The 42,723-nt window shown below is 41.9% G+C and carries 73 protein-coding genes and 4 pseudogenes; 9 read left to right on the top strand and 68 right to left on the bottom strand.

Going from position 1 to position 42,723, the window contains the following annotated elements; genetic code table 11:
- Positions 1-215 precede the first annotated feature (215 nt).
- Positions 216-437, top strand: a complete 222-nt coding sequence (locus JCM19055_RS20575) for a YolD-like family protein (protein ID WP_042361109.1) — start codon at positions 216-218, stop codon at positions 435-437.
- Entirely contained in the window at positions 434-781 is a 348-nt protein-coding gene (locus tag JCM19055_RS20570) for a YolD-like family protein (RefSeq protein WP_081833872.1), read from the top strand. Before JCM19055_RS20575 ends, JCM19055_RS20570 begins: the two co-directional genes overlap by 4 nt.
- Before the next feature lie 248 nt (positions 782-1,029).
- Here the strand turns inward: JCM19055_RS20570 and JCM19055_RS20560 are convergent, their stop codons facing one another.
- From JCM19055_RS20560 to JCM19055_RS27725, 41 genes and pseudogenes are all read right to left on the bottom strand, one after another.
- Positions 1,030-1,275, bottom strand: coding sequence for a helix-turn-helix domain-containing protein (locus JCM19055_RS20560; RefSeq protein WP_042361105.1), 246 nt, complete (start codon positions 1,273-1,275; stop codon positions 1,030-1,032).
- Positions 1,272-1,433, bottom strand: a complete 162-nt coding sequence (locus JCM19055_RS27745; protein WP_193745531.1) for a hypothetical protein — start codon at positions 1,431-1,433, stop codon at positions 1,272-1,274. The genes JCM19055_RS20560 and JCM19055_RS27745 overlap by 4 nt, the downstream gene beginning before the upstream one ends.
- A gap of 56 nt (positions 1,434-1,489) precedes the next feature.
- Complete coding sequence (locus JCM19055_RS27740; RefSeq protein WP_193745530.1) at positions 1,490-1,657, bottom strand: hypothetical protein; 168 nt, start codon at positions 1,655-1,657, stop codon at positions 1,490-1,492.
- Between the two features lie 404 nt (positions 1,658-2,061).
- Positions 2,062-2,814 (bottom strand): annotated as a pseudogene (locus tag JCM19055_RS20555) (N-acetylmuramoyl-L-alanine amidase); the annotation flags it as partial.
- 17 nt (positions 2,815-2,831) lie between these two features.
- Positions 2,832-3,026, bottom strand: a complete 195-nt coding sequence (locus JCM19055_RS20550; RefSeq protein WP_042361103.1) for a hypothetical protein — start codon at positions 3,024-3,026, stop codon at positions 2,832-2,834.
- A 2-nt stretch (positions 3,027-3,028) separates the two neighbouring features.
- Positions 3,029-3,286 (bottom strand): holin, encoded by a 258-nt coding sequence (locus tag JCM19055_RS20545; RefSeq protein ID WP_042361101.1) that lies wholly within the window; start codon positions 3,284-3,286, stop codon positions 3,029-3,031.
- Positions 3,279-3,677 (bottom strand): holin family protein, encoded by a 399-nt coding sequence (locus JCM19055_RS20540; RefSeq protein ID WP_042361100.1) that lies wholly within the window; start codon positions 3,675-3,677, stop codon positions 3,279-3,281. The genes JCM19055_RS20545 and JCM19055_RS20540 overlap by 8 nt, the downstream gene beginning before the upstream one ends.
- Positions 3,678-3,782: 105 nt before the next feature.
- Positions 3,783-4,004 (bottom strand): CD1375 family protein, encoded by a 222-nt coding sequence (locus tag JCM19055_RS20535; RefSeq protein WP_193745532.1) that lies wholly within the window; start codon positions 4,002-4,004, stop codon positions 3,783-3,785.
- A complete protein-coding gene (locus JCM19055_RS27735; protein WP_265182425.1) occupies positions 3,982-4,116 on the bottom strand; it encodes a CD1375 family protein in 135 nt (44 codons plus the stop codon). The genes JCM19055_RS20535 and JCM19055_RS27735 overlap by 23 nt, the downstream gene beginning before the upstream one ends.
- Positions 4,091-4,324 (bottom strand): hypothetical protein, encoded by a 234-nt coding sequence (locus JCM19055_RS20530; RefSeq protein WP_042361097.1) that lies wholly within the window; start codon positions 4,322-4,324, stop codon positions 4,091-4,093. The genes JCM19055_RS27735 and JCM19055_RS20530 overlap by 26 nt, the downstream gene beginning before the upstream one ends.
- Before the next feature lie 14 nt (positions 4,325-4,338).
- The gene (locus JCM19055_RS20525; protein WP_042361096.1) at positions 4,339-6,483 is read right to left on the bottom strand and encodes a hypothetical protein; all 2,145 of its coding nucleotides are present in this window, start codon (positions 6,481-6,483) and stop codon (positions 4,339-4,341) included.
- Between the two features lie 61 nt (positions 6,484-6,544).
- Entirely contained in the window at positions 6,545-8,020 is a 1,476-nt protein-coding gene (locus tag JCM19055_RS20520) for a hypothetical protein (protein ID WP_042361095.1), read from the bottom strand.
- A gap of 12 nt (positions 8,021-8,032) precedes the next feature.
- Positions 8,033-8,668, bottom strand: a complete 636-nt coding sequence (locus JCM19055_RS20515) for a hypothetical protein (protein ID WP_042361093.1) — start codon at positions 8,666-8,668, stop codon at positions 8,033-8,035.
- On the bottom strand, positions 8,665-9,825 hold the full coding sequence (locus JCM19055_RS20510) for a baseplate J/gp47 family protein (RefSeq protein ID WP_042361092.1): 1,161 nt from the start codon (positions 9,823-9,825) through the stop codon (positions 8,665-8,667). The genes JCM19055_RS20515 and JCM19055_RS20510 overlap by 4 nt, the downstream gene beginning before the upstream one ends.
- The gene (locus tag JCM19055_RS20505; protein WP_042361091.1) at positions 9,822-10,181 is read right to left on the bottom strand and encodes a hypothetical protein; all 360 of its coding nucleotides are present in this window, start codon (positions 10,179-10,181) and stop codon (positions 9,822-9,824) included. Before JCM19055_RS20505 ends, JCM19055_RS20510 begins: the two co-directional genes overlap by 4 nt.
- Before the next feature lie 3 nt (positions 10,182-10,184).
- A complete protein-coding gene (locus JCM19055_RS20500) occupies positions 10,185-10,442 on the bottom strand; it encodes a hypothetical protein (protein WP_042361090.1) in 258 nt (85 codons plus the stop codon).
- A gap of 2 nt (positions 10,443-10,444) precedes the next feature.
- Positions 10,445-11,239 carry a hypothetical protein gene (locus JCM19055_RS20495; protein ID WP_052366617.1) on the bottom strand — a complete coding sequence of 265 codons (795 nt, stop codon included), beginning with the start codon at positions 11,237-11,239 and terminating at the stop codon, positions 10,445-10,447.
- A 108-nt stretch (positions 11,240-11,347) separates the two neighbouring features.
- Positions 11,348-11,542: a hypothetical protein gene (locus JCM19055_RS30645; protein ID WP_052366616.1), complete on the bottom strand. Its 195-nt coding sequence runs from the start codon at positions 11,540-11,542 to the stop codon at positions 11,348-11,350.
- A complete protein-coding gene (locus JCM19055_RS20485) occupies positions 11,539-11,967 on the bottom strand; it encodes a phage baseplate protein (protein WP_042361088.1) in 429 nt (142 codons plus the stop codon). Before JCM19055_RS20485 ends, JCM19055_RS30645 begins: the two co-directional genes overlap by 4 nt.
- Before the next feature lie 11 nt (positions 11,968-11,978).
- Positions 11,979-12,767 carry a hypothetical protein gene (locus JCM19055_RS20480; protein ID WP_152550004.1) on the bottom strand — a complete coding sequence of 263 codons (789 nt, stop codon included), beginning with the start codon at positions 12,765-12,767 and terminating at the stop codon, positions 11,979-11,981.
- On the bottom strand, positions 12,755-13,186 hold the full coding sequence (locus tag JCM19055_RS20475) for a hypothetical protein (protein ID WP_152550003.1): 432 nt from the start codon (positions 13,184-13,186) through the stop codon (positions 12,755-12,757). Before JCM19055_RS20475 ends, JCM19055_RS20480 begins: the two co-directional genes overlap by 13 nt.
- A gap of 10 nt (positions 13,187-13,196) precedes the next feature.
- Positions 13,197-14,603 (bottom strand): hypothetical protein, encoded by a 1,407-nt coding sequence (locus JCM19055_RS20470; protein WP_042361085.1) that lies wholly within the window; start codon positions 14,601-14,603, stop codon positions 13,197-13,199.
- Between the two features lie 290 nt (positions 14,604-14,893).
- Positions 14,894-15,094 carry a hypothetical protein gene (locus JCM19055_RS27730; protein ID WP_265182424.1) on the bottom strand — a complete coding sequence of 67 codons (201 nt, stop codon included), beginning with the start codon at positions 15,092-15,094 and terminating at the stop codon, positions 14,894-14,896.
- A gap of 100 nt (positions 15,095-15,194) precedes the next feature.
- Positions 15,195-15,587 (bottom strand): phage protein, encoded by a 393-nt coding sequence (locus JCM19055_RS20460; protein ID WP_042361083.1) that lies wholly within the window; start codon positions 15,585-15,587, stop codon positions 15,195-15,197.
- An 11-nt stretch (positions 15,588-15,598) separates the two neighbouring features.
- Positions 15,599-16,609, bottom strand: a complete 1,011-nt coding sequence (locus JCM19055_RS20455; RefSeq protein ID WP_042361081.1) for a DUF3383 family protein — start codon at positions 16,607-16,609, stop codon at positions 15,599-15,601.
- A gap of 4 nt (positions 16,610-16,613) precedes the next feature.
- Positions 16,614-17,105: a hypothetical protein gene (locus JCM19055_RS20450; RefSeq protein WP_042361080.1), complete on the bottom strand. Its 492-nt coding sequence runs from the start codon at positions 17,103-17,105 to the stop codon at positions 16,614-16,616.
- Positions 17,092-17,280, bottom strand: coding sequence for a hypothetical protein (locus JCM19055_RS20445; protein ID WP_042361078.1), 189 nt, complete (start codon positions 17,278-17,280; stop codon positions 17,092-17,094). Before JCM19055_RS20445 ends, JCM19055_RS20450 begins: the two co-directional genes overlap by 14 nt.
- An 11-nt stretch (positions 17,281-17,291) precedes the next feature.
- Positions 17,292-17,450: a hypothetical protein gene (locus JCM19055_RS30640; RefSeq protein WP_265182423.1), complete on the bottom strand. Its 159-nt coding sequence runs from the start codon at positions 17,448-17,450 to the stop codon at positions 17,292-17,294.
- Entirely contained in the window at positions 17,450-18,073 is a 624-nt protein-coding gene (locus JCM19055_RS20440; protein ID WP_265182422.1) for a hypothetical protein, read from the bottom strand. Before JCM19055_RS20440 ends, JCM19055_RS30640 begins: the two co-directional genes overlap by 1 nt.
- Before the next feature lie 50 nt (positions 18,074-18,123).
- Positions 18,124-18,378: a phage head-tail connector protein gene (locus JCM19055_RS20435; RefSeq protein WP_052366613.1), complete on the bottom strand. Its 255-nt coding sequence runs from the start codon at positions 18,376-18,378 to the stop codon at positions 18,124-18,126.
- Between the two features lie 23 nt (positions 18,379-18,401).
- Complete coding sequence (locus JCM19055_RS20430; RefSeq protein ID WP_042361077.1) at positions 18,402-18,626, bottom strand: hypothetical protein; 225 nt, start codon at positions 18,624-18,626, stop codon at positions 18,402-18,404.
- Positions 18,626-18,838, bottom strand: coding sequence for a hypothetical protein (locus tag JCM19055_RS20425; protein ID WP_042361076.1), 213 nt, complete (start codon positions 18,836-18,838; stop codon positions 18,626-18,628). The genes JCM19055_RS20430 and JCM19055_RS20425 overlap by 1 nt, the downstream gene beginning before the upstream one ends.
- A 12-nt stretch (positions 18,839-18,850) precedes the next feature.
- The gene (locus JCM19055_RS20420; RefSeq protein WP_265182421.1) at positions 18,851-19,627 is read right to left on the bottom strand and encodes a major capsid protein; all 777 of its coding nucleotides are present in this window, start codon (positions 19,625-19,627) and stop codon (positions 18,851-18,853) included.
- A gap of 17 nt (positions 19,628-19,644) precedes the next feature.
- Positions 19,645-19,827 (bottom strand): hypothetical protein, encoded by a 183-nt coding sequence (locus JCM19055_RS30635; protein WP_265182420.1) that lies wholly within the window; start codon positions 19,825-19,827, stop codon positions 19,645-19,647.
- Between the two features lie 13 nt (positions 19,828-19,840).
- Positions 19,841-20,470: a phage scaffolding protein gene (locus JCM19055_RS20415; protein WP_052366612.1), complete on the bottom strand. Its 630-nt coding sequence runs from the start codon at positions 20,468-20,470 to the stop codon at positions 19,841-19,843.
- A gap of 88 nt (positions 20,471-20,558) precedes the next feature.
- On the bottom strand, positions 20,559-20,864 hold the full coding sequence (locus JCM19055_RS20410; protein WP_042361073.1) for a hypothetical protein: 306 nt from the start codon (positions 20,862-20,864) through the stop codon (positions 20,559-20,561).
- A 30-nt stretch (positions 20,865-20,894) separates the two neighbouring features.
- Complete coding sequence (locus tag JCM19055_RS20405; RefSeq protein WP_042361072.1) at positions 20,895-21,698, bottom strand: phage minor head protein; 804 nt, start codon at positions 21,696-21,698, stop codon at positions 20,895-20,897.
- Positions 21,699-21,781: 83 nt separating this feature from the next.
- On the bottom strand, positions 21,782-23,215 hold the full coding sequence (locus JCM19055_RS20400; RefSeq protein ID WP_042361070.1) for a phage portal protein: 1,434 nt from the start codon (positions 23,213-23,215) through the stop codon (positions 21,782-21,784).
- An 11-nt stretch (positions 23,216-23,226) separates the two neighbouring features.
- A pseudogene (locus JCM19055_RS20395) lies at positions 23,227-24,490 on the bottom strand (PBSX family phage terminase large subunit).
- Entirely contained in the window at positions 24,480-24,965 is a 486-nt protein-coding gene (locus JCM19055_RS20390; RefSeq protein WP_042361069.1) for a terminase small subunit, read from the bottom strand. Before JCM19055_RS20390 ends, JCM19055_RS20395 begins: the two are co-directional and overlap by 11 nt.
- Positions 24,966-25,018: 53 nt before the next feature.
- On the bottom strand, positions 25,019-25,177 hold the full coding sequence (locus tag JCM19055_RS27725; protein ID WP_193745527.1) for a hypothetical protein: 159 nt from the start codon (positions 25,175-25,177) through the stop codon (positions 25,019-25,021).
- Positions 25,178-26,591: 1,414 nt separating this feature from the next.
- On the opposite strand from JCM19055_RS27725, the gene JCM19055_RS20375 reads away from it, so the two are divergent.
- Complete coding sequence (locus JCM19055_RS20375; RefSeq protein WP_042361064.1) at positions 26,592-27,191, top strand: DUF4393 domain-containing protein; 600 nt, start codon at positions 26,592-26,594, stop codon at positions 27,189-27,191.
- Between the two features lie 67 nt (positions 27,192-27,258).
- Here the strand turns inward: JCM19055_RS20375 and JCM19055_RS20370 are convergent, their stop codons facing one another.
- The 27 genes and pseudogenes from JCM19055_RS20370 to JCM19055_RS20245 form a co-directional block, all read right to left on the bottom strand.
- Positions 27,259-27,780, bottom strand: a complete 522-nt coding sequence (locus tag JCM19055_RS20370) for a sigma factor-like helix-turn-helix DNA-binding protein (RefSeq protein WP_042361063.1) — start codon at positions 27,778-27,780, stop codon at positions 27,259-27,261.
- A gap of 19 nt (positions 27,781-27,799) precedes the next feature.
- Complete coding sequence (locus JCM19055_RS30630; RefSeq protein ID WP_265182419.1) at positions 27,800-27,934, bottom strand: hypothetical protein; 135 nt, start codon at positions 27,932-27,934, stop codon at positions 27,800-27,802.
- Positions 27,935-28,308: 374 nt separating this feature from the next.
- Complete coding sequence (locus JCM19055_RS20360) at positions 28,309-28,488, bottom strand: hypothetical protein (protein WP_042361060.1); 180 nt, start codon at positions 28,486-28,488, stop codon at positions 28,309-28,311.
- Between the two features lie 448 nt (positions 28,489-28,936).
- Positions 28,937-29,182, bottom strand: a complete 246-nt coding sequence (locus tag JCM19055_RS20355) for a hypothetical protein (protein ID WP_042361059.1) — start codon at positions 29,180-29,182, stop codon at positions 28,937-28,939.
- Positions 29,179-29,636 (bottom strand): annotated as a pseudogene (locus JCM19055_RS20350) (RusA family crossover junction endodeoxyribonuclease). The gene JCM19055_RS20355 and the pseudogene JCM19055_RS20350 overlap by 4 nt, the downstream one beginning before the upstream one ends.
- Entirely contained in the window at positions 29,608-29,982 is a 375-nt protein-coding gene (locus JCM19055_RS20345) for a deaminase (RefSeq protein WP_052366611.1), read from the bottom strand. Before JCM19055_RS20345 ends, JCM19055_RS20350 begins: the two are co-directional and overlap by 29 nt.
- A gap of 5 nt (positions 29,983-29,987) precedes the next feature.
- Positions 29,988-30,401, bottom strand: a complete 414-nt coding sequence (locus JCM19055_RS24865; RefSeq protein ID WP_052366610.1) for a YopX family protein — start codon at positions 30,399-30,401, stop codon at positions 29,988-29,990.
- Between the two features lie 15 nt (positions 30,402-30,416).
- The gene (locus tag JCM19055_RS32405) at positions 30,417-30,575 is read right to left on the bottom strand and encodes a sporulation protein Cse60 (RefSeq protein ID WP_152550006.1); all 159 of its coding nucleotides are present in this window, start codon (positions 30,573-30,575) and stop codon (positions 30,417-30,419) included.
- A 39-nt stretch (positions 30,576-30,614) separates the two neighbouring features.
- Positions 30,615-30,749, bottom strand: a complete 135-nt coding sequence (locus JCM19055_RS30625) for a hypothetical protein (RefSeq protein ID WP_265182418.1) — start codon at positions 30,747-30,749, stop codon at positions 30,615-30,617.
- Positions 30,742-30,930: a hypothetical protein gene (locus JCM19055_RS20330; protein ID WP_042361058.1), complete on the bottom strand. Its 189-nt coding sequence runs from the start codon at positions 30,928-30,930 to the stop codon at positions 30,742-30,744. Before JCM19055_RS20330 ends, JCM19055_RS30625 begins: the two co-directional genes overlap by 8 nt.
- A gap of 242 nt (positions 30,931-31,172) precedes the next feature.
- Positions 31,173-31,553 (bottom strand): hypothetical protein, encoded by a 381-nt coding sequence (locus tag JCM19055_RS20325; RefSeq protein WP_042361057.1) that lies wholly within the window; start codon positions 31,551-31,553, stop codon positions 31,173-31,175.
- On the bottom strand, positions 31,554-31,847 hold the full coding sequence (locus JCM19055_RS20320) for a hypothetical protein (protein ID WP_042361056.1): 294 nt from the start codon (positions 31,845-31,847) through the stop codon (positions 31,554-31,556).
- Between the two features lie 261 nt (positions 31,848-32,108).
- On the bottom strand, positions 32,109-32,273 hold the full coding sequence (locus tag JCM19055_RS27720) for a hypothetical protein (RefSeq protein WP_193745525.1): 165 nt from the start codon (positions 32,271-32,273) through the stop codon (positions 32,109-32,111).
- A 1-nt stretch (position 32,274) separates the two neighbouring features.
- Positions 32,275-33,573, bottom strand: coding sequence for a replicative DNA helicase (gene dnaB, locus JCM19055_RS20310; protein ID WP_042361055.1), 1,299 nt, complete (start codon positions 33,571-33,573; stop codon positions 32,275-32,277).
- A complete protein-coding gene (locus tag JCM19055_RS20305) occupies positions 33,566-33,892 on the bottom strand; it encodes a hypothetical protein (protein WP_042361054.1) in 327 nt (108 codons plus the stop codon). The genes dnaB and JCM19055_RS20305 overlap by 8 nt, the downstream gene beginning before the upstream one ends.
- Positions 33,889-34,497 carry a DnaD domain-containing protein gene (locus tag JCM19055_RS24855; protein ID WP_052366608.1) on the bottom strand — a complete coding sequence of 203 codons (609 nt, stop codon included), beginning with the start codon at positions 34,495-34,497 and terminating at the stop codon, positions 33,889-33,891. Before JCM19055_RS24855 ends, JCM19055_RS20305 begins: the two co-directional genes overlap by 4 nt.
- 49 nt (positions 34,498-34,546) lie before the next feature.
- Positions 34,547-34,720, bottom strand: coding sequence for a replication protein (locus JCM19055_RS25925; protein ID WP_193745524.1), 174 nt, complete (start codon positions 34,718-34,720; stop codon positions 34,547-34,549).
- A gap of 213 nt (positions 34,721-34,933) precedes the next feature.
- Positions 34,934-35,823 (bottom strand): annotated as a pseudogene (recT, locus tag JCM19055_RS20290) (recombination protein RecT).
- A gap of 78 nt (positions 35,824-35,901) precedes the next feature.
- A complete protein-coding gene (locus tag JCM19055_RS32400) occupies positions 35,902-36,198 on the bottom strand; it encodes a hypothetical protein (protein ID WP_370543250.1) in 297 nt (98 codons plus the stop codon).
- Positions 36,170-36,766 (bottom strand): YqaJ viral recombinase family protein, encoded by a 597-nt coding sequence (locus tag JCM19055_RS32395; protein WP_370543249.1) that lies wholly within the window; start codon positions 36,764-36,766, stop codon positions 36,170-36,172. Before JCM19055_RS32395 ends, JCM19055_RS32400 begins: the two co-directional genes overlap by 29 nt.
- On the bottom strand, positions 36,763-36,999 hold the full coding sequence (locus tag JCM19055_RS20280; protein WP_042361052.1) for a hypothetical protein: 237 nt from the start codon (positions 36,997-36,999) through the stop codon (positions 36,763-36,765). Before JCM19055_RS20280 ends, JCM19055_RS32395 begins: the two co-directional genes overlap by 4 nt.
- A gap of 66 nt (positions 37,000-37,065) precedes the next feature.
- Positions 37,066-37,305 (bottom strand): hypothetical protein, encoded by a 240-nt coding sequence (locus JCM19055_RS20275; RefSeq protein WP_042361051.1) that lies wholly within the window; start codon positions 37,303-37,305, stop codon positions 37,066-37,068.
- A gap of 290 nt (positions 37,306-37,595) precedes the next feature.
- Complete coding sequence (locus JCM19055_RS20265) at positions 37,596-37,901, bottom strand: helix-turn-helix domain-containing protein (protein ID WP_265182417.1); 306 nt, start codon at positions 37,899-37,901, stop codon at positions 37,596-37,598.
- A gap of 70 nt (positions 37,902-37,971) precedes the next feature.
- Entirely contained in the window at positions 37,972-38,154 is a 183-nt protein-coding gene (locus JCM19055_RS20260) for a helix-turn-helix domain-containing protein (protein WP_042361045.1), read from the bottom strand.
- Positions 38,147-38,305 carry a hypothetical protein gene (locus JCM19055_RS27715; protein WP_193745523.1) on the bottom strand — a complete coding sequence of 53 codons (159 nt, stop codon included), beginning with the start codon at positions 38,303-38,305 and terminating at the stop codon, positions 38,147-38,149. The genes JCM19055_RS20260 and JCM19055_RS27715 overlap by 8 nt, the downstream gene beginning before the upstream one ends.
- Positions 38,306-38,389: 84 nt before the next feature.
- Entirely contained in the window at positions 38,390-39,163 is a 774-nt protein-coding gene (locus JCM19055_RS30620) for a BRO family protein (RefSeq protein ID WP_052366607.1), read from the bottom strand.
- Entirely contained in the window at positions 39,163-39,396 is a 234-nt protein-coding gene (locus tag JCM19055_RS20245; protein WP_042361044.1) for a helix-turn-helix transcriptional regulator, read from the bottom strand. Before JCM19055_RS20245 ends, JCM19055_RS30620 begins: the two co-directional genes overlap by 1 nt.
- Before the next feature lie 159 nt (positions 39,397-39,555).
- Between JCM19055_RS20245 and JCM19055_RS20240 the strand changes: the two genes are divergently transcribed.
- From JCM19055_RS20240 to JCM19055_RS20220, 6 genes are all read left to right on the top strand, one after another.
- On the top strand, positions 39,556-39,954 hold the full coding sequence (locus tag JCM19055_RS20240; protein ID WP_052366606.1) for a helix-turn-helix domain-containing protein: 399 nt from the start codon (positions 39,556-39,558) through the stop codon (positions 39,952-39,954).
- A 150-nt stretch (positions 39,955-40,104) separates the two neighbouring features.
- Complete coding sequence (locus JCM19055_RS20235) at positions 40,105-40,575, top strand: DUF5067 domain-containing protein (RefSeq protein ID WP_042361043.1); 471 nt, start codon at positions 40,105-40,107, stop codon at positions 40,573-40,575.
- Positions 40,576-40,616: 41 nt separating this feature from the next.
- Positions 40,617-40,775, top strand: coding sequence for a hypothetical protein (locus tag JCM19055_RS30615; RefSeq protein WP_265182416.1), 159 nt, complete (start codon positions 40,617-40,619; stop codon positions 40,773-40,775).
- A gap of 300 nt (positions 40,776-41,075) precedes the next feature.
- Positions 41,076-41,498, top strand: a complete 423-nt coding sequence (locus tag JCM19055_RS20230; RefSeq protein WP_042361041.1) for an ImmA/IrrE family metallo-endopeptidase — start codon at positions 41,076-41,078, stop codon at positions 41,496-41,498.
- Positions 41,498-41,887, top strand: coding sequence for a hypothetical protein (locus JCM19055_RS20225; RefSeq protein WP_042361039.1), 390 nt, complete (start codon positions 41,498-41,500; stop codon positions 41,885-41,887). Before JCM19055_RS20230 ends, JCM19055_RS20225 begins: the two co-directional genes overlap by 1 nt.
- A 466-nt stretch (positions 41,888-42,353) precedes the next feature.
- Positions 42,354-42,723, top strand: a 370-nt coding sequence (locus tag JCM19055_RS20220) for a tyrosine-type recombinase/integrase (RefSeq protein WP_193745522.1), incomplete at its 3' end; no start/stop codon positions are given.

Genomic DNA, 42,723 nt, shown 5'->3' with positions numbered 1-42,723 from the left:
GATTTTTTTTACTTTTATAATACGATAATGCATGAAAACCCTTGTTAATTCGCTCATCTTAAGTGAAGCAACCTACCCTTACATATCCTTATTGGGGTCGGAAGTGAGAAATTCGACCCCTTATCGACCCCAATTTAATATTTCCATTGATAAGGAACGTTTGTTCGTATACAATTTAAGTTAATAACATATCTTAGATTATGGAGGTGGTTTGATTGATTAAACGTGACTGGTCTACAATCGTTAACACAATTAATATATCGCAAGGCTTAAATAATTTAGTTAGCATCACCTATTATAATGAGGGCAAGCAAACTGCTATCGGTAAAATCACCAATATTGATAATAGCGACCAAAAGCTCACTTTAAAGCACAAACATGACTTTTGGGTACTGCAATTCCAAAACATCATCGACGCCTCTGTGATCGCATCGTGAAAGGCAATAAATTAACGGCTGGCTCTAATATGCGTTGGGAATCCATGCGTATGATTCTGCCAGAGCAACGAGAAGAATGGCTAAAGCATCAGCATGATAACAAAAAGGTCAAACAACCTGTGCTCGATGAACAACAATGGGAGGACTTTGGCAGGATCGTTGCCGAGTGTATGGAGTATAAGCATCTTATACGCTTCGAATATTGGGATGATGGTTTCTTCTACGAGGTTATTGGTGAGTGCCATCACATAAACGGCGATCAAAAACAATTCCACATTCTTGATACAGAAGATGAAATTCACTACCTAAAATTTGAAATTATTAGCAACATCGAGAGTGTATAATAACGTAACAGTTGCTAAAAATAAGCTACGGTTATGATATTCTAATCCACTGGAACACGTCCAACATTCGGGCGTGTTCCTCTATTTAAATATACGTCTGAATATTGCTTTCCCTGTAAAGCGTCCTGCAATCCTACGAGCTATCCTCTTCCCTACTGTACCCTTTTTAATGGCATTTATATCACCCATGATTCGTGCAGTCTTATATAGGTAGCCCCTAAACTTGTTCATATCCTACCCCCATTATGTTATTGATCATACGGTCTATACTTTTCCCTGCCTAATTCAAGTTCTTTCTTCAATGTATCTACATCATTACGATAATAGACAGCTGTTCCGCCTTCTTTCTTTATCGGTTTTAACCGTCCGTTTTTAATCAAAGTAGACAACCTTTGTCGGTTAATGTCTAACAACTCCATAACTTCACTTGGCGTCAATATAAAGTAATCCACAAATGATATAAGCTCTTCTTTATTATTAATAGAGTGCTTCATGTCTTTTGTCCCCTCTTGCTACGAGTAATCAAGAATATCGTGATCATACACACTACCGCTAAGCTCATAGATACAATTCCTAAAGTTGTTTCATACCAGTTTGTAAATAAAAGCGCTAACGCAATTAGTATTGCAAACGAAATTTCAATCTTGGTCATGTTTGAATCCTCCTAACTTGTGATAATATAGAAGGTGAGGGGCGCAATCCCTCACCTTAAAGTCTGTTCCTAGCCTTTCGCTTTTTGCGATGGGGCTTCTTGCGTTTCTGCTTGCTTTTGGGCTTTTTCTTTTGTGATTTAAGCCTGATGTAGAGTAGCCCAAGCGCTCCGATTCCGATTGCTAAGTCTTTAAAAATCTTAGCTAACTCTTTCGCTAACTCCAAGTTATTCCCTCCTTTCTATACTTTAATTATAGCAAATCTATATACATTTGTCTATAGATTAAGCAAAAAAATATCCTTTTTATGAATATAATTCCACTTAAAGGTTACCTTAGTAATGCCCGCTCCAATTTCTGCGTATATAGATTGACACGTCCCTTTTGGGGCGTGCTTTTTTATGTATAAGATTGAATATAAATAACATACTAGTAATACCCTGAAACGATGGGTTATACGAGTTCATCCCTATTTGAGCGCATTCACCCCGAGTGCGCTTTTTTGCATAAAAAAACCCCGCACGGTTAGTTACGGGGCAATCGCTCGACCATTGCGAGCAAATGATGGACCTTAATTATAGCACTTTAGTCTTTTTAAATGTGTCGAATTACCCATGAAAGTTTTTCCAATTATTCATGCTTTAGACCACGCACGATCTGTTCACCTTGTAACCTCAAAAGCTCTTCCTGAGTCATTACTCCGCTTTCAATCTTATCAACCCAAGACGGTTGAATTGCTTTTTCACCATTGATCGACTCATCTGCCCAAGCCTTGATGATCGGCGTCCAAACATTACGTGTGTTGTGGTTAAGACGCTCATTACGTCCAATCATCGTTACGGCTTGCGCTCTTGTCACACTATGATTTGGCTTCTCTCCATTGGTGACGCCTTCTCTAACCTTCAATTCCATAAATTCACGGTGTACATCCGGGATCGTATCACTAGGCTCATCCTTGTGCAACGTAGCTTTTGTTAACACACCGATAGCGTCACTAGTTGTTAATTCGCCATCTTTATAAGCTTTCTTTTCATTTGCATTACCATGTTCAGCTAATACCTTTTCAAAAAGCTGTTGTGAGCTTCCCCATGTAAATCCTAGTGCAGTCACATATTTCACCTCTTCCTTTGGATTATGCACGATAGATTTGACCTCTTCATCTTGTGCAATCAATTGCTTAAACCTTGCCCACGGGAAATTGCGACCTGGGCAACTTGTATTGCCAACATCGCTGTGACGGTACACATCATTTGCCGTTAAACCATGTTGGCGCATAAGCTTACGTACTTCTTGTACAAAACGTAAGAATAACTCTTCATCAATATGCTCCACATCATAGTTTCCCTCAACACAAACACCTAACGAATCGCTGTTGTTATTGGCAGCATGTGCGCCGACGTTTAGCCTCTAAGCTCATAAAATTCATGGTTCTTTTGCAGATAGTAATTGTAACCTGCTCCAGACCAGCCTTGGTTGCGATGTTGGTTGTGGATTTGCAGATAAGAGTACCTTACAGCTGCGGGATGATGAATGATAATCCGTCTAACCTGACGGATCGGTGTAAGACTTCCCCACCTTAAAGTAGGTTTAATCAAAGTTATCCCTCCTTGCTTGGTTTAACATGCTTCGTAAGCTCAAACAAACCAACTGCTGCTAGTCCACTAATACCACCCGACCATAGTCGCTCTACTACTTCCAAGTCAGTAATAGGGAAAGCAACTAAGCCAAGAAAAAGCCCTACAATCAAAGCGACTGTAGGGAGTAGGCGATTGCTAATCTGAAATTGTTTTGCTCCTTGCACGATCCCTGCTGTTACAGGGGCAATAATAGATGCTAATGTTAAAATATCAATCATGGTTATCTCTCCTCTTATCCTCGTAGTAAGACTGCCCTTTTAAAATGTCCATCGCTTTTGCCAAAGGAATTGGTACGTTCATGTCCATACGCCCTAGATTCTCGCAAATGCTTATAAATTCGTTAAACAAATAGTAAATAATCGTAGCGACCATCACCGATATTTCAAACTCACCAAACACGAGTGGATCGCCCATCTGATCAATGTATACCTTGTCGATCATGTGCGCTAAAGCCACTACACCAAAAATAAAGACTTTCTTAGGTATCCCCCAGAATCCTACTCTGGGGTTCAGCTCGCCACGGTAAAACGCTGCTGCAATACCCGTCAAATAATCAAACGTAATAAATAAAATAAGCGCACCGATCAGTACACTCCATCCACCAAACAAGTATGATAAAAAAAACCGACACTACAGCTAGTGCTGGTTTAAGATTATTTATCACCTCCATGCAATGCCCCCTTTTAAGCATAAAAAAATACGCCCTATCGGCGTTTAGATGAGTTTCCCTACTTGACCTGAGCTACTAAGCCCCATTGCTTCTAAGTCTTTTCTTACTTCGTCACGGATAGTAAATGGTACAGAATCAAACTCTCTTCGTCCTGCTACAATCAACGTTACATATACGGTTACCATTTCGTCAGCTCCTTTGCCAAATACGGCGAATAAGATTAGTTTTGTACGAATGCGAATGCTACGCATCAGTCTGCGGATCATTTAATTTCACCCTCACTTCTTCTTGCAAATGGGCAGGCACAGAATCGATCGTACGCCGTTTGCCATTAACTAAATCAACATACATACTAACTACTCGCTGACTCGGTTTCATCATTATCATCCTCACCTCCTACCAGCGCTAGGATCAACTCATACTGTTCGGCAAGTATTTCATAGGTATCTAGTTTTTGCTCAATCATTTCCTCATAAATACTTGCGATGAGGTCTAGATTGTCCATGTTTCCGTCTTCCATAAGTTTTTCTAATCTCTCGATCATCTTTTCTTCTTTTGAAGGAAACCTATGTCTTGGTTTAGACATTCTTGCGCACCTCCCTAGGCGTTGGAAACACCGCCGATTAGTTTTGTCAGAACATGTATAACGGAGGAACCAGCTGACTTTGCAAAGAATACGATTTGTATCTCAGCGTCACTCATCGTCTCGCTAGCCTGCCTAGTAAATTGATATTCTCTGCCATTACGAGTGTCGATATAACTCTTGCTCATCTCAACCCCTTCAAGAAACACTTCAACATCAATTACTTCATCAGTAACTTGTAACCACAAAACTACTTCGTCGGTATCATATTCCAGACGATACTTGGCGGTTTGACTTATCTCTTCGCCCTCTTCAATAGCAACAACATTCCTCCAAAAGCCCGTGAAATAGAATGTTAACTCTCGCTCAGAATCACGTTGCGCCCAAATCATTGGTGGCATATTACCCGAGGCTACATTGGCTAGAACATCGAATTCTCTGCTTCTCACCATTTGCAATTCAAATTTCTTCTGGTTGCTACTACCTCCAGTTAGTGTATCAGGTAAGGAAGTACCCGAACTTGACCGAAGTATCCTATAGCTCGAATCAGTTGGGGTTTGACGTATTAGCGTAATAGTGATATTCCCCTCGCTGTCGATGAATACCTTAGGGTTCTTGGCAATAAAGTTACCAAGAGTGTTATAAAAAGAACGAATACCCATAGACCCACCAACCATAAGACGCCTCACTTCAACATACTTCTTCACAGGTTCTGTCGTTGTATTAGAGTTAGAGAGTGCGTCAAAAGCCACGTAGTGATCACCATCCACTGTTTTATAAACGTCTAAGAATAATGGATAGTTCAATGCATAATCCCTAAATCCATTGTTGCTGAGGTTCGTATCTGATAGGTAGTTTATGTCAGTACCAGAATGTGTGTTACTGCCATACCCACTATTGGTACTAGCCCATGACCCACTATCGAAATAATTTCTGCGAATTCTTATACCATTAGTGGCGGCATTGCTTGTATTCCGGAAGAGCACTAAAGATATTAGTGTGGGAATACCAGTAGAATTGCTGGTAATAAATGTGTCTGTTGCGAATTGACTTTGCTGAGCTGAGTTTAAGAAGTGTGACTCCCAATTGGAAAGAGAGAAGTTCTCTGCACCACAAACCCAATGCCTAAGTGTTCCTTCAAAGGTATTACCATGCCTATTTTCTGTGCCTGAGTAGTTTATGATACACGCTATGTGAACTTCATTGTTAACTTCGTTGTAGTGTATTGTTGGTCTAAGATGTGTATGTGTAGTCCCCCATTGTATACTTGCTCTATTTATACCCCTGATGCCCATATGGTTACTGATATTTCCAGTTTCTATGCTGACAGTACAAAACATAATTAAGTCAGTTTGATCGGCGTTCCCAGCTCTTGATGATGAATAGGTATAAACAACGAATAATCTACTGCCATCAGTATCCATGGCACAAAATCGACTAGTTCGACTATCGATTTCTAAAACGGCATGTTCCTGCCAAGTCTCACAATCGTCCTCACTGATGTAAATGATGTGCCTTCTTTCGACATTTACAGTGGTACTTATAACATAAAAATATCTATCACCAACTTTCAGGAAACGTTGGTGTCCTTCTGTAATTGCATAGTCTACATCTCTCCTAATTACTCCATTGCTATTCTCAAAATCATCTATAGTCGGCACATTACCGTTGTTATTAGTAGCAGTTCTTCTTATTGAAGGAGATAAGTTCATATTCATCGCAAAAATGCCCCGTTCGTCTCTTTCTACGCCTGAGTCGTTCCCACTGACATAGGACATTCCTATGCCACCGTCATCTACACTACCACTACCTGTGAAAGTATCGCCTATAGTAGCACCATTAATGACACGATCCTCAGCTTCAAGGTGTAAATTGATATTGGCGATCTCACGCATAAGATCACGATAAGAACTCTGTGTAGCATATCTTTCTCCATCAAAAAGCAAATTGTTAAAACGGTCTGTACTGATGAGATTTAGTGCACCTGTGTTCGGGTGGGTATGGTGAATATCTTCGTTCTGAATGTGCGCATTAAGGCGTCCATCTGAGTGATCGTTAGCTTCTTCTATAGCTTCACGCTTAGAACGATTAGCTTTACTTTGCGCCCCTACTTTAGTTTCGAATTCTTCATTCGTTTGATGTGGCGTAATGCGTCTTGGCATGTCATCACCTCGTTATTTATCAATATAGTTAAAAAGGACACCCGTGTGGATGCCCTTGATATTATTTAAATGCAATGTAGTTATAAGTCGAATTATTCTCATTCATACGACCTCTAACTGTAAAATTGAGTCCTGATGAAATAGACACTGAACCTACTGCCGAACTATGGTCACGTGTTGCCATGTAAACTAAAGGCGCACCACTAACACTACCACTAGTGTGGTGTACAATAACCATTTTTGGTCTGAATCCTACATTTATGCTTTGTTCGCTATCGTCATTGTTTTCATAGGAGCCTATCACATAACCCGTACTTTCACTAATTTGACTAATTGAATCTTGTAGACTAATTAGAGTGTTACCAATATCAGAATTAGACTCATCCAGAGATTCGACTCTCTGAGTTACCTCAGCCAATTCCTCTCTGCTAGCCTGTTCAATATTCAAGACATTACCAAGACCAACGGCTTCCTTAGAGATATCTAACCCTTCTACCTCAGCTTTGAGACTGTTTAATGTTTCTTGAGCATTGGCAATAACACCCTCTACTTGTTCGATCTTCTCGTAGATTTCACCAGCTTTTTGATCGGTGTACCCATTCGCATTACCTTCCGCATTGTCCCAACGTTCTTGCTTTGTGTGGTTGACGTGGCGGTTATTGTCTTCATAATGCGCTTCGAGTTGAGCAATATCTATGCCGTCTACATGCCTACTGATGTTGCGATAAACGACAACCTCAACATATGTGCCTTCTGTTAGCCCACTACCCAGCACTACGTATTGCCCGTCTAAATCAAACTGATCGGTTTGTAGTAAGGTGGTATTCACATTCACTTGTACAAAATGGTCATCACGGGACAGCGCAAATCCAACGTTGAATCGGTCTTGGTCTTCATTCGCTACGAATGTTTTAGCATCGACAGATAATGCGTTCTCGTATCGCTCTAGGGCATTATCGATCTTTTGGTCGATTTGGCTACTAGTATCAATCGTCTCCCAGTTCGACCAACCATTTTCAGGGTGAAACCTTCGTAGGTATAACTCAGTATTGGTTGTCCCTCGGAATGCAAATGCCTGTTGCACAATTCTAAAACTGTCCAACTTCTCGGTGCGGATGATGGCATAATTAAACGGATAGCTAGTGTCATCAGAACCTGTTAATCTCATCAAAGATGTGCCAGTCGGATAGTCATTCCCGCTAACGCCATTATCCAAGAGATCAATGACGTTGTAGCGCTTATTTAGAACATTATCCCACTCAACATCTTCATCGTAATCTTCGAGTTGTTCACTGACGTATTCCATTGCTTTCTTGTGGGCTTCTTCAATCGCTTCTTCTTTCTTTAGCGTTGATCCCTCTGTTGTTTCTGCTTTTTCATGGATCTCTTTAAGAGCTTCATATGTGATGTTGTACATCCAATTAAACCATTCAGCAGGGGGCTTCATGCCTTCCTGATAGCCTGATTGCTTTATATCATCATTTGGCTCGATACCTTCTGCCTGCCATTCTGGTAGCTTGCTTTCAAAGTTTGCCATCGTTTCACTCCTCTATAGTGGCAAGTCTCGATCATCGGACGGCACGTATATACTGCCCAGATAACCGCCTGTCTCCATCTCTACGTTGGAAAATCCTTTATCCTCATCAACCTCAAGATTGGTACTACCAAACTCAAACGTACCTTGCAAATCTATTGATTGTACGCCAACGCCTGATGCAACAGTGTGTGCTACAATGCGTCCGAACTGTTGGCTAGATAAACCAACTTCATTAAGTCTTGATATAGGCAACTCAATTAATCGAATACTTGCAGGTTGTGGGTTCTCACCTGTCCATCCTTCTTCAATTCGTATCTCTGACGGATCGGCGCCTAGAGACATTGCTAAAACATTAATAATAGTATTGGTATCACCCGTGCTGTTATCTCTAGCAACCTTCGATTTAAGCAATATCCTATATACACTATCGTTAGCTGCGCCTCGCCACTGCCCAACGTTATGACCGTGATCATCTAGCACCTCGCCTTGTGCATGATCGATGTCTCGCCACTCTGCAATGCGCTTGTTTGTCGCTTGCAACTCATCAAAATCAGCGCCGAATACATAAAGAAGCCTTCCGATATTGCTATCAGGTCGCTTATTGTAAGCGTCTGTTAATCGACTAATCATACGTTTGGTAATGGTCATGAAACCACCACTCGCTCATAATTAGTCTGCGCTACCTGTATCGCATCAATGGATATATTCCCCGACTCCCCATTAAGCGTTAACGAGTCCACAGAGGCAACACCAGGTACACGATGAACGATGCTAATAAGGCGCGAGTACACTACATTTTGACCCGTCTGTAAGCCTGTATAGATGTTTCCGTCCTCGTCTGTGCCACCGATGTACTCAATGATTGCAGAGCGCACAAGCTCATGACCGTTAGACGGATACTCGTTATTTACTGTAATATCTACCTCAATATCGAGTTGGACCTCTTCCGCACGGCTAAATTTAATCGGCACAATGTTGCCACTGTCATCCTCAATCTCAACTAGCTCATCCCCATGTGCTTCAATTCCTGCTGCACGGCGCCTGAAGATTTCTCTTGCTACATCCTCGGATTCTCCACCTAATACGTAGGTTTCGAAAGACTTCGGCGGTCGTCCGTTTACAAGCTCGTCTGTTGTGTTATCAATAACAGTTGCTGTACGTACACCCTCAACACTAATGACGGCAGCACGAATGCCGTTTGTTGTTGGCGATCCACCAGAGGTTAATGAGCGATCGTAGCGATTGCGTAATTCTCCATCCGTTTCCTCATCACGTCCACCAGCAATAGCTCTTGGGTTCGTGACCTCATCTAGTCCCGCAACAGGCGTATCAATCTCCGTTACCGTATTAGCAGGACTATTACTTAATGCGCCTGCCTCTAAGGCAACCACTGTCCCGTGAGTAGTGTCATCTGAAATTACGACACGTTCAGCGAGCCGATACGTAACCCCATCATCATTACTAAACAGTGATCCCTCTGGTATCTCTGTACCTTCATCACCTGTAAAGAGAAGCACTCCTGATGCAAACTCAGCAGGGCGTCGTCGCACCAGTTGATTCATTGCAACGCCACTCAACGTTTTGCCCTCTGATTTATGCACAAAGCCACTGTTGTAGCTGTTTTCTGTCTCTTGCCATAACTGGGCTACTGTAAACGAATGTATACGAAGGATAATTCCTACAGGTGTCCATGCAGCCGTGTTAATGTCCTCTCCGAACATCTCTTTTGCTCTACGCTCAGATTCGTTAAATACATCTGCATAGCGCTTACGCTTAAAACCATTTCGGTTTAATCCAAAGCTCATTGTTCCATCACCTCACTAACCTCTAATGGCTCACCATCCGTTTTAATCGCAATAAAAAAGACGCTTACTTTGCGCCTTGGTCTGTCGTATTCAAAACTAATGCTCTTGATGCGATCAATGCGTGGTTCTTGCTCTATGGCTTCTTCTAACGCAGCCGTCATATCCTCTTCATCTGCTCGTTTGCCCCTAAACTCCGCATGGTACAATCCAATACTTGGATCTAAAAACCATTCGTCAACATTCGTCCGAAGTAATAGTCGTAAACTTTGTATAAGTTCTTGGTCCTCATCGACCATTGTTATGTTGCCGTTTTTAATAACCAGATCACCTGTATCATCTAACGCAAGACTCTTCATTCGTTACACCCTTCCAATGATTACGGCATTTGAGGGATCGTACTTTGCTTGGTTACTACCGTTTCCACGTTTGCCTCTAATTGCATCCGAGTAATCACGCTCAGATATTCCTACCCAAACAAGGTCGCCTCTGCTATAAGTATCTGTACCCATTGCAATGGCTTCAGGGATCACCGATAGCCGACGACCATTTTCATCAACAAACATTGGGTCCAACTCATAAGTTGACCCTTTGACCTTATCAACCCTGCATACAATCATTGCTACACCGCCTTAATGTGCGTATAAAAGTCGTTCCCCGCAAGCACATGCGACCCCTCCATCACTCTATACTGACCGTTTACATATCTACTCTCGATATTAAAGATTGAGTCTGCTTGTATCCTGTGATTAAGTAGCGCCGTCATGTTGTATCCACTAATAATGCGCTCATCTCGTTCCTCTTCAAAAGGTTCTGGCGATCCAATGAGTCCTCGTGTTGGTGTAAATCTAAAACGGATATTATCACCGTCTCTTCCGCCTCTAAAGAACGCCTGACCTTTAGCAATATGGAACTTCGCACCACAATCCCTAGCCAACTCTTTTAATATCGTTGGTATCCTGCCATTTACCGTCTTTCCTCGGCTGTATGAGGGGTTACGAGGTAACGATAAAGCACCAATTGATAAACCGCCCGCTCTGGCAACGTCTGTAATGATCTGCCCAGCATTTGTGCCTGCTTTATAGGACCGACTAAATGACACCTTTCTCAATTGATCTGAGGCGTCCACAGCTTTAATGGTTGTGATCTTATCAACGCCTGACCATTCGGTATAGTGCTTGTATAGAGCACCTAAAAAGATTCCGCCTACGTCCTGTTGATACCCAGCGTTTAGAACCACGGGCAACCCCTCGCTTAACTGATTAATTGAGTTGCTTGATAGGTTGTATATCTTAATCTCTGCATGGTTTAAGTCTGGTTGATCATCAAATTCGACATTAAACTCAATTTTGAATCGATGAAGCATATAAGAAGAAGAACCAAGAATAACCTCAGCTCTTCGACCAAACTGTTCCATCATTCCACCACCTCTAAAAACACCGTTTCACCAAAGTTGCGACGACTCACCCTGTTTTGGATACCCGCCTCATCTCTGGCTGTGATGGTTACTGCTGGCAAACGAGCATCAGTGTAGGCATAAAAAAAGAGGCACGCCGTAGGTGATTTTCTCACCGATCACAACGTCCTCTCCATTTTTCCTAAGGTCTACCGTGAAGTAATCTCCAGCTCCGTTGTAATGGACCTCAAAATCAAAAAGTTCCTCGGCTAATTCCACATTAAAACGATATGGCACACGTTCAACATCAATCGGTAAGATCATACCGTTTGTACCCTCCCTGCGCTGCCGATCTCATCAACCTCGGCTCTTAGGATGCCCGAAAGTCCAGAGGTGGAAGGGCGAGCAAAGCGAACAGATTGAATGGTAGCGTTAAATCTAAATCCATTCGCATCATTTTGGTCAACGCTCGTAGTCATAGACATAATCACGCATTCTTTCATGTTCGCTCGACCTCTATACTTGATGACTTCTTTTGATCGCCTAGCCGCTAACAAGTCTAAATGCACTTGTGAAGGATTATCCCCGTAATAAACACATTGAAGAGAGTAGACGGTTGGTAACTGCTGTACATGATCAACGATTGAATTACCTTCTACTGGATGCTCCGTCACTTCGTTGTCGCGTGATCGATCCTCATTCAATATGTTGAAATGTACCTCGCCAAAAGAACCTCTAAAATACGCCATCTCACCACCTCCTAGACTGCTGTTGCATCTCTTTTATCCTTATCGTCTTTAAGTGCCTTTTTAATCGCTTGCTCTAAATGATATTCTTCACTTGCGTTACGAGGCGGTTGATCAAACTTTAATTCAAGATTGTAGTTCTGTTGATTATAGACAGTCGTACTACCTCCGCCACTGCTTGGTGCCGTATCTCGGTAATCATCGATGTAATGCACGTCAGGGTATGCGGCAGATGCCATACGCGATGCACTTTCGGCTACTGCCATTGCACTGTCATCCATACCTATTTGAAGTCCCATACCAATATCATCACCAAGACCCATCATCAAACGAGAAGGTGAATTGGTTTGGAAGATTCCTGTGAACGTATCCCATACAGAGTTAGCTAAATCTGCTGCTGCTGAAATAACATTACCAACCATACCTAACATACCGTTAATTAGACCTTGAACAAGATCTATTCCAAGCCCTAACCAGTCCATATTAATAATGGTGTCCAATATTGAAGTACCAACTTCCATAGCCATCTCAACTATTTGAGATAACAATGATAATGCACCTTCAATTAAAGCTATTATTAGATCTACTGCCGCATCATACAGTTGAGGTTGCATCTCTAAGATAGCTTCGACTAGAGCAATAATTAATTCTATACCTGCTTCTATGATCTCTGGCAGCATACTTATAAGCCCCATATTCAGAGCTAAAACGATTTCAATTGCTGCATCGATAATCATCGGTAACAAATCAATAATTGCTGTAACTAGTGTAATAATTAGCTCTAGCGCCGCTATGATGAGCATAGGTAACAATTCAATGATGCCCTCACTAACGTTATAATTATTCCTATTGCAGCTTCAATCAGCATCGGTGCAAACTCTACAAGCATTTCAACAACTGTGACAATGATTTGTATTGCAGCATCTATAATCAAAGGAAGGGCTGTAATAATGCCTTCCACAAGCTTAATTAATAGCTCTACCCCTGCCTCAAGTAACATTGGCACCTGAGTAATTATTGCTTCAACAAGAGTTGAAATAAGGTCTAATGCTGTATCGATTAACGTTGGTAACAGAGTTAAAATCCCATCAATTAAAGTCAATAAAATGTCTATACCTGTTTGTAAAAACATAGGTAGTAAAGACACTATTGTTTCAACAATTGTAATGACAAGATCTGCGATACCAGCAACGATCTCTGGCAAAGCTTCTGCGATCCCCATAACAAGGGTGCTAAAAAAATTCAACCGCAGTCTCCATCATCGTTGGGTAAAACTCAGCGTACGACCCAATAATATCTTGAAGAAATTCAGGAATCTTCGCTGCTATCTCAGGTAAAACGGATGATACAACATCAAAAAGTCCTTCAAACAGATTACCGAAGCCTTCGACGATGCCCATAAACACATCGCCAATACTCTCCGCTTCTGAAAGACCTTCAAATGCGCCTATGACCGCTTCTGCACCACTTAGGGCAAACTCAGCTAACGTGGAAAAGGCTCCCGCAACAAGCTCTATGACAACACGAATCGTCCCCATGTTATCAATGATAAAGTCAGCAAATGTTTGAAAGATCGGCAACAGTTCTGCTTGCAGTTGTGTACCCATCCCGCCGAAAAGACCACCGATTTCTGATAAAGTGTCACCAAACTCTACCCCTGCGGCTATTGTTTCGTCGCTTAGGATAATCCCCATCTCATGAGCTTGATCGATAAAGTCACCGATCCCATCCGAACCCGCCTCAATCGCTGGCAATAAACGGCGCCCCATTCGAGTACCGAATAATTCACCTGCTGCACTTGCGCGATCAGATGACGTTTCAAGCTCTCCTAGAGAATCAATCGCTGTCATGAAAGCCTCATCCGTACTGACTGTTCCTGCACGCACATCATCCATCGATACACCTAAGTTAGTGAGTGCTTTCTCGTACTTTTCATTGCCTCCTGCTGCCATACCCATACGCTGATTGAGACGTTCAAGCGCACGATCAGAGTCAGATGATTTCATCCCTACTCGCTCTAATGCATAAGACATTTCCTGATAGCTTTCTGTTGCCATACCAGTACGCATTGCCGCTTGATCAATAGAGTCGGCGGTATCAGCAAAGCTTTTGACCATCGCAAATCCAGTACCTACAACAATTCCTTTGATTGCTGTAATTGCCCCTGTTGCTAACCCTGCACCTTTTACAATCGTGTCAAAACCAATACCGCCCTGATCACCCATATCACCTAGCGCATCGCCTGTTTGGCTGGCTTCTTCTCCGACGCCTGCAACGCCTTCCTCAGCGCCTCCTGCGGTTTCTTCGACACCACCCATAGCAGATTCGCCCGCTTCGCCCATGTCACCCATAGACCCGCCTGCTTCATCTGCGGAACCTGCAACACCTTCTAAGGCTTCTGCGCCTGTCGACCCAGCTTCCTCCATTGCACCGCCAGCACCTTCTGCGGACTCTCCGATCTCGCTAATGCCCTCAGCGCCTACATCTGCACCGCCAGAGATACCAGCGCCCATATCGTCACCTGACTGACCTAATGCATCTAGACCAGACATTGCGCTGTCGATACTCTCGTTCATATCATCTAACACGCCTGTGTCGATATTAAAGCCTATCTCAACCTCTAATTCTCTTAATGCCATTCACTCACCCCCGTTCTTAGCATAAAAAAAGCACCCTATATAGGGCGCTCATCATTTTTTTCTTATTCTTTTGTTTCTTCTTGGCTTCTTGTTGCTTCTTCTCACTGTTTTCGTTCATTATGTCCAGCGCTGCATTCATCTCATAGACTTCATCATTCGTTAAAGAGGCAACATCAATTGTGCCGCCTCCTTCACCGATAATCGGACGCCAAAACCACCAGTTTTCTTGTGCTCGATCCCTGTAGTGTTTGCGTTGTTCGGCTTTCTTTTCCTCTAAGGAAAGTTCAGGATTACTTCTTCTTGACCCCTCTAAGAAACATTTGCGCTTCGTTGGTTACCTCTTCGAAGTCCTCTAAGTTATTATCCCAATAATCAAAATCAACTTTAGGATCAACGATCACATTATCGTGTAGGTAAAATTGTAACTCTACTTGGTCAAGTAACTTTGTCTCTGGAATGATCATTTTCTGACGCGCCCGAACCCAATTCAACGACCCGGGATGTTGAAAAGTATATTTCTTACCGCTTTCAGCTTCGTACACCTTTTGCTTTGAGTTTGTATTCGTCTCTTTTTTTCTCTGCCATGATAAATTACTCCTCTCTATAATCCAAAACTGTGATTTCTACGTCTCGATCTGCTACCTCTGATCCCCATTCTTTACCTGGGGGCTTTTGAAGAATTGCTTGATCCCCACCAACAAACTCGCCTGTACGGCTGTTTGTGCAAGAAATCGGGAATGGTTCTCCTTGTTTATACAACTCATTTAAAAAGGCTAATGAAGGCGAGGTAGATGCTAAGTGCAACGTGATTACGCCTGTCTCATCATGACTACGCCCTAAACTCTTCTCTCCTTGTGCTCCTGTGTGCACGGTGAAACGATCTTCATTTTGCTCCGCCGAGATCACTGATCCCTCAGCAAACCCAGTAATATACGTTGTATCAACAATAACTTGGCAATCTTTTGGGTCCATTACCTGTGTCATCTAAAACCCTCCTATACTCTAATTGCGCCTATAATCGCTACCCCGTGGATAGCACCAGCCAATTCAAAGTCAAAATTAACATCTGGCAGTGTACGTTTGGCTCTGTCCTCTTGTGGGACGTCTGAACGATCAGGTGTACTGATGTTGTACAGTGGCTCACCGTTTTCATCTTCCGCGATAATGCCGTTGTTGAATGCGGATTTAAGCACCGACTCAACGGCTGCACGAATCATCGCAATACCCGTGTTCGTAAACGGCACTTTAGGTGCGTTTACTAATGTAGTAAATACACGCTCTTTTAAACGAGCCTCTACAAAATCCTGTGATCTTAGGATGTCGATAAACTCACCTGATGTAGTACGCCCTGGTGTGGTATGGAGTACGCCACCTTGACTGATGATGGCATTACCATTACTTTCATCATCAATAATCAACTCAATTTCATCGTCATTGATTCCTTCTGACAACCCTACACCGCTAACTTGCTTAAACTTCCATGTAATTGATCCGGGATCAGTCGGTGCACATCGTCCTACCCATCCCGCAGCCGCCGTTGGATCACTATGCAGTAAGCCAACTGCTCTCTCCGCATTTCGGTCTAAAATGCTGTCAATGGAGTTGGTTGTATAGAAATACAACTTACGCTGCGAATCAACCCAGTCTGATAATGCTGACACAACGTCATCGCTTTGATCGGTACATAACAAGAAATAAAAGTCTTCATCCGTATTATTAAGCGCTCTGACCAGTTGATCGGGTGAAGCTCCGTCCCCATCCTCGTTCTCATCAGCAATGGACTTAATTGCCACTCGTTGCGGTCGTGGACTTTGAGCAAAGATCCGATTCGCAAATCGGTATTCCTCATCATTAACATTGAAATCATCCGACACTTCTTGAATCGACCTGTACGTTTTATATTCATGACTCTTACTCTTGCCTAAGATCAATGGCAACCCAAACCCAGCTTGCGACACTGTTTGTGTCTCACGGGTAATTGTTACCTCGACGTCTCTAATCGCCATGCTTTCACTCTCCTATCGCTTCTTCATTTGAAATAACAGTGTCGATGGCTTCTACCGTGTACGAGTATTCGTCCTCGATTCGAATTTGAATATCAAATCCAATGCGGTGCTCGTACGTAATATCACCAAACACTGTACGGTCTGTCATAGGTTCAAAGTTCGCAAGAACAATGCCTCGCTCTGACAACTGCATATAATTGCGCTTTAGAGCTTTTAACAGTTCGTCCGCACTATCTAATGCATCATCCTTTTTATCTGAGTAGACGGTCAATGACAGTGTTAAGGTAGGCTGTGAAGTGACAACCACTTTCACGCCACCCTCTGCTTCCTCGTAGCGCTCGCTCTCACTTGATGACGACCACGGTGATGTGATCTTGCGGGCTACATAAGGGTAGTTATCTGGCTTGGGATGATCGGACTCTACATCAACCATAATTAACTCTGTCTCATCCCACACAAGCCACAAGAGCGTGTCTAGCAACTCACTTCGCTTCATTGTCCACTCTCCTTACGTAGTACACAAAAAAGCCCGCATATAGGTCATGGGGCTTCTGCTGCATCACTCTGTATTTGTCATCCTTAATCGTTACTAGTTTGCCGTTTGCGATCTTTTTCGTCGTGAGTATCTTACGGTCATTGACTGTGAATGTCCCGCCCTCTGCAAAGTTCAAATCATCATCACTTACAGGGTGGAACGAGCCGCTAAAGGGATATCTGCACCCTGAACAGGTTCAATCCATACAGGACCCTCCCAGCGACCAGATTCTTCTTTCCCCTCTACGTACATCGGTATTTCATATTTTCTAAGGATACGCTTAACTTGTGACTGTTTCATTCGCATCACTCAATTTTAAAATCTATTGATTGAATCAAGTTTCCTTCATCAACGAGTGGATTACTACTACCCTTTGTTGCTGTAGTAACTGAGGCATTACTAGGTGCATTTAATTTTCTAATGTGTTGCTGTATCTTTCCTTTAAATTCAGTGCCGATCATATCCAAAAATGCTTGAGTATCTAATCCTCCAGCAATCACTTGATCTCCAAACACTTCTATTTTTTTCATAATGTCATCAATGTTTTCATCAAAACCAGTCCGTAAATAAGAGCGTTCAGGAATCGTCACTGACTTTACCAATACAAAATAAACATCAAAACTCTCTTTGCCTCTTTCTTTCGCTAATAGACCATTCCCCTTTTGTGTCGGGATAAAGAATAAATCATGGAAGTCGCCTGCACTCTTACCCTTCGCCTTTGGGTGAGATGGGATAGTCAAATACTTACCACTCTTGGGAGTTATTGTCACTCCAAACTCATGCGCTCCTGCAATCTTGACCATTTCCGAATCTGCATCACCAAAAACACCAACTTTGATCTTATTTGCTCCAAGTTTATTAAGATCTGCTGTTAGTTTTTTATTTTTACTGGTGTCTTTAACGGTGACTTTTGCCACACTACCAGCCAACCTTTCTGAATGGCTTGAAATAAGGGTGCGCTACCGCCAATGTGTCTGCACTAAAAAAAGGAGACGGATAACTCGCCTCCCACGGATTCGCTAGATACATTTGCTGTCTGTTCAAAGGATTCAACAAGCTTTGCTACGCCTAGCTTAACAGCAGGAGGTAAAGACAAACGATTGTCCCCATCCCTAAAATCGTTATTGCAATAATTAATGGCGTAATCAATTGCGCTTTCAATCTTAATTTGCAAGCTTGGATCTTCTTCAAAGCCTACCAATAGCTTGATCTCTTCGTGAAGCTTATCATTCATGGCTGTTCACCAATGATAGAAGCTCATCTTTTTTTCATGCTCTTGGTGTACGCCAATTTCTTTTCTTCCGCGTAGGCTTGCAACTGTGCTACTGTCATTTCTTCGAACTTTTTGGGTTGTTCCTCTGTTTTCTTCCCTTTGCCTTCTTGTTCCGTTTTAACCTTTTGTCCTTCTTGGTTCCTTTGCTCGGCTTTGGCACGCTCCTCAGCCTCCTTACGCCTCTTGCGTTGGAATCCTGCTAGACCCATTAATCTTCACCACCTTCATCACCGCCGTCATTATCTTCTTCGTCATCCCCACCCTCATCTGGCGGATCTGGCTGCTCTGGTGGTTCTGGTTCCTCCATCTCCTCAACAGTCTCGCGGAAACGGCGTAGTTCATCGTTACGTATGCTCTGATGACCGTATTTATAGTTGTACTCCATTCGCTCATCAATAGCGTCTAATACGTTCTGCTTCATGATTTGCGCCTCCTACTCAATATTGAATTTGAAGTTAACCATGCGGATTGCTTTTTCATCGTACACGCGCTCCCAGTTAGTACCATTAGCAAGTTCGCTATTAGTAGGGAATACATCCTCTACACTGTTTTCAGTCCATTTGATACCTCTTGGGTGCAACATATAAATTTGACGGTTGATCAAGAAGTCTTCACCAGAAGAAGCAAGAGAATCACGATCTACCTCAGTCTCAATAATGTTAGGGTGTGATCCATTCCCCCACGCTAGCGCTCCAGCACCAAATAGGTACGCATTTGCTTGTCCGTTATTTGTGTCAAAACCCATTGCATCGTCTACAATGACACGCTTATTCATGAACGTTGGCACACGAACACCTTGATTAGATTCCTGTACGTATTCAATGAGGTCTTGCTTGGCAAGGTACGCTTCAACTGCTGAGTGCATGACGAGCGCCGTCAGAGAGTCCTTTGCATCACCCATCACCTGAGTAGCGTCAATGAAAGATCGTCCGCTAATGAGTTTAGCGTCTCCGTCTTTCGTTGTGATGTCGTGAGTCTTTCCTTTCATAGAATCTGAGGCAAACACACCACTTAGTGTAGCGAGCAACACACGCTGGCGATCTCGCGCCCAATAATCCGTTACGAGGTTTCCGATTGCACCCATTGGATCAGCACCGGACAGTAAAGATGACAGTCCGTTTGCCGCCCATGCATCTGCACGACCGTGCTTACGAGCCACGTCTTTGTTTGTGCCAATCTTTTTGGTATCGAGCGCCCCGTCGTCTTTCATGGTCTGAGACTGCCCTGTCAGATCATTAAAATAAGGCATATTAACGAGGTGCTTGGACCCGATGCCAAGGCGTTAAACTCTGCCTCATTGGTAGCAATCCCGCTATTCAGTACATTTGAGAGTTCCATTGTTCTTTGCGTTACATATGGCGTGAAAATTTCTGGCTGAATTACATCCCCAATACGTGTTACTTGTGCCATTTATAAATTCCTCCTAGTTAGCTTGCGCTTTTAATAATTTGTATTTCTCTGGATCTTCTTTGAATAAGCGCCCCTGCTCAGTAAGGTTGTAATGCTCCTTGCTGAATGGGTTTTTATCCGTAGGCGGTTGTTGCCCTCCGCCGTAAGGTGTGCGCCCTTTTAATCCAGCAGGCGTTGTGTCTTCTTGTTCAAACAAATAAGCATCAGACTCTTTAAGTGCTGTGATTTGATCCTCGAACCCTAGCAACTTCTGACCATCCAGCTTGATTGATTCAGTATCTAAAAGTGCTTTGGCAGCTCTAGGATTATGAACCTTTTGATCTCTCAACGCCTTCTCTATTGCAAAATCAAACGCTTGATCGTCCAACTTCTTTTGGAAGTCTTTTGCGGACTGTTCATTCTCGCTTTCTAAACGATTAATCTCTTTCTGAAGTTCCTCGTCCCCAGTGGATTTCTTCTTCAATTCCTCTAATTGGTCATCTCTTTTTGTGATCTCATTGTCTTTATCTTCAATTTGCTTTTCTAATCTCTTAGCCTTATCCGCATCCTCCTTGTAATCATTAACGGTCTTACCATGCTCCGCCATGATCTTATCGACTGTCTCTGCTTCTAATCCTAAATCTGTTAAAAAGTTACGCTTCATGTTCTTCATCTCCTTACACTGTTTTTACGCGCATGACCGCGATAGGATAGCCATTTAACGCATGGCTACGAAAGTATAAAAAATACGCCTACCTTTGGCGGGCGTTTTGCCTATAGTCTTGTTTACGAGTTGCACCTTTTAATGAACGCTCCACTTCTTGTAAATCTCCTGCCATCTTTCCTAGTTTCTGTAGTTGGTGCATTGCGTTGTCCATGTCGTGTATCTTCTTTTCTTGCTCTGTTGGATCGTGGTGCTCTAATTCACGATCTGAGCCATCAACAACCGGGTGGATATTCGCTTTATTCTCACGACGATTTTGTTCTTTTAATTGCTTTGCGATCTCACCCGTATTGTTCGCAATCTGTTTGAGGTACTTTTCTATTTCTTTACTCAAATCAATCACTCCTCATAAAAAATACGCCTGCTAAGATGCTAGGCGTTCGGACTTCCATTCTTCATATGTCATAGATGCTGCCGCTTCATTTGTTTGGACCTTCTTGATCTCTTCAATTTCGTAAGAAACAAAGCAACGACAATTAATGTCCATTTCCGGCTCTCCAAACCCTCCTGGGTAAAGTGCAGCATAATCATCAATTTCAAATTCTTCTTCAGTACCTACTCGTATTCCATCTAACCCTTCGTGTCTATCTCGCACGCGCTCATCAGCAACGGTATTCCACTGCTTTTTCATGATTATCCCTTGTTCCTCAGCATGAGCTACACTTTCATAACTCGCTTTTTCGCGTACTCTATGCGCCTCAGTACGCACGATTCTTCGAGCTTTAGCAACATTACCCTCTAAATCACCTTTAATCGCATTGGTTATTTGAGAGTATGACTGACCTTGATGTAACCCTTTAGTTATGCTTTCTCGTATAGAATAAACTAAATCTTGACGATTACGAGATAATCTTTCGTTCAAAGTAAGTCCTGTAAATGAATTATTAGTTGACGCCTGAATTACGCTAGGTTTAACAGCAGAATAATTAAGTCTAGCCCTTGTCTCTCTTTCAATATTAAAAGCCGTTTGATAATAAGTTTCTGTGTATTGCCTCCCCAATTGACGGTGTATATCATTGCGAACGCTAGTACTCATGTTATTAACTCGCTTAATTATCTCGCTTTCTAACTTTTCTAAGCGATCATATTTAATCATTACCTCAAACGTTAGAACGCCGTCATTCTCATATTTCCTGTATTGATCAGCTAAAAGGTCTCGAACAAACACAAGTGTATCTGCATGTTTTTTTAGCTATCTCTCGTTCTGCACCACGGGACAGACGTTCTAAGCGCTCTATCAATCTGCGACTATTAACCGTCATCCTCATCACCTTCATCATGATCGGTGTAACCATTCAAGTCTTCGTGATACGGGTCTCTCATCTTCTCCCTTTCTTCTTGTATTTTCTTCTTCTCTGCTTCTACATCTGTTACCCACGGATGGTTCGATAACGCTGTTTCAAGGCTTGTGACCGCAGCCGATTTAACCGAATTATCGATACTCTCGTTTTCATTGAAAATCATCGTCTTATTAAACGTAAATTTGATTTTCTCCTCAAACGTGTGGTTGTCGGCTATTGCTAGATACTCCTTAATAAACCAAACCAATTGTTTTAACGCAGAAGTGAACTTACGCTCCATTGTGCTTGCTTTCATGTCCAGTAAGCTATACAAGAACTTTAACGATACACCAGATGGGTTTGAACCGAACGCATCCTGCTTAGGATTAACACCCATACCAAACGCCACAATATCGTCTTGCGTACGGTTGAGCTTCGTTTCTAACGATTCCATAGGTATCTCAGCTTTTTTGGTATCCACACCGCCATCGCCATCCGTCTTAATCACCTTGTAATGCTTTAGGTTTGTTAGGAATTCGCTAAGGTTTGTACCGTCAAAGCCCTTCAACACATAGATTAGCTCTTGAATCTCTTCAAAGTTGTTCGATCCATCCGATGCTAGTCGGTCGTAATCATCTACCAAGTCTTTATAAAAAGTGAGGTCGCTCTTTTCCTCTTGATTGTTCCTGAACGGAATAAAAGGTACTCTCTCCCATGCATAGCCACTTTCATCATAGTAATAGTGAGGCGCTGGGTTTACTTCCTCGTTAGGATCAAGCGTAAACGTACCGCCACCACTAATTAGATACGTAACCTTATCTCTTTCCCACCACTCCGCACGTATGACCTTCTCACCATAAATGCTGACTTGATAGTACCTTAACGCTGCTTCCATTGGTTGCCTAGGATTTGAATAGTCATAGATCGGTATGAGTTGTTCAGGTGGCACTTGCAAGTAATCAAGATTGCCCTCTTCATCAATATAAGGATGCCAATACTCCACACCCTTATTAGATGCATTCTTAACAGACTCATTTATCATGTCATTAAAGAAATCCCCGAAGAAATCATCAAGACGCTTCATGAAATAATCACTTTCACTCTCGACGACGATTGGCTTTGATACTAAGTAGGCTACCTTTTGATCAACAAGTAGCTTATGCCACCCATGAGCATTCTTGTGGTTCGCCTTGGACTCATCCTCCACCAATTCTCCATCTTTGTAATACTGTTTCTGGCGTTGTTTAATGTCCCCTTCATTGAAATAATAACGCTCTCCCTCCTTAAAGCGAGAAGCATCATGCTCTTCAATTAACTTCTGCACCATCTCACTCAATCCAACGTCTCCGCCACGCTTGATAATATCTACATATTCCTCTGTAAGTGTTGATCCCTCTGGATACATTCTGCACCTCCTTACTTTAATACCTCTACAGCAGACTGCCTCATGTCAGCTTCCATAGCGTAACGAGTGGCGTCTATTGTGTGATTATCTTTATCCTCTAAACGAGGGCGCGGATTGCCGTCCCTGTCCGTCTCATAGTCGATACTCTCGAACTCTCGAGCAATGTTAGGTGTACGTTGCGGATCGATCCAAATGAAGTCTAGGTCGTCTAGCCACTCCTCGCCGTACTCCACACTACCCGCACCTTTTTTTTGGCTTGTTTCAACCTCTTAACGCCGTGTTCTTTTTTTCATCTCATCATTGTTTCGTGGCTCCACATCGGTATATATCAGATCCGATTGATAGCCTCGCTTGTGTAATTCTTTCGCTAACTCTCGGTTGCTAATTTTCACACCGTATAACTCATCCATTGCATAGATGCCATTACGCTTCTTGTCATAATGCCAACGAACAAAAGCGAGTGGATCGTTTGCATAACCATAATCTAGACCTTTTCTGTCGTTATCAAAACTTGCGAATAATTCATCAGGTATTGGCTCAAATTTAAGGTTGTTGAAAGGCACTACACCACTACCGATTGCTTCACCCTCGTATTCCCATCGATAACGCAGTAGGTTCCGTTCTCTAGTTGCCTCGGCTTCTTCTATGAAATCCTTAGAGATGTATGGGTTATCCTTAAAAGTCGAATGATGCACAAACGTGTTTGTTGGTTGATTATGACTCTCATATTTCTTGTTCACCCAGCTTTGACGCCGTTTTGGTGGATTATATGAATAGAAAAACTTATAAAAAAAGACCATCCCCCAACTCTCCACGTAAAAGTGAGTTAGTGATGGTTGTTACTTCGTCTTCTGTTTTAAACTCTGCTAGCTCCTCGATCCAAGCAATTGCAAATGGATAATTTGCCGATTTGAGGGACTTTATACGCTCTGGCTCCTGCGCTCCTCGAAACACAATATAATTGCCTCTTGGGATATAGGTAATCTTCATAGGCGACTTGTTAACTTTAAACAAGTGCGCCACTCCTTGCTCGCTAATTGCCCATTTAATCTGCTCAAACAATGATAGCTCAATTGTGTTGTCAAACTTACGGATACCAACACCGTTTACGGCTAATCGCATGAGTAATTGTACGATGATGTGAGCAATGTCTGATGACTTTCCCGATCCACGACCGCCTTTCGCTACAACATTCAGAATGTCGGGATCTAGCGCAGCTCTCCATAACGAGCGAAACGCAGGTGGGATAAACTCAGAAAGCTTTCTAACCGCCATCCTCATCACCTATATCATCAACAAACTGAACAGCACCTTCAACAGACACCTCTTGCTTATCCGTCCACATGGCGTAGCGTTTTCCTAGAAGCTCGGCGGCTTTGTTTGCGTCAGCTAACTTTGCGGGGTATCCAACAGTCATTGGCTCCTCGATTTCCTCTACAAACTTCCGAATCGTGCCGTTGCTGTCAGGCTTCCAATACTCTTTTCGTTTCTTAACTGTGATAACGGTGTATTCCTTCTCTTCACGGCGCTTAACCCTTGTGAGATATTGCATGATTTCTTCCTGCTTTGCGACCTTGTCGCTTTCTATTTCAGCGAGACGTTCGTCGATGTAATTTCTAATTGTAGTATTTTGTAGTAGCTTTGTTGTGTTACCCCTCGCAGAATAACCTGCCGTTTTTGCGGCTTCTTCTGCATTACCGCATATGATATATTCGTCAGCAAAACGCCTTTGCTTCACTGTCATTTTCATTACATATCACCAACCTCCATTAAAAAAAGCCACTCTATTTGAGTGGCTAAAGATTAATCCTCTTCTTCTTTTTTAGTTACAATTTCATCAATTTCATCATCATTAAGTTCATTACCGCCGCCAGCCATAGCATTTTCAAACCTTCTGTCAAAGTCTCTTTTTAAATCCTCTTTTTCTCTTACCATTTTAATTGCATAGTCTTTATTAGACAATTCCTCAGATCTGATTTCGTGTTCCCTTAAATCCACTTTTGTTGGGGATGATTGACATACTGATTTTTAGTTTTGTGGAATCTTCTTTGAACTAAATTTGTGTCGTTATCCAAATGGTGCTTTTTTTTCTCCATTCAAATACTGTAGAATTGATAAACCTCCCAACATCATTTAAGAAATTTCTTGCAAGAATTATTTTCGGAACCAACAAAAGTTGCTCGCCATTAACATACAGCCCCCTCCTGTTGACCTCTACCCAATTCAAGATTTCTGGGTCCCATGCGTACCCAAGAAACCGCGGCTCAGACATCTCTATATCGTATAAGTCACACTGATTTTCGGTGAACTCGCAAAGCTTGTCTCTTAATAAATTGGTTAATAAATCAGACATTCTGTCAAGATTAAAATCCCTTACAAATAAATTCATATCTCTAGGTCTAGTAACTATCCCTTCACGAAACAACCCTTCATCTCTTATATTTCTAAAAATCCTAATAAGCATTTCTGAAGATGATCCAGTGCCTTTTGATGAATCATGAGATAACCCTAAGCGAGTCTCCTCAGGTTCATTCGCATTTAAAAGAATAGCTTCCGCCTCTTGGTCTAAGCCTTCATGAAAAAGATTAAAGACTCTTTCAAAAAAATGTTTCGACTATTACATATGCTTCTTGACACCACTCATTATTTAACAACTGTAATCTTGACGGGTCTATAAATACGGGGACATCCTTATGAACTAAACCATCAAAAAAACTCAACATCTTCTTGGTTTTCTTCTAAATTCAAAGCCTCTGTAAATCTCATTCTTCAACCCCCTAAATATTTGTCTCTCCCAACTTCGACACCCATGCTAAAATACCTCCTATTTGCCAAAAAAAATGAAGAAATTCCACATAAATTGTCGAAATACAGGACTTAGAGAGGGGGTTATACATATAGATAAACTAAAAACGAGTAGCAGAAAGCCCGCAAAGCGTGTCTCAAGTACTAGAAATATCTTTGATTATAAAAAGCACTAAACCAAAAAGCTACAACGACCAACCTCGCTGTGGCTTATTAGAATGGCTCTCATTTATATGTGGCAACCGTATGACGAAAAGCTTTAAATTGATTTTTTTATTTATTTGACTAGCTGCTACTGTTAGCCAGAACCCTATGACGATTATAAACCAAGTTGTCAACAAAGGGTGACTATATATTGTCTCCACATTAAAAACCTCCTATAATTAGTTATAAGGTGGTGTATGTATGGGTAATACTGAAATTAACATTGTACCTAAATTCATTGATAACGCTCTTTCGGCTCCGGCACAATCGATAGGGAATTCCCTATCAAACTTTTGGGAATTGTGCATAGGTAATCACGTCAATTTATGGGTAAAAAAACAAGAGTTTAAACATCAAGAAAACCTAATTGAATTTAAAAAAATCAATCGAAGATAAAACACAGAATATTCCAGAAGAGAATTTAGTAGAGCCAAAACTGCATGTAGTCGGACCAGCGATTGAAGCTTCTAAATACTACATTGATTCTGAAGAATTAAGAGAGATGTTTTCAAGTCTTATTTCCGCATCAATTGACAACAGAAAATCTGATTTGGTTCACCCTTCTTTTGTGGAGTTAATAAAACAATTGTCTCCATTAGATGCACAAAACTTGAAGTTATTTAAAGGTGTCTATCAATTTCCAATCTGTGAATATAGAGGAGTTACTAAAAAAGACAAAGCCTATATTACAAGGTATACTAATGTATTTTTGCAAAACCCGAAAGTTTCAGATCATAATTTAATCTCTTCATCCATGTCAAACCTCGATAGATTAGGATTAATATATATATCATACAGTAATTTTATAAGCGATGAAACGTTCTACGATAAGTTTAAAAACACTTCAATTTATAAGAAATTGAAGCATGAAATTGGGCGAAATGGCGATGAATCATTAGAGATACGAAAAGGATTAACTCAACCAACTCCTATTGGGAATGATTTTATAAAAATCTGCTTATCTTGACCCTATTCAGTTAAAATTAATATCAACCCCTTTTAATATAAATGGCAACCGTAAGACGAAGAGAGCCTCATCCCACAAAGGAGAAGAGGCTCGTAGCAATTTGACTATTCACTTTCAACTCTGCGCGTTCTAACTGCTTTTGTACCGTACCCTTCTTCACACCCAAATATTGTGCTGCCTGTTCCAACGAGAGCAACTCTGCCTTGACCATTACATAAACCTCACGCTCTCTAGCCGTAAGCATAGATAAAGCGTCATCGATACGGAAATGGTCAGCCTGGCTAATTTGTTTGTCCTCTGACATGTTATGCCGTAATCGCTCTAATGCGCTAGGCTCCATGTAAATTGTGCGTTGGTGTACGGATCGTCGCTCAATATCTCGCTTTGCACCTGGTCGCCTACTTGTCTCCATCCACTCAATCGCATACTCCAAGTCTCGGATCATCCCGCCAATGATCTCATGCTCGTTTTTCTCGGCTTTTAGCTCCGTCCACTCCGCCTCAGTCTCCATAGGTTTACGTTGCAATGTCTCCCGATACTTGACCAACTCTTTGCGCTTTTGCTTGTACTCGATCACTAGATCTAACATCCAACCCGCCCCTTTGCTCTTATTTGCCTTTGTACGCTCCGCCTTTGCCTCTTTTCAGTGTTTGCTTGTTTTGCCCCATCATCTGCTCCCAAAACGCTTCTGAGTGCGTTTCCTTTCGCTTCTGTGGCTTCTTCTTAGGTTTCTGCTCCTTCATCTCGTCCCTCCCAATAAAAAAGAGCACCAACTAACACAGCTATGCTGCATTAATCAGTGCCCGCGGTTTTTCCGTAAGGCTGTTATTCAATTACAATCTCTCTCCGCCGTGTTATCTCAGATATTTCTACAATGTCCCTGTATTTTTCCAACCTTAATTTTTCATAAAACTCCGCCTCAACATCCCTAACATCAGTTGCGCCCGTGACTATGTTCAGCTTTCTAAATTTCCTATCATAGCCAATCCAGATGACTACCCAGAACTGATATGTGGAAGCTAAGATTTTCACCTCCATATAGATCCATTTACATAGGTACATACGATCATACCTTCTGGGTATTTATTACATTACCTTGTTACAAATCTATTAAGACTTAAATCTCGCTCTGTCCGTTGATCCTTACTCGCTCTTGACGATTTACGTCAAAGACTGCCCCGTCTCTCCAAATAACCTCGTCTACCCCGAATGGTTTTGGCGTCACTGTCGTCAACTTGCCATCCTTTATGATTAGCACCGCATCTTTGCTCAAATCAATCTCCGCCGTTTTACTCAATGCGACCCCTCCTGCGTATGTGGTATAATCTCTGTGGGTACAGACTCCGCAAGGGGTCTTTTTTTATTTTTTTATTTCTTTGTTTTCTCCGCATAAATTATAAATGCAACAATGAATGGTAACAGCATTGCTATCAGAATAGGTAGCCATATAATATCCATTTTGGTCACCTCCTTTGATAACCTTTACCCTAAAACCCTCTCCGCAATTTCTCTAGCACGTTTGTTGACCTCTTCTTCTTGGAACTCCTCACGAATCACCTTACGCTGCCACTTGATCTGCTCACTCTTCGTCATTATTTTTCTTATGAACTGGCAAAGCCTCATATCTGTTGTTGCGGGCGACAGAAAGATCAATCGCATTTTCTACCGCGTCATCTTCATTATCAAAAACTCTGACAATCTTCCACCATGATTACCTTCAATGCACACGCCCCACTCTTGTTTGCTCATTCCGATTCCTCCAATACGTCTATGATTGTGTCTATCGCTTCCCCCAAATACTCATCTTCACCGTCACTAGGACGCAATTCGGTCACAATATCCTGTAATGCGTCTTTTGCTTTAACAAGCGCTTCTCTATACCGTTCAGCTTTCTCAGCTCGTTCAACGAGCCAAACAAAATCACTGTCTCTTGTCTTTCCCCATTGTCTCCGTCTTTCGAGCACTTCTCTTAACATTTGATCATCACTCACTGCCCTACCTCCTTAACTGTAATCTCAGCTCTCGGCTCTTCGCTGTACCACTTACGCACCGTCATGCTCACGACTTGCTTGTCGTCCTGCCAAATGATGCCTGACAGCCCATCTTTGATACCTTTTACGTAATTGTCTACGTCAGGCTTTGTAATTGGTCTGAGCTTTCCCTCTATTGCCAGCACTCGCTTGTACTTAGCTAGGCTTTTCGGAATTTGCCTGTACACATCCACCACTAGCTCTAGTTCGCCACTCAGTAACTTATCTGTCTATGCTCTGCTGCTGCCAACTTGACGTATTGCTTAAAGTCACGACTCTTCTGCGGATCGTACATCCGTATGTTGCCGTTATGGTCTCGCCCTGCTCTCGGTCTGCCTTGTGCGACTGGTTCGCCGTATATCGTGAAGGAGATTTCTTGCTCTGCTTTAGAATCCAACTGGTCGAACAAAGTCATGTAATCCCTCCCCAGTCTCGTGTATCCACTCAACATCACCTACAAAACGCTCATTGAGTGGATTTGGATACGCATTGTAATAAACCACCGTCTTAATTTCTGCAGCTATGATGATCTTGCGACACTGCCAACATGGTTCGTGCGATACAAACAGTGTCGCTCCTCTAGCTTTACTGCCTGCCTTTATGATGGCTGCTGCCTCAGCATGTACGGTGTTGATGCAATGACCATCTACGTGACAGTCAGTGTTGTTGCACTCATTTATTGGGTTATTTTTCCCCGCGCTTACTATTCTGTTTTCTTTTGCGATAATTGCTGTTACCACTAGCTTCTTGCAGTACGTCATGTTGCTTATGCCTCCAGTAAATCCTTGTTTTCATAGATGTTGCCGATGATTTCACAGATTCTATGAACGGCATATACTGTCGATCTATCTGTACGGTATTGACCATTAACGGACTTAACGTCTAATGTTCTCGTTTTTCCCTCATCCGGTAACGTATACTGGATTACATCCCCCTCGAAGATCTCCGTGCCGTGCTTGTCGCAGAGTCCTGTGTATTGACCGACTGACTCAGGAATAACAGGCATCCACCATTCGGGCTGTATGAAATCTTCGTCATGATCGCCAATATCTCCAACAATAAACGGGCTCCCGTTATTCCAGATCAGACTACCGTACACCCAACCGTTTTTGTGAGATATCTCAAGTTCATCTAATCGCTCAACGCTTGTCGCTTTACCACGAAACTTATATCTACTCATCGCCCTTCGCTCCTTTCATCCTTTTTTTAATAATGGTTTAGCCTTATAAATCACCATTGCAGTAGCCATGTATGACTCATCTGTATCTCTCCATGTTTCGTACTTGATATCCACAATATCGCACCACACTAAATTTCTAATAAACTCGTTTATTTTGCTTTGTAATTTTTCTATGCCAGGCTCAAAAAAACAACTCTACTCGTTCACTCGGATTCATCGCCCTTCGCCTCCTTTCTCTTGCTCCTGACGCTCTTTTAAGGTTCGCTGATCTCTTTCCTCCTGCTCGGCAACAAATCCTAATCCCCAAGCTAATAGCGCCCTTGCCATTGTTCGGTCTTTATCACTCATCGCCCGCCGCCTCCTTTTTACTAAACTCAGCACAATAAAAGTCCTCGTCCGTCTCGATCGATTCAACAACTCCGCCACTCCAACCAGTGTGTAGTTCGATGTAAAGCCGTTTATGGATTCTGCTGCATAAGCCATCGTTAAGATCAATTCGTTTCCAGTGCTCGCATTCAGCGCACTTCACTCACTCCGCCTCCTTGTTTCACATTTTCGTCATGTTGTTCATCAACTTGCGTCAAAGTGCATTTTGAATTTCTTTCCGCACCCTTCTTCTAAAGTGTCAAAAAAAGTTAGTACAAGTTAATTCATAAGTTACTCCACACTCAGGGTTTTCCTCTTGCCATTCCTCGCCGCAATGAGGGCATTCGACATTAACAACGATCTCACTTACCTCTGTCTCGTTGTAAGTTCTGTAAATTTCCTCCATCACTCCGCCTCCTTGTTGATGGAGTCTAATATTTCAACTTTATTAAACGTAAGAGCGCTATACTTCATACCGTTCAAGTATCCTGCCAAGTAACTTCCTGCATGACCATTTCTATTTTCATGGCTATCTTTTAAGGTACGATTCTCTTCGTAATGAGCAACAAATTCTTCCTCTGGCGTCTGCTCGACCTCGTAATAGCCCCAACGAATAGCAACGTAAAAATCGTCCATAGAGAGACCGTTAAGTGACTCTAGCCCATGAATCCAATGATCGCCACTGTCAGCATGAATACTCAAAGCAACCCCGATGTTATAATCCGATTTCACTTGTTCGAACGCTTTCGCCTGCTCCTTAGTAAACACTGGTTTTTTAATGTTCAATCACTCCGCCTCCTCACGTCTCTCTCGCCTTACCAGCCACAAATCCCTCTCCCACACAATGTGGAACGGTACGTCCTTATCCCTCATCACATCCGTAGCGTTTTTGATGATGCGCCCTATGTCGTCCATGTGATACGGATACGGTAAGTTGCTTTGTAACTCCCACTCCATCTCAATCTCGGGGCGATCCTTGCGGTATTTAGCGTGCGCCATTGCAAGTTGACTAAGCGTTAACCCTTTATACTTACGATTAGGCACTAACTGGTCCACTAAATCTAGTTGCTCTAATGTCATTTGCGCCGTCTCCTAACTGGCTCAGTCGCTGCTCTTTGCTTTGTCCATTGATGAGTGTCCACCCTCTGCCTGTAAACGTTCATAGGGATGTTGTTTTCCTTCGCTAGTTTTGTAAAAGGGCACACATTCTTATATCTGGCTTCACTCGCTACTTTCGAAACTTCTTGTTTGCTCATTGGCGGTGTCGTTGCTGCCTTTTCCTTGCTCCATCCCTTAACGTTTATCCGGTAGTAATATGCAGGTGCGCTGATGTTGTTTGACTCAGCTAATGCTTTTTTTGCTCCCTCTAGACCGGTCAATCAACGGTGTGCTAATCGCTCTTTCTTTATCCCAATACTGTCTGTTAATTCGGTCATAGACATTGCGTTTACTGACGCCAATTTCTGCTGCGCTTTCATACTCTTCTGGTGTGACGTAAACTTTCACGTTAATCGCCTCCCTGTTCGTATCTCCGATCTAGATTCACAAACTTCCCGTACTCCTTGATGAAAGCCAACTCCACATTGCCTACTGGACCATTTCGTTGCTTGGATAAAATGATTTCAATGATGTTCTGGTTCTCGGATTCCTTGTCGTAGTAGTCTTCTCTGAAAAGAAAAGCAATGACGTCTGCATCTTGCTCAATGTTTCCTGACTCTCGTAAATCACTCATCATCGGTCGCTTATCTTGCCGACTCTCAACGCCTCGACTAAGCTGTGACAAAACGATGATTGGTATATCTAGCTCACGAGCCAATTGCTTTAACTCGCGTGTAATTGCACCTACTTCCAAGTCCTTACGTTCGTACTTCCCAACTGCTTGGATCAATTGCAAATAATCGATAATGACGAGGTGATCATCGTCTGGGTGATTCTTAACTGCTGTACGGATCGCCGAGCGTATCTCTGCAATTGAGTTCATGTTTTCATAGATTTCTAGGTTCCAATCAAGGACATTTGCTATTGCTCTCGTTGCTTTCTCGTAGTCCATTTCTGTAAAAAAACGACTCGGTGACCGCCAACGTTGCCCATCGACTTGACCCTCTGACGACAGAACACGGTGTAGGAGCGATTTGGCGCCCATTTCTAGCGAGAATAGATGAGTTCGAGACCTATGACTCTCGCGACAGTGATTCGACCCCACATTGAGCGCAAAAGCCGTTTTACCCATCGATGGTCTCGCCGCAACAATGATTAGGTCCTGCCGTTGAAAACCACCTGTCATTCGATCAAGGTCGCTATAGCCTGTCGCGAATCCATTTTGGTTCTGTACTTCTGGCGAACTAATGTCGTCCGAAATCTCCTGTAGCCAATACCTAAGGTCTTTCTCTTCCAACCTTGTTCCTGTTTCGCTTACCTCACCTAGCTGCTTGATGAGCTTGTCTAGCGCTTCGTTGTCTGGGTCTTCGGCGTACTTGATCGCTAACTTGCGACTCGCTCGTAATTTGAACCCTTCAAAAATCATAGTTTCATAGTGTTTAAATGCGCTGGTTGTGGCGATGGATGATACCAACTCTGTGAGGTACATGATTCCGCCTGTTTCTTCTAGCCGATCCCCAAGTGCTGTCGCAACCGATGCCAGTTCAATCTCTACGCCTTGCTCATCGAGCTTTTGCATTGCTTGATACATGTTTCGATGAGCGACTTGTGAAAAATGAACATCCTGCAAAGTGGTTTCACGTATTAGCTCTGGTTCAACAAATAGCGATCCAATTACGCTCTGTTCAGCTTCTACGTACTCACTCATTGCCTTTCTCCTTCATGAGCCGTTGTAGCTCTTTGCGAAACTGGTCTTTTGTTTCCTGAGGTACGTTCGCCGCTTCTTGCTCCCACTGCTCCATCTTGGCTAACGTGTCGTTCTCTGCCGATGGGTAAGCAGCGATCTCCGAGAGTGTCGGCGGAAATGGTTTTTCTGCTACATGCCGTTTGAGATTATCAACGACCTTGGTATACTCCATCTTCAACAGACCCGGAATCATAAATTCGATCTTTTTCTCGCTTAATTCAAACCGAGGGTAAACGTCCGAAATGGACTCCATGATGTAAAGTGCTTGTTCTTCTGTCACTTCGTTAGCCCCCTTTTCTGCCGGTATGCATCTAACGCTGCAAATCTAGGATCGTTTTGCCTGCTAGACGCTTTCGGAAACTGAGTTACTTTTGAGTTACCTTTCTTGCCTAATTCATGGGCGCGAATGTCATCAATATTCTTAAGCCCTTTATTCATCCAACCCTTTAGGATTGATTCAACATATGAGAACGAGTTAGCGTTCTGTTTCACCCCAAGTTTTAAAGCTGCAATTACAATCTCGTCTGAGAAGAACTCACACCAATCAGAAATTGATTCAGAAACATAAGGTCTAAGCATTCCAAAATTCTGTTGGTAGAACTCATGTGGATTCTCTATGCGCTCTACTACGTCTCTTTCTTTCTCTTTTTCTTTAACCTTTCTTTCTTGGGGTTCGAATTGTGCACTAGTTCTAGTATCGTTTTGTGCACTAGTTGCAGTATCACTTTGTACACTAGTATCGTTTTGTGCACTAGTATCAGTTTGTGCACTACTAAAACAGTTGTATTTCGACTTTTTCCAATCGCTATATCGTTTATTAAATGCGTATATATTACTAGCATTTGCATCGCCTTTTTTAACCGTAATAACCTGATCATTGATCAAGGATTTTAAGGATTGATTAAGTCTTCCTCGATTTATGCCAGTGTGATTTTCAAAAAAATGACAATGATATGCTATGCTCTTTCCTTTGAAAGCCGTAAGTATAGCGCCATATGCAAAGAATGATCTTTAATTCATTAGCGCTAAACTTGTATTCTTGAACGACTTCCATAATTTCATTTGCGACTCTCGTATAACCATTTTCAGCCTGAGGATTAGCTGCCATGCCTCCTCCCCCTCCTCTGTTATTAAGCTTTTTACTCTTCCACCGTAGCTTTCCTACAAATCGCATTCATCTTTTCGATCCTGATAAACTCAAACTCTGGATATTGGCTTTTGATGTAGCCACGAGCGAACGTCGAAAAGGTTTTCCTCTTATTTGGGCTATGCTCTGCGATCTCTAAATACTCGTAAGGGATCGGCACGTGGTACTCATAGATCATTTAAAATCTAAGGCGATTTCTTCGGCTGATCCTTGTTGCTTCTGCTTTTCGTCTTTTTGTTCGTCTTGTTCTTCATCAGGCACATCAATGTTGTTGGGATCTTCATAGTTTGGTAGATCGATAATGTTATCTACCTTTTCAGCTTCTTCGGTAATGTCACGTCTTACCGTTTCGTCTTGTGATGCATGCTGTTGAATCTCAATGCTGATTGGCAAATATTTAAACATCCGACGAACAACTGTTTTTTTAGCCATTTCCTCGTAGTCAGTTTTCCAAGGACCAAAATTCCCTGCTTTGCTTCGCTTTTTAACTTGCTCAATGTCGTGGTGACTAAAAACTTCAAATTGGTAGCCGCCGTCAACAAAATGCGCTACTGCATATGCATATTCCATATTCCCTCTATCACCTGTTGCTGGCTTATGGACGAGTTTTGGCTCCAACCCTAGTTCGTACTCAAACTCATCATTCGCATGGACTGTGTGAGCATATATGCTTTTGATATGACCAGATCTTCGAGCGAGGTCAATCATGCCCTTGTAACCCATAATGAATTGAACCTCTTTTGTACCCGTTTTTTTATTATTGAAAGGGACCAGATAACAATGACCAATCAACCCGGCTCTAGACCTAGCTGTGCAGCTTGCATCACGGCTCCCATCAAAGATGGAATAGAAGCTTGAAGTAAATCGGGGTTTTGCCTAATCGTAGTTAAAGCAATCCTCCCCAATCGATCCGCATCCATATGCTTAGGCATTGCTCGTTCGAACTCTGGTCCCATCTTTTTGAGATAAGCAGAAATTGTATTTGCCGGGCTGTTTTCTTGTTTTGCAGGATTTGTATTACTTTTGTTTGCGAGAGCACCTTTTACTGATTGATTTGTAGCCATTATTTAGCCTCCTTAACGCCGAAACGTCTGTATGATGACGCTTTTGCGTATTTATCAAATAGATCTGGATAATCAACCTTAAATTTTTTTGCTATCAAAGCGTTCAGCTGTGACGCCTTTCCAAGTAACAATATGACGATCTGCAAAGCCCTTCTCGTATTCACCAAGTTTTTGTTTAAGGATGTTTTCAGCCTCAGTTTTACGTTTCTTTGCTTCTTTTTCTTCGTCACTTGCCTGCATATATTGGCTAATCAACTCATCTGCATCATCCTCAAGCTCTGTTTCCGAGTCAGGTTCCGAGTTCTTATATAAAGCATTCAGAAACTCAGTAGAAGCTTGTGACCCATCAGGTAATGGTGGATTTTGAGCAAGCACATGATCTTCCCAAAAGCTTTTTTTCAATTTGAATCAACTGACCAATTAACTCTTCATCGCGATCAATCTTTTTATAGATAAACTTGTTACCTCCAACTAGTACGGCGATCCACCATGCATCCGCACCTGTCACTGCCATATAGTGCTGACATTGAAGCAAGTATGTTGCTGGGATTTCCTCAGCTTCCCAGTCGCCTTTAAGGTACTCTGATGCGGTCTTGCACTCTAACCCTTCATTACGACCAACAACCATGCGGTCAACGTTAGCAAGCATCCATTCGTGGTCCTCGTGTTGCAACAAAGCATTGCGACGTCTTACTTTTAATCCAGTGCGCCGGGTAAACTCTTTTGCCACTGTGTCTTCCATCACATTGCCCCAGTATGCAGCTTCGCTGTTAGAGGACTCGGATTTAATCTCCCCGGTCTTTTCCATATAAACGACAATTGGTGATTTCCAACGATTCAAACCAGCAACAGCAGATGCATCCGAACCTCCGATGCCACGTTTACGTTGCTCTAACCATTCCGAATGACTTAATTCTGATGTGTTTAAAAGGGCTTGTGTCATGCTGTCGGGTCCTCCTTAATCTGCAATAACTCTTCATAGTGCGTTTCATCAACGAGTACATAATCCGTAGTGGTTTCTATAAATACGCGGTTTCCGATCTGATCGTAATTCATAAAGTCTTGTACCTCTTCTACCTCTGTTGATTCATATTCTTTGTCGCTGTTGATTCGGATGCGTACCGATGCATCCATATCAAAGTCCAATAACTCTGCGATTAACTCTCTTACTGTCATAACGTCCTCCGTTACTCCCATTGATTGCCCGTGGGGGATGCGGTACAATGGAGATATAATTTGGTTTTAAAGACCCCCGAGTCGTTTTGAGTTCCCGCTCAAACGGCTCTTTTTTTGCATTTTGAAGATGGTTTTGACTGTGTAAGCGTCATAGCCTGTGTAGTAAGATGCGATGGCTGCACCGTAGTGGTAGCCGTTTTCTGCAATCATTACATTAATAAACTCCACAACTTCCTTGCGATCCTTACTCGTATTAAAGCGTGTCAACTCTCGCTTTCTAAGCTTATCGAGCGCTAGCATTCTCATTATTTCCGCACCTCCGCCTTATCTCTGATATAGTTTGTAAGACATGTCGAGTCATCGTGTAACAGCACGTCGTCAAACTCTAAATGATCCTCTCCGTCGTAGACGCTGTATACACATCCACTGCAATTGCCTATCTCCATTGGCTCCACCGGATCGAGATACTTATGAGGTAGCACCATCCCGTTTTCAAGCATGTTCTCCCTCCTAAAATGTGATGTGAGCGACCATTAACGCCGCGATGATTCCTGTGGTGAATAGACCGACTAGCAAGAGTTCTTGTGCTTTTTCGCTCATATAAAAACTCCCATCATTGTGATAAACCCAACAACTCCTGTTACGGCTTCTGCCATCTGTTGAATAATAATTGGTGCATCTGATCCTAAAAAGTTAATCATTACTGCATCTTGGCAATTTAACTGCCTTGCCCACTCTCTTGCGGTGTAAAAATCAGGTATCATTTTGCTCGTCTCGACTCGCGACACAATGGCTTGATCGATGTTTAAAGCTGCAGCAAGTACAATCTGTGACCAACCTTTGTTAATACGAGCGCTTTTCAATATTTGCCCTAACTCTTGCGCTCCCACAAATGTTTTCACCCCCAATTTGAGATATGATGAATTGTCATTGCTCGCTAGCTGTTGCTCAAACTAAAATGTAATTAGAACATCAGCCCACCCTCATTGTTGATTGATTCATAATCCACGCTTCAATCTCTTCCTCTAAAAAGAAAATTCTGCTCAATACTCGAAAGTGAGGTATCTCCTCTTTCCGTACCATCTTGTACACTGAATCTTTATGGACGCCGAGATAATCCGCCACCTGCTGGGCGTCCCAAGTCCTCTTATTCATCGCTACTCTCTCCTTTCTTACTCTTATATGAATCTTCAATATCAATCTCTAGCATGATTAGGTCCTGACTGATGACTTCCAAACAATGCTCTAAATATGCTTCTCTTGTGATAATGCTGCTCCACTCTCTTCCGCCCTCTTCATGCTTCATCACATATCGTTCTTTTTTTGTAGTCAATTGTGTCTGTAACATCCTTTTGTATAGCACTTAACCGTTTAACGATTTGTTGTTTGTTCAAGAAGCCTCCACCTCATGCTTGATCGCCATTTCTTTTACAACTGCTAGATAAATTTCCATCAATCGAGCATCATCAGCGATAACATCCATGTTGTTCACTTTGTCGATCTTAGATTTTGCTACTCCTTCATGTGCCATCTTGCGTTGTTTATTAGTTAATCGAGTTGATAGGCTACATTTCGCTCTGCCTTCTAGGAGTTGGTAACTTTCCTTTCGAACATCTGCATATGCCTTGTAACCGCCCCGTTGCAAAGCAATTTTGTTCAAAAGCTTAGTTGCCTTCTCTCTCCATCCAACTTGATTAAGCGATAATACTTCTGATGTGTGAGTGAGTTTGTTTTCAACTGTGGTGATTCGTAAACTTTGTTCTTGTAATTTCCTGTCTTGTTCAACCATTTGGTTAATTGCGCCTTGTAATATCTCTAGTTGGCTTGTTGGATGTTGCTGAACCTGATAACCACCTGTTTTTCTAATGGAAGGAATAACTTCTGAAGTAATCCATTTTCTAAATACTTTAGCTTCGGGTTTACGACTGTCTAGAATCACATCGTAAAGTCCGTCTTCGTTAATAAAGGTTGCTTGTTGCGTTCTACCAAGTGAATCTTGGATGGGGTAGTTTGAAACGACATCATCTTCTAGCCTTGCCCTTACGTGTCTCGAGTTACCGATCCCTAAAATGCTGCATACATCATTGAGTAGGAATATCACTTCGTCATCCCTATTGATCATAGTGAGTTCATTACCTTCGAACATCTTTGTTAGTTGATTCATCAAATCACTCCTATGCTGTAGTTTTTTTGACTCGATTTGAGTCTGTTATCTTCAAAAAAAATATTCATATCAAAACCCAACTCGTCAGCCAATTTCTTAGCTGTCCTACCTCCTGGAAGTCTTGTCCCAACTTCAATACTTGATAGATGACTTCTAGATATATTAAGCTTATCCGCTAGCTCTTGTTGAGTGAAACCTGCTTCATCTCTTAAATCAGCTAACCATTTTCTCATGCATCACACCTCCCATTGACTCGTATTGCGTCTCTGTGTTTTTAGTATAAGACTCATTTTGAGTCATGTCAACTTTTTTTTGATTCTTTTTGAGTCAATTGTTTATGACTCTTATTGAGTCATGTATACTTGAGACATATCATTATAAGGAGTATGGCTATGCTCTCTGATAAATTATCTAAATTACGCACTGAATTAAAAATCAGTCAAACCGAGTTATCCAAACGATTAGGGATTCCGAGGACAACATACTCAGGCTATGAAAACGGATCAAGGGAACCTGATTATGAAACGCTATTAAAGATAGCTAAATATTTTGATGTCAGCACCGACTATCTATTAGGAAAAGACACGAATAAAACGCCTATTAATGACCAAGAAGTAAAAACCTACTTCTACGGTGGCGCAGATGACATCACACCTGAAGAAAAAGAGGCACTTGATGAAGTTGTAGAGTTTGAATTACGTAGACTTCGTAGAGCTAAAGAGCGGGTTGAGAAGGCTTACGAGGGTGACGAGGAATTCAAACGGTCAAGGAATAGATTGGGCGAAGATTGATCTTCTCCCATGTTATTAATTATCTGATATTTCAAGTTAGACACGATCTATATTACGCATTTCTTTTTACACAATTAAAAGGGTTTTTCAGCCAATTATGGTATTAATTTCACTATTAATATAGATATAAATTATTATGGGGGTTTTATTTTGAAGAAGTATTTATTAATTTCTGGTCTAATTTCAGTTATAGTTTTATCGGCTTGCGGAGATGGTTCGAATGCTTCGGAGGAAAACGTGAGTGCAGCTGACAATGAAGAAATTGCTGAAAGTGATAATGAGACTGAATTAGATAATGAACAAAATGAAGAAGAGCCAACTGATGCTGGTGAAGTTAGCGATTATTACTTAGATACTGGCGACTATGTTTTTGAAATTAAAGAAATAGAACAAATGGAAAGCAGCTTCGAAGACGGCATACAGATTATTGCAATCGAAATGTCTTTTACAAATAACAGTAACGAACCTGTAAGTCCTTGGATGGCGCAAGGATTTAATGCTGAACAAGAAACAGATGTGACTGTCGAAACATTAATGGGCGCAAACGGGATGTTTCCAGATGGATATAAAACTGAACTTGTTGATATGGGCGATACGAATGTTAAGCTGGTGCAACAGTAGATTCAGTTATTGGATATGAGCTTCTATATCCAGGCGAACATGTGAAACTATCAGAATGGTCTTTTTCTAACGACAATGCATCATTTGAAAAAAATAGTGGAAACAACAGAATAAGTGGTGATCAGATGGATTATGAACAAAGGTTAGAGAAAGCAAAAAAACAAACTAGAGTTAGCAAAAAAACCCACAAATTAAAATGAGCTTTACTAGTAACTCTTTATCAGATGAAAGAGTTTGCAAAAAGTGCAATGAATTAGATGGTTATACAGATGATGTATCTAATGCTGTAATCGGCGTAAATCATCCGCCATACTATGACGGTTGTCGATGCTTCGCGACTTATGAAATAGTAGGCATAAACAAATAATTTGAATTAACGCCGTCCAGAACGGCGTTCTCTCTTAACTATAAACCGAACATACATTCTTATCAAGGAGGGGTCTAAAATATATATATCAACAATAGAACAGATAGTTCTCGACCTATACCACGAGAATAAGGTGAAATCTATAAGTTGCCTTAACCCCACACTAATTGCTGAGAAATTAGGAATTTATTTAAGAGTAACCGAGGGAAGAACTCGTTCAGAAGAAACATTAGGTATTAAGATAATATTTCTAAATAAGAATCTATCACCTTATGAAAAAGTTTGGGCATTTTTTCATGAACTTGGACATTTCTATTTACACGATTTAGATCAAAGAAAAGCTGTTAAAAGCGTAGCCGATTTCATGGAGATACAAGCGAACCGATTCGCGTACTATGCTTCAATGCCTATTAACTTAGTGATTGATGAGTACAAGCGAGATTCATTAATCACCGTCGACGAATTGGCGCATCGCTTTCAAGTGCCACTTGCACATGCAGAAGTAAGAGCGCAACAAATCCAATCAAAATATATCTTATCAAGGGGTGCAGCTTAATGGCGAATATTGAAAAGCGAGGAAAAGGTAGGTATAGGTTAAATATTAATATAGGGTATGATGCTAAAGGTGTACCTATTAGAGAAAGAAAGACTGTCAAAGCGAAAAATGATACAGAAGCAAAAAAACTACTCTCGTTATTTGAAGCTGAAATATTGTCAGGACACTATATAGCGCCAGAGAAAATGACTCTTGAAGAGTTATATAAGAATGAATGGTTAACAAAATATGCACCTGCAACCTATCGTTCACGACCATTGCAAGAAAATATAAATCTCATTGAACGTAGAATCCTACCTACTTATGGAAGGATTAAGATTAGTGATCTGAAACCTATTCACGTTATCAACTTTGTTGAGGATTTAAAAAAAAGCCTGGTAAACGATTAGACGGTAAGGAAGGTTTTTTATCAGCATCAACGATTCGTAATTCATATAAAGCATTTAATAGCCTGTTAAAGTGTGCAAAATCTTATGGGTTTATAAAAAGTAATCCAGCTGAGGAAGTACAGCTTCCAGCTCCAGAAAAGAAAAAGTCAAAGCTTACTTTTTCCAATGACACAATCTGGTCATATATAGAAGCGATCAGTAATGAACCAGAGGACAAACAGATCATCTTTTGGATAGCTTTTGTTACCTCTGCACGTGAGGGTGAAATAGTAGGATTAGAAGCACGGCACATTCTGGAAGATGACAATGCAATAACCTTTGATCAAGGCTTGACGGATCGAAAAGGTGGAGGGTTTAACATTGAAGAAATTAAGAATCATATTGTGGGGACAGCATCTATTCCTCCCGAGCTAACGGAAAAAAATAATGAGGAGAGTAAAACAAAATAAGAAGCAAAAAAATGAGGATGCGTAACCAATGGCAATACCCAGACAACGAATTTATTATATGTAATGAATATGGACGTCCTTTAAATCCACACAGTATATCCACTTGGTGGAGTCGGTTTATCGTAAAATACGAACTACCTAAAGTTAGATTCCACGACTTACGCCACCTGTCTATAACTTTCCTGATTAGTCAGAACCTACCAATGAAGTCAATTAGTGAGCGAGCACGGCACAGCAATATTGGTACGACCATGGATATTTATGGTCATGCTCTTGTTGATATTGATCGAACTGCCGCTGACAAATTTAGCCAGTTTTTTTTCACAAAAAAAAGGGCTGATTTTAAAATCGACCCCAATCCGACCCCATTTTGGGGTTGGTTGTTTG

Source organism: Geomicrobium sp. JCM 19055 (assembly GCF_000698185.1).
Classification (GTDB): Bacteria; Bacillota; Bacilli; order Bacillales; family Marinococcaceae; genus Geomicrobium_A; species Geomicrobium_A sediminis.
Note: the sequence above shows the minus strand (reverse complement) of the source record. Positions and strands in the feature narration are given on the sequence as shown.

What these genes read in the sequence shown, in the direction of transcription:
- JCM19055_RS20560 (WP_042361105.1), bottom strand. Translation starts at nt 1,275, where the DNA reads ATGAAGCACTCTATTAATAATAAAGAAGAGCTTATATCATTTGTGGAT.
- JCM19055_RS27745 (WP_193745531.1), bottom strand. Translation starts at nt 1,433, where the DNA reads ATGACCAAGATTGAAATTTCGTTTGCAATACTAATTGCGTTAGCGCTT.
- JCM19055_RS20545 (WP_042361101.1), bottom strand. Translation starts at nt 3,286, where the DNA reads ATGATTGATATTTTAACATTAGCATCTATTATTGCCCCTGTAACAGCA.
- JCM19055_RS20535 (WP_193745532.1), bottom strand. Translation starts at nt 4,004, where the DNA reads ATGATCCGCAGACTGATGCGTAGCATTCGCATTCGTACAAAACTAATC.
- JCM19055_RS27735 (WP_265182425.1), bottom strand. Translation starts at nt 4,116, where the DNA reads ATGAAACCGAGTCAGCGAGTAGTTAGTATGTATGTTGATTTAGTTAAT.
- JCM19055_RS20530 (WP_042361097.1), bottom strand. Translation starts at nt 4,324, where the DNA reads ATGTCTAAACCAAGACATAGGTTTCCTTCAAAAGAAGAAAAGATGATC.
- JCM19055_RS20525 (WP_042361096.1), bottom strand. Translation starts at nt 6,483, where the DNA reads ATGCCAAGACGCATTACGCCACATCAAACGAATGAAGAATTCGAAACT.
- JCM19055_RS20520 (WP_042361095.1), bottom strand. Translation starts at nt 8,020, where the DNA reads ATGGCAAACTTTGAAAGCAAGCTACCAGAATGGCAGGCAGAAGGTATC.
- JCM19055_RS20515 (WP_042361093.1), bottom strand. Translation starts at nt 8,668, where the DNA reads ATGACCATTACCAAACGTATGATTAGTCGATTAACAGACGCTTACAAT.
- JCM19055_RS20510 (WP_042361092.1), bottom strand. Translation starts at nt 9,825, where the DNA reads ATGAGCTTTGGATTAAACCGAAATGGTTTTAAGCGTAAGCGCTATGCA.
- JCM19055_RS20505 (WP_042361091.1), bottom strand. Translation starts at nt 10,181, where the DNA reads ATGAAGAGTCTTGCGTTAGATGATACAGGTGATCTGGTTATTAAAAAC.
- JCM19055_RS20500 (WP_042361090.1), bottom strand. Translation starts at nt 10,442, where the DNA reads ATGATTGTATGCAGGGTTGATAAGGTCAAAGGGTCAACTTATGAGTTG.
- JCM19055_RS20495 (WP_052366617.1), bottom strand. Translation starts at nt 11,239, where the DNA reads ATGGAACAGTTTGGTCGAAGAGCTGAGGTTATTCTTGGTTCTTCTTCT.
- JCM19055_RS30645 (WP_052366616.1), bottom strand. Translation starts at nt 11,542, where the DNA reads ATGATCTTACCGATTGATGTTGAACGTGTGCCATATCGTTTTAATGTG.
- JCM19055_RS20485 (WP_042361088.1), bottom strand. Translation starts at nt 11,967, where the DNA reads ATGGCGTATTTTAGAGGTTCTTTTGGCGAGGTACATTTCAACATATTG.
- JCM19055_RS20480 (WP_152550004.1), bottom strand. Translation starts at nt 12,767, where the DNA reads ATGCTCATCATAGCGGCGCTAGAGCTAATTATTACACTAGTTACAGCA.
- JCM19055_RS20475 (WP_152550003.1), bottom strand. Translation starts at nt 13,186, where the DNA reads ATGGGGATCGCAGAAGCTTTGCCAGAGATCGTTGCTGGTATCGCAGAT.
- JCM19055_RS20470 (WP_042361085.1), bottom strand. Translation starts at nt 14,603, where the DNA reads ATGGCATTAAGAGAATTAGAGGTTGAGATAGGCTTTAATATCGACACA.
- JCM19055_RS20460 (WP_042361083.1), bottom strand. Translation starts at nt 15,587, where the DNA reads ATGACACAGGTAATGGACCCAAAAGATTGCCAAGTTATTGTTGATACA.
- JCM19055_RS20455 (WP_042361081.1), bottom strand. Translation starts at nt 16,609, where the DNA reads ATGGCGATTAGAGACGTCGAGGTAACAATTACCCGTGAGACACAAACA.
- JCM19055_RS20450 (WP_042361080.1), bottom strand. Translation starts at nt 17,105, where the DNA reads ATGAAGCGAAGTGAGTTGCTAGACACGCTCTTGTGGCTTGTGTGGGAT.
- JCM19055_RS30640 (WP_265182423.1), bottom strand. Translation starts at nt 17,450, where the DNA reads ATGCGAATGAAACAGTCACAAGTTAAGCGTATCCTTAGAAAATATGAA.
- JCM19055_RS20435 (WP_052366613.1), bottom strand. Translation starts at nt 18,378, where the DNA reads ATGAATGATAAGCTTCACGAAGAGATCAAGCTATTGGTAGGCTTTGAA.
- JCM19055_RS20430 (WP_042361077.1), bottom strand. Translation starts at nt 18,626, where the DNA reads ATGGGTCTAGCAGGATTCCAACGCAAGAGGCGTAAGGAGGCTGAGGAG.
- JCM19055_RS20425 (WP_042361076.1), bottom strand. Translation starts at nt 18,838, where the DNA reads ATGAAGCAGAACGTATTAGACGCTATTGATGAGCGAATGGAGTACAAC.
- JCM19055_RS20420 (WP_265182421.1), bottom strand. Translation starts at nt 19,627, where the DNA reads ATGAAAGACGACGGGGCGCTCGATACCAAAAAGATTGGCACAAACAAA.
- JCM19055_RS30635 (WP_265182420.1), bottom strand. Translation starts at nt 19,827, where the DNA reads ATGGCACAAGTAACACGTATTGGGGATGTAATTCAGCCAGAAATTTTC.
- JCM19055_RS20415 (WP_052366612.1), bottom strand. Translation starts at nt 20,470, where the DNA reads ATGAAGCGTAACTTTTTAACAGATTTAGGATTAGAAGCAGAGACAGTC.
- JCM19055_RS20400 (WP_042361070.1), bottom strand. Translation starts at nt 23,215, where the DNA reads ATGTATCCAGAGGGATCAACACTTACAGAGGAATATGTAGATATTATC.
- JCM19055_RS20390 (WP_042361069.1), bottom strand. Translation starts at nt 24,965, where the DNA reads ATGAAAATGACAGTGAAGCAAAGGCGTTTTGCTGACGAATATATCATA.
- JCM19055_RS20370 (WP_042361063.1), bottom strand. Translation starts at nt 27,780, where the DNA reads ATGTTAGATCTAGTGATCGAGTACAAGCAAAAGCGCAAAGAGTTGGTC.
- JCM19055_RS30630 (WP_265182419.1), bottom strand. Translation starts at nt 27,934, where the DNA reads ATGAAGGAGCAGAAACCTAAGAAGAAGCCACAGAAGCGAAAGGAAACG.
- JCM19055_RS20345 (WP_052366611.1), bottom strand. Translation starts at nt 29,982, where the DNA reads ATGACGTACTGCAAGAAGCTAGTGGTAACAGCAATTATCGCAAAAGAA.
- JCM19055_RS24865 (WP_052366610.1), bottom strand. Translation starts at nt 30,401, where the DNA reads ATGAGTAGATATAAGTTTCGTGGTAAAGCGACAAGCGTTGAGCGATTA.
- JCM19055_RS30625 (WP_265182418.1), bottom strand. Translation starts at nt 30,749, where the DNA reads ATGAGTGATAAAGACCGAACAATGGCAAGGGCGCTATTAGCTTGGGGA.
- JCM19055_RS20320 (WP_042361056.1), bottom strand. Translation starts at nt 31,847, where the DNA reads ATGACATTAGAGCAACTAGATTTAGTGGACCAGTTAGTGCCTAATCGT.
- dnaB (WP_042361055.1), bottom strand. Translation starts at nt 33,573, where the DNA reads ATGAGTGAGTACGTAGAAGCTGAACAGAGCGTAATTGGATCGCTATTT.
- JCM19055_RS25925 (WP_193745524.1), bottom strand. Translation starts at nt 34,720, where the DNA reads ATGGCAGCTAATCCTCAGGCTGAAAATGGTTATACGAGAGTCGCAAAT.
- JCM19055_RS32395 (WP_370543249.1), bottom strand. Translation starts at nt 36,766, where the DNA reads ATGACACAAGCCCTTTTAAACACATCAGAATTAAGTCATTCGGAATGG.
- JCM19055_RS20280 (WP_042361052.1), bottom strand. Translation starts at nt 36,999, where the DNA reads ATGACAGTAAGAGAGTTAATCGCAGAGTTATTGGACTTTGATATGGAT.
- JCM19055_RS20275 (WP_042361051.1), bottom strand. Translation starts at nt 37,305, where the DNA reads ATGAGAATGCTAGCGCTCGATAAGCTTAGAAAGCGAGAGTTGACACGC.
- JCM19055_RS20260 (WP_042361045.1), bottom strand. Translation starts at nt 38,154, where the DNA reads ATGAATAAGAGGACTTGGGACGCCCAGCAGGTGGCGGATTATCTCGGC.
- JCM19055_RS27715 (WP_193745523.1), bottom strand. Translation starts at nt 38,305, where the DNA reads ATGAAGCATGAAGAGGGCGGAAGAGAGTGGAGCAGCATTATCACAAGA.
- JCM19055_RS30620 (WP_052366607.1), bottom strand. Translation starts at nt 39,163, where the DNA reads ATGAATCAACTAACAAAGATGTTCGAAGGTAATGAACTCACTATGATC.
- JCM19055_RS20245 (WP_042361044.1), bottom strand. Translation starts at nt 39,396, where the DNA reads ATGAGAAAATGGTTAGCTGATTTAAGAGATGAAGCAGGTTTCACTCAA.
- JCM19055_RS20240 (WP_052366606.1), top strand. Translation starts at nt 39,556, where the DNA reads ATGCTCTCTGATAAATTATCTAAATTACGCACTGAATTAAAAATCAGT.
- JCM19055_RS20225 (WP_042361039.1), top strand. Translation starts at nt 41,498, where the DNA reads ATGGCGAATATTGAAAAGCGAGGAAAAGGTAGGTATAGGTTAAATATT.